Source organism: Corynebacterium intestinale (genome assembly GCF_023574125.1).
Classification (GTDB): Bacteria; Actinomycetota; Actinomycetes; order Mycobacteriales; family Mycobacteriaceae; genus Corynebacterium; species Corynebacterium hesseae.
The window spans coordinates 171,077-228,310 of record NZ_JAMKFF010000003.1 but is presented as its reverse complement, the minus strand read 5'-3'; the positions used below and the strand labels follow the sequence as shown (position 1 = coordinate 228,310).

At 61.8% G+C, this 57,234-nt stretch carries 52 protein-coding genes (1 of these 52 running past the window's edge); 33 read left to right on the top strand and 19 right to left on the bottom strand.

The features are described 5' to 3' along the window. The first annotated feature begins 53 nt into the window (after positions 1 to 53). On the top strand, positions 54 to 461 hold the full coding sequence (locus tag M5J06_RS05625; RefSeq protein WP_070533336.1) for a DUF3040 domain-containing protein: 408 nt from the start codon (positions 54 to 56) through the stop codon (positions 459 to 461). A gap of 78 nt (positions 462 to 539) precedes the next feature. Here the strand turns inward: M5J06_RS05625 and M5J06_RS05620 are convergent, their stop codons facing one another. The 3 genes from M5J06_RS05620 to M5J06_RS05610 are packed head-to-tail and all read right to left on the bottom strand — an operon-like array spanning position 540 to position 2,976. After that, entirely contained in the window at positions 540 to 1,106 is a 567-nt protein-coding gene (locus tag M5J06_RS05620; RefSeq protein ID WP_070533334.1) for a TetR/AcrR family transcriptional regulator, read from the bottom strand. A 35-nt stretch (positions 1,107 to 1,141) separates the two neighbouring features. After that, positions 1,142 to 1,831 carry an ABC transporter ATP-binding protein gene (locus M5J06_RS05615; RefSeq protein ID WP_070565448.1) on the bottom strand — a complete coding sequence of 230 codons (690 nt, stop codon included), beginning with the start codon at positions 1,829 to 1,831 and terminating at the stop codon, positions 1,142 to 1,144. After that, a complete protein-coding gene (locus M5J06_RS05610) occupies positions 1,828 to 2,976 on the bottom strand; it encodes an ABC transporter permease (RefSeq protein ID WP_250224168.1) in 1,149 nt (382 codons plus the stop codon). Before M5J06_RS05610 ends, M5J06_RS05615 begins: the two co-directional genes overlap by 4 nt. A 523-nt stretch (positions 2,977 to 3,499) precedes the next feature. On the opposite strand from M5J06_RS05610, the gene mraZ reads away from it, so the two are divergent. From mraZ to M5J06_RS05515, 19 genes are all read left to right on the top strand, one after another. Continuing rightward, on the top strand, positions 3,500 to 3,934 hold the full coding sequence (gene mraZ / locus M5J06_RS05605) for a division/cell wall cluster transcriptional repressor MraZ (RefSeq protein ID WP_010190539.1): 435 nt from the start codon (positions 3,500 to 3,502) through the stop codon (positions 3,932 to 3,934). Between the two features lie 174 nt (positions 3,935 to 4,108). Then, positions 4,109 to 5,152, top strand: coding sequence for a 16S rRNA (cytosine(1402)-N(4))-methyltransferase RsmH (gene rsmH, locus M5J06_RS05600; RefSeq protein ID WP_250224167.1), 1,044 nt, complete (start codon positions 4,109 to 4,111; stop codon positions 5,150 to 5,152). Then, entirely contained in the window at positions 5,149 to 5,985 is an 837-nt protein-coding gene (ftsL, locus tag M5J06_RS05595) for a cell division protein FtsL (RefSeq protein ID WP_070519849.1), read from the top strand. The genes rsmH and ftsL overlap by 4 nt, the downstream gene beginning before the upstream one ends. 325 nt (positions 5,986 to 6,310) lie before the next feature. Beyond that, positions 6,311 to 8,179: a peptidoglycan D,D-transpeptidase FtsI family protein gene (locus M5J06_RS05590; protein WP_250224178.1), complete on the top strand. Its 1,869-nt coding sequence runs from the start codon at positions 6,311 to 6,313 to the stop codon at positions 8,177 to 8,179. A gap of 58 nt (positions 8,180 to 8,237) precedes the next feature. Continuing rightward, the gene (locus M5J06_RS05585; RefSeq protein WP_250224166.1) at positions 8,238 to 9,791 is read left to right on the top strand and encodes a UDP-N-acetylmuramoyl-L-alanyl-D-glutamate--2,6-diaminopimelate ligase; all 1,554 of its coding nucleotides are present in this window, start codon (positions 8,238 to 8,240) and stop codon (positions 9,789 to 9,791) included. Continuing rightward, positions 9,788 to 11,323, top strand: coding sequence for a UDP-N-acetylmuramoyl-tripeptide--D-alanyl-D-alanine ligase (locus M5J06_RS05580; RefSeq protein WP_250224165.1), 1,536 nt, complete (start codon positions 9,788 to 9,790; stop codon positions 11,321 to 11,323). Before M5J06_RS05585 ends, M5J06_RS05580 begins: the two co-directional genes overlap by 4 nt. 23 nt (positions 11,324 to 11,346) lie before the next feature. Next, positions 11,347 to 12,459 carry a phospho-N-acetylmuramoyl-pentapeptide-transferase gene (gene mraY / locus M5J06_RS05575; RefSeq protein WP_070519857.1) on the top strand — a complete coding sequence of 371 codons (1,113 nt, stop codon included), beginning with the start codon at positions 11,347 to 11,349 and terminating at the stop codon, positions 12,457 to 12,459. Further along, positions 12,456 to 13,847: a UDP-N-acetylmuramoyl-L-alanine--D-glutamate ligase gene (gene murD, locus M5J06_RS05570; protein ID WP_250224164.1), complete on the top strand. Its 1,392-nt coding sequence runs from the start codon at positions 12,456 to 12,458 to the stop codon at positions 13,845 to 13,847. The genes mraY and murD overlap by 4 nt, the downstream gene beginning before the upstream one ends. A gap of 19 nt (positions 13,848 to 13,866) precedes the next feature. Beyond that, positions 13,867 to 15,348, top strand: a complete 1,482-nt coding sequence (locus tag M5J06_RS05565; protein ID WP_250224163.1) for an FtsW/RodA/SpoVE family cell cycle protein — start codon at positions 13,867 to 13,869, stop codon at positions 15,346 to 15,348. 29 nt (positions 15,349 to 15,377) lie between these two features. Beyond that, a complete protein-coding gene (murG, locus tag M5J06_RS05560; RefSeq protein ID WP_250224162.1) occupies positions 15,378 to 16,463 on the top strand; it encodes an undecaprenyldiphospho-muramoylpentapeptide beta-N-acetylglucosaminyltransferase in 1,086 nt (361 codons plus the stop codon). A 39-nt stretch (positions 16,464 to 16,502) separates the two neighbouring features. Continuing rightward, the gene (gene murC / locus M5J06_RS05555) at positions 16,503 to 17,993 is read left to right on the top strand and encodes a UDP-N-acetylmuramate--L-alanine ligase (RefSeq protein WP_250224161.1); all 1,491 of its coding nucleotides are present in this window, start codon (positions 16,503 to 16,505) and stop codon (positions 17,991 to 17,993) included. Further along, positions 17,986 to 18,645: a cell division protein FtsQ/DivIB gene (locus M5J06_RS05550; RefSeq protein ID WP_083306787.1), complete on the top strand. Its 660-nt coding sequence runs from the start codon at positions 17,986 to 17,988 to the stop codon at positions 18,643 to 18,645. The genes murC and M5J06_RS05550 overlap by 8 nt, the downstream gene beginning before the upstream one ends. 206 nt (positions 18,646 to 18,851) lie before the next feature. After that, complete coding sequence (ftsZ, locus tag M5J06_RS05545) at positions 18,852 to 20,216, top strand: cell division protein FtsZ (protein WP_070533309.1); 1,365 nt, start codon at positions 18,852 to 18,854, stop codon at positions 20,214 to 20,216. Between the two features lie 24 nt (positions 20,217 to 20,240). Then, positions 20,241 to 20,981 (top strand): peptidoglycan editing factor PgeF, encoded by a 741-nt coding sequence (gene pgeF / locus M5J06_RS05540; protein WP_070533307.1) that lies wholly within the window; start codon positions 20,241 to 20,243, stop codon positions 20,979 to 20,981. Continuing rightward, positions 20,982 to 21,695: a YggS family pyridoxal phosphate-dependent enzyme gene (locus tag M5J06_RS05535; RefSeq protein WP_070685306.1), complete on the top strand. Its 714-nt coding sequence runs from the start codon at positions 20,982 to 20,984 to the stop codon at positions 21,693 to 21,695. A 69-nt stretch (positions 21,696 to 21,764) separates the two neighbouring features. Next, on the top strand, positions 21,765 to 22,187 hold the full coding sequence (locus M5J06_RS05530; protein WP_070519876.1) for a cell division protein SepF: 423 nt from the start codon (positions 21,765 to 21,767) through the stop codon (positions 22,185 to 22,187). 211 nt (positions 22,188 to 22,398) lie between these two features. Then, the gene (locus M5J06_RS05525) at positions 22,399 to 22,710 is read left to right on the top strand and encodes a YggT family protein (protein WP_070520150.1); all 312 of its coding nucleotides are present in this window, start codon (positions 22,399 to 22,401) and stop codon (positions 22,708 to 22,710) included. Between the two features lie 168 nt (positions 22,711 to 22,878). Continuing rightward, positions 22,879 to 24,009 (top strand): DivIVA domain-containing protein, encoded by a 1,131-nt coding sequence (locus tag M5J06_RS05520; RefSeq protein ID WP_070533304.1) that lies wholly within the window; start codon positions 22,879 to 22,881, stop codon positions 24,007 to 24,009. Positions 24,010 to 24,116: 107 nt separating this feature from the next. Further along, a complete protein-coding gene (locus M5J06_RS05515; RefSeq protein WP_168162406.1) occupies positions 24,117 to 24,287 on the top strand; it encodes a hypothetical protein in 171 nt (56 codons plus the stop codon). Positions 24,288 to 24,349: 62 nt separating this feature from the next. On the opposite strand, the gene M5J06_RS05510 is transcribed toward M5J06_RS05515, so the two are convergent. Then, positions 24,350 to 25,423: an HNH endonuclease signature motif containing protein gene (locus tag M5J06_RS05510; RefSeq protein ID WP_250224160.1), complete on the bottom strand. Its 1,074-nt coding sequence runs from the start codon at positions 25,421 to 25,423 to the stop codon at positions 24,350 to 24,352. Between the two features lie 363 nt (positions 25,424 to 25,786). On the opposite strand from M5J06_RS05510, the gene ileS reads away from it, so the two are divergent. Continuing rightward, entirely contained in the window at positions 25,787 to 28,984 is a 3,198-nt protein-coding gene (gene ileS, locus M5J06_RS05505) for an isoleucine--tRNA ligase (protein ID WP_250224159.1), read from the top strand. Positions 28,985 to 29,093: 109 nt separating this feature from the next. Here ileS and M5J06_RS05500 read toward each other — a convergent pair whose 3' ends face one another. From M5J06_RS05500 to M5J06_RS05475, 6 genes are all read right to left on the bottom strand, one after another. Further along, complete coding sequence (locus tag M5J06_RS05500) at positions 29,094 to 30,341, bottom strand: MFS transporter (RefSeq protein WP_437177588.1); 1,248 nt, start codon at positions 30,339 to 30,341, stop codon at positions 29,094 to 29,096. Between the two features lie 107 nt (positions 30,342 to 30,448). Further along, complete coding sequence (locus M5J06_RS05495; protein ID WP_070512472.1) at positions 30,449 to 31,090, bottom strand: GntR family transcriptional regulator; 642 nt, start codon at positions 31,088 to 31,090, stop codon at positions 30,449 to 30,451. Between the two features lie 127 nt (positions 31,091 to 31,217). Beyond that, entirely contained in the window at positions 31,218 to 31,823 is a 606-nt protein-coding gene (locus M5J06_RS05490; RefSeq protein WP_083303797.1) for a metallophosphoesterase family protein, read from the bottom strand. Next, entirely contained in the window at positions 31,816 to 33,477 is a 1,662-nt protein-coding gene (locus M5J06_RS05485; protein ID WP_070512477.1) for an ABC transporter permease, read from the bottom strand. The genes M5J06_RS05490 and M5J06_RS05485 overlap by 8 nt, the downstream gene beginning before the upstream one ends. Positions 33,478 to 33,511: 34 nt before the next feature. Then, complete coding sequence (locus tag M5J06_RS05480) at positions 33,512 to 34,588, bottom strand: ABC transporter substrate-binding protein (protein WP_070519889.1); 1,077 nt, start codon at positions 34,586 to 34,588, stop codon at positions 33,512 to 33,514. A 31-nt stretch (positions 34,589 to 34,619) separates the two neighbouring features. Further along, positions 34,620 to 35,612: an ABC transporter ATP-binding protein gene (locus tag M5J06_RS05475; RefSeq protein WP_070563153.1), complete on the bottom strand. Its 993-nt coding sequence runs from the start codon at positions 35,610 to 35,612 to the stop codon at positions 34,620 to 34,622. Positions 35,613 to 35,723: 111 nt separating this feature from the next. Between M5J06_RS05475 and M5J06_RS05470 the strand changes: the two genes are divergently transcribed. Beyond that, positions 35,724 to 37,154, top strand: coding sequence for a DNA polymerase IV (locus M5J06_RS05470; RefSeq protein ID WP_250224158.1), 1,431 nt, complete (start codon positions 35,724 to 35,726; stop codon positions 37,152 to 37,154). A 37-nt stretch (positions 37,155 to 37,191) separates the two neighbouring features. Here the strand turns inward: M5J06_RS05470 and M5J06_RS05465 are convergent, their stop codons facing one another. Beyond that, positions 37,192 to 38,127 carry an asparaginase gene (locus M5J06_RS05465; RefSeq protein ID WP_193633977.1) on the bottom strand — a complete coding sequence of 312 codons (936 nt, stop codon included), beginning with the start codon at positions 38,125 to 38,127 and terminating at the stop codon, positions 37,192 to 37,194. Positions 38,128 to 38,233: 106 nt separating this feature from the next. Here M5J06_RS05465 and M5J06_RS05460 point away from each other — a divergent pair, with 106 nt between their 5' ends. Beyond that, a complete protein-coding gene (locus M5J06_RS05460) occupies positions 38,234 to 38,797 on the top strand; it encodes a WKL family lipoprotein (RefSeq protein WP_250224157.1) in 564 nt (187 codons plus the stop codon). A gap of 125 nt (positions 38,798 to 38,922) precedes the next feature. On the opposite strand, the gene M5J06_RS05455 is transcribed toward M5J06_RS05460, so the two are convergent. Then, positions 38,923 to 39,870 (bottom strand): DUF6263 family protein, encoded by a 948-nt coding sequence (locus tag M5J06_RS05455; protein WP_250224156.1) that lies wholly within the window; start codon positions 39,868 to 39,870, stop codon positions 38,923 to 38,925. 32 nt (positions 39,871 to 39,902) lie between these two features. Between M5J06_RS05455 and lspA the strand changes: the two genes are divergently transcribed. The 4 genes from lspA to M5J06_RS05435 are packed head-to-tail and all read left to right on the top strand — an operon-like array spanning position 39,903 to position 42,216. Next, entirely contained in the window at positions 39,903 to 40,418 is a 516-nt protein-coding gene (gene lspA / locus M5J06_RS05450) for a signal peptidase II (RefSeq protein WP_070533290.1), read from the top strand. After that, on the top strand, positions 40,418 to 41,341 hold the full coding sequence (locus tag M5J06_RS05445; RefSeq protein WP_046647986.1) for an RluA family pseudouridine synthase: 924 nt from the start codon (positions 40,418 to 40,420) through the stop codon (positions 41,339 to 41,341). The genes lspA and M5J06_RS05445 overlap by 1 nt, the downstream gene beginning before the upstream one ends. After that, entirely contained in the window at positions 41,338 to 41,937 is a 600-nt protein-coding gene (locus tag M5J06_RS05440; RefSeq protein WP_250224155.1) for a hypothetical protein, read from the top strand. Before M5J06_RS05445 ends, M5J06_RS05440 begins: the two co-directional genes overlap by 4 nt. Positions 41,938 to 41,946: 9 nt before the next feature. Further along, positions 41,947 to 42,216 carry a type II secretion system protein gene (locus M5J06_RS05435; RefSeq protein WP_250224154.1) on the top strand — a complete coding sequence of 90 codons (270 nt, stop codon included), beginning with the start codon at positions 41,947 to 41,949 and terminating at the stop codon, positions 42,214 to 42,216. Here M5J06_RS05435 and rarD read toward each other — a convergent pair. After that, positions 42,213 to 43,118 (bottom strand): EamA family transporter RarD, encoded by a 906-nt coding sequence (gene rarD / locus M5J06_RS05430; protein WP_250224153.1) that lies wholly within the window; start codon positions 43,116 to 43,118, stop codon positions 42,213 to 42,215. The two genes, M5J06_RS05435 and rarD, sit on opposite strands and share 4 nt — an antisense overlap. 65 nt (positions 43,119 to 43,183) lie before the next feature. On the opposite strand from rarD, the gene dnaE reads away from it, so the two are divergent. Together dnaE and M5J06_RS05420 are read left to right on the top strand one after the other, a co-directional pair. Continuing rightward, positions 43,184 to 46,759 carry a DNA polymerase III subunit alpha gene (dnaE, locus tag M5J06_RS05425; protein ID WP_154736418.1) on the top strand — a complete coding sequence of 1,192 codons (3,576 nt, stop codon included), beginning with the start codon at positions 43,184 to 43,186 and terminating at the stop codon, positions 46,757 to 46,759. 85 nt (positions 46,760 to 46,844) lie between these two features. Beyond that, positions 46,845 to 48,041, top strand: coding sequence for a cobalamin-independent methionine synthase II family protein (locus M5J06_RS05420; protein WP_250224152.1), 1,197 nt, complete (start codon positions 46,845 to 46,847; stop codon positions 48,039 to 48,041). 87 nt (positions 48,042 to 48,128) lie between these two features. Here the strand turns inward: M5J06_RS05420 and M5J06_RS05415 are convergent, their stop codons facing one another. Both M5J06_RS05415 and M5J06_RS05410 read right to left on the bottom strand, forming a co-directional pair. Beyond that, positions 48,129 to 48,755 (bottom strand): hypothetical protein, encoded by a 627-nt coding sequence (locus M5J06_RS05415; protein ID WP_101735594.1) that lies wholly within the window; start codon positions 48,753 to 48,755, stop codon positions 48,129 to 48,131. Between the two features lie 112 nt (positions 48,756 to 48,867). Continuing rightward, positions 48,868 to 50,781: a choice-of-anchor I family protein gene (locus M5J06_RS05410; RefSeq protein ID WP_250224151.1), complete on the bottom strand. Its 1,914-nt coding sequence runs from the start codon at positions 50,779 to 50,781 to the stop codon at positions 48,868 to 48,870. A 178-nt stretch (positions 50,782 to 50,959) separates the two neighbouring features. On the opposite strand from M5J06_RS05410, the gene ilvA reads away from it, so the two are divergent. The 4 genes from ilvA to M5J06_RS05390 are packed head-to-tail and all read left to right on the top strand — an operon-like array spanning position 50,960 to position 53,545. Then, positions 50,960 to 52,243, top strand: coding sequence for a threonine ammonia-lyase IlvA (gene ilvA / locus M5J06_RS05405; protein ID WP_239248928.1), 1,284 nt, complete (start codon positions 50,960 to 50,962; stop codon positions 52,241 to 52,243). Then, a complete protein-coding gene (locus M5J06_RS05400) occupies positions 52,243 to 52,881 on the top strand; it encodes a YigZ family protein (protein WP_070596853.1) in 639 nt (212 codons plus the stop codon). Before ilvA ends, M5J06_RS05400 begins: the two co-directional genes overlap by 1 nt. 34 nt (positions 52,882 to 52,915) lie before the next feature. Then, positions 52,916 to 53,152, top strand: a complete 237-nt coding sequence (locus M5J06_RS05395) for a hypothetical protein (RefSeq protein ID WP_070596854.1) — start codon at positions 52,916 to 52,918, stop codon at positions 53,150 to 53,152. A 6-nt stretch (positions 53,153 to 53,158) separates the two neighbouring features. Next, positions 53,159 to 53,545 carry an RNA-binding S4 domain-containing protein gene (locus tag M5J06_RS05390; RefSeq protein WP_256485542.1) on the top strand — a complete coding sequence of 129 codons (387 nt, stop codon included), beginning with the start codon at positions 53,159 to 53,161 and terminating at the stop codon, positions 53,543 to 53,545. On the opposite strand, the gene M5J06_RS05385 is transcribed toward M5J06_RS05390, so the two are convergent. From M5J06_RS05385 to glgX, 4 genes are all read right to left on the bottom strand, one after another. Next, positions 53,542 to 54,546: a GTP pyrophosphokinase gene (locus tag M5J06_RS05385; protein ID WP_070519920.1), complete on the bottom strand. Its 1,005-nt coding sequence runs from the start codon at positions 54,544 to 54,546 to the stop codon at positions 53,542 to 53,544. The two genes, M5J06_RS05390 and M5J06_RS05385, sit on opposite strands and share 4 nt — an antisense overlap. 49 nt (positions 54,547 to 54,595) lie before the next feature. After that, entirely contained in the window at positions 54,596 to 55,204 is a 609-nt protein-coding gene (locus M5J06_RS05380) for a hypothetical protein (protein ID WP_070519922.1), read from the bottom strand. A gap of 141 nt (positions 55,205 to 55,345) precedes the next feature. After that, positions 55,346 to 56,731, bottom strand: coding sequence for a 3'-5' exonuclease (locus M5J06_RS05375; protein WP_250224150.1), 1,386 nt, complete (start codon positions 56,729 to 56,731; stop codon positions 55,346 to 55,348). A gap of 89 nt (positions 56,732 to 56,820) precedes the next feature. After that, a protein-coding gene (gene glgX / locus M5J06_RS05370; RefSeq protein WP_250224149.1) for a glycogen debranching protein GlgX crosses the window boundary here: on the bottom strand, positions 56,821 to 57,234 show its final stretch. The gene runs 1,782 nt beyond the window's last position; 414 of the gene's 2,196 nt are visible here — the last part of the coding sequence; its start codon lies beyond the right edge, outside the window; the stop codon is at positions 56,821 to 56,823.

The following is a 57,234-nucleotide window of genomic DNA, read 5'->3' as shown; positions in this document are numbered from 1 at the left end:
TAATCCTATTTCCCAGTTCCACTACCTAAACCCAACCCACTACGGAGGACGCTGTGGCCCTTTCTGAGCACGAACAGCAAGCGCTGCGTGAAATTGAGCAGTCGTTGCTGGCCAATGATCCTGATTTTGGTGCGTCGGTGTCCGGTGAAACTTCTTTCGGCGCAAACTCGGGCGCTATCACCCTCCGCGGAGTTGCCCTGATTGTTGTCGGTCTCTGCATGATGGTGGGCGGTATTGCGTTGGCCCAGCAATCCCTGTGGTTTGTGAGCCTCTCGGTCCTCGGCTTTCTAGTCATGTTTGGATCCGGCGTCTGGATGCTGCGCGGGAACTCGGAGGATTCTCTGGTTGCAGTCGGTGCGCAGTCGTCCACTCGGGATCGCGGCAAGCAATCCAAGAAGGGTGGTAGCGACGTTGGGAACCGCCTCGAAGACAATTTCCGTCGTCGCTTTGAAGGCCGCTAAGCGTCTAGAACCGGTCCCAAAACTGGTCCTGAATAGCCCTCCGCTTTAATCCGCGGAGGGCTCTTTTGATGTGGTGGCCTAGGGTAGGATGGCTTCGGCCATTGCGTAGAGGGTTTGCGTTGCGCTGTTGAGCTTTTCCGGTGAGCCGTCCGCCAGCTCAGAGGCGCGGACGATGGCCGCATTGAGCAACGAGATATCTACTGGGGAAACGCCGGGGCAGAACTCGTCAACGATGGAGGCGAATCCGCCATGAGACTTCTGTACTGCCTCGTCAGCAAAGGCCTGGGGGAAGTGCTGTGCGGCGGTCATTAAATGGCCGTGTGCACTATGAATAAAGAGATCGAGCGTGGCGTCGACATAGGCGTGGATGCGCTTCTTAGGCTCCGGGGAGGCTACCTTTATGGCGGCCTCGAGTTGCTCATTCCACGATTGGGTCGCCTGAATAAGCAGCTGTACCAGTAGATCGTGCTGGGATGATACGTATCGATAGATGCTGGGGCGGGCAAGCCCGACTTCTGCGGCAACTTCGGCCAAGGTGGGGACTGCACCATGGCTAGTGATGATCAGCTTTTCGGCAGCCTCGAGCACCGCGCGGTGCTGGACGGCGCGGTGCTCGGCTACTGTCGTTTCAGTGATCTTTGGCATGCGTGTGAGTCTACGTTAAGCTGCGCATTCTTTGCTTATCGCTGGGCGGATGCGGTGGCCGGTGTTAAGCGGCCGTCGACCATCTCATAGACCTTGTCGCAGTGATCGAGAACCTCGTAGTCGTGAGTGACCATGATGCCCGCGACGTTAAAGTCGTGGCATTCTTTTGCCAAGAGCGCAACGATCTCCTGGGAGCGTGCACGATCCAGGGCTGCGGTGGGCTCGTCGACAAGCAGCACCTGGGGGTCGCCAACGAGTGCACGCGCGATGCCAACGCGCTGCCGTTCACCGCCAGACAGGCTTCCTGGGCGGTGCTTGGCGCGGTGCTTCATGCCAACCTTGTCGAGGAGTTCGGTGCTGGAGTAGCGCCCAGTCTTTCCAATGACTTTGCTGGCCAGCTCGAGCTGTTCCTCCGCAGTCAACGCGGAAGGAAGATTTCCGGTGGACTGGAAGACGAAGCCGATGTGGTTGCGGCGGATCTGCGCCAGTTGGGCGTCGCCAAGCTGCACGATGTCCTCGCCCGCGACGAGGACCTGGCCGGAATCGGGCGTCGTCAATGCGCCCGCAACAGCGAGCAGCGTGGACTTGCCGGAACCTGATGGGCCGACCACGGCAACGAATTCGCCGGGATCGATGCTGAGGTTGACGGAATCGAGTGCCTTAACCTGCGAGTCGCCATCGGTGTAGCTGACGGTGACGTCTTTTAGTTCTAAAGCTGGGCTCATCGGTTTTCTCCTAGGGCTGCGAGGGGGTTGGTTCGGGTGACACGGACAACGGCGATGAAAGCGCCGAGCAGACCAGCGACGAAGAGGATGAGTCCGCCACTGATGACGGAACTGAATTCGGTGGCATAAGGCATGGCAGTCTGCTCCAGGAGGCTGCCCAGGCCGACGGCGACAAGCGCACCCGCCAGGATGGACAAGACAAGGATGACGACTGCCTGGCCGAGGCTATCGCGCAACAAGAAACCCTTGGTCGCGCCCATCGCGCGGAGGGTGGCGATATTGCCGGCCCGCTGAATGGTCCACACGAGGAAGAAGGCGCCAGTCACGAGTGCGGCGATGACGTACAGGAACCACGTGATCATGGATAAGGTCATCATCTCGGCGGTGTAGCCGGGGGAGGAGTCGAAGCTTTCCTTGAGGGTTCGAACATCCAGGCCGGACTGTTCCGAGAGGGCCTCGGTGTCCGGCTTGTCTGACGTGCGGGCGACGATGACGGAGAGTTCGTCATAAGCGTCTGGGTTCACGGCTTCGCCGTGGCGACCGCCAGCGTGGATCTCTTGCCAGATGTCGAGCGGAAGGTAGGCCACGTCCACGTGTCCGAAGGTGCGTTGGTTATCGGTAAACCCAACGACATTCAGCGGGATATCCAAGCGATCGAGCGTGATGGTGTCGCCGACCTCGATGCCCTCATCGTGCAGGGTGGAGGAGACGATGATGTCGTGCTTGGTGTTGCTGGGCTGGCCGTCGACCCGGTTGGTGTCAAGTGCGGGCAAACCTGCCGGTGCCACGAAGGAGTCCGGTTCTACTCCCAGCAGGGTCAGGTCCACTGCCGTGCCGTTTTGGTTATGGGCATTGGCGATGGTCAGGCCAAGAGGAGCGGCTTCTTCCACGCCGTCGTGCTGAGCGAAGGACTCGCTATCAGAGGCATCGACAACCGAGCGGGTGAAAGCTGAGTCTTTCTGGGTGCCGTCGGCGAAAGCGACGACGTCGGCATCCATTGCTTTTAGTCCGGAGACGCCGTCGTTGACCAAACCTGCTGTGAGGCCGGAGATGATGACGACGAGCATGGACATGAGGGCAAGGACAACGCCCATGAGGATGAATCGGGTACGCGCGAAGAGCATCTCGCGCCAAGCTAGATACATAGGGGATCTTCCTAGTGGGTGAAGAAAACTAATGGAGCGCCATCCCGTGGTTCTCAAGATGGCAACACACTGTTTCTATCATAGGAACGCGGCGTTTCTAAAAAGGGAGGCGGTGGTGGCGGCGCTTTTGGTCGCTTTCCCTCAATTCCCCACTTTCACCCACTGCGTGTGGGCTGGGGGCTGGAGCCTGGGTGCCGCTGGCGGTTTTGTTGGGGTGGGGCGGGCAAAGTTGCAGGATTCTGGGGCTGGTGAGGAGATTTAGTTTCTAAGGGGTGGAAGTTGCGTGGGTGATTGCCCGGGGAGGGTCCCTACTTTAGCGGTATGTCAAGGGGGCGCCGGGAAAACTTCCCACCGGAAAAACATCCTTTTATCTGGGGATTTATTGTGACACGCGGGAGGGTGGGGTGCTAAAGGTGTTGGTGGTGGGGGAAAGTGGGGTAGAGTGGGGCGCAGCGGAGGAGAGTTGTTCTCTTGTCGCGAGAGGAATCCGGAGTTTTCGAGTGACAGGAAGGTGGACCCGGGGATGTTTCTCGGCACCTACACTCCCAAGCTCGATGACAAAGGGCGGCTTACGCTTCCAGCGAAGTTTCGCGAAGAACTGGCCGGTGGCCTCATGGTCACCAAGGGGCAGGATCACTCGCTTGCGGTGTACCCGCGCGAGGAGTTCGCGGCACGAGCCAGGAAGGCTGCGGCTGTGTCTCGTACCAACCCGGACGCACGTGCGTTCATCCGTAACTTGGCAGCGAGTGCGGACGAGCAGCGTCCCGATGGGCACGGGCGTATCACGCTGTCTGCAGGCCACCGTGAGTACGCAAACCTGACGAAGGAATGCGTGGTTGTGGGCTCGGTCGACTTCCTCGAAATCTGGGACGCAGCCGCATGGGCTGAATACCAGGCGCAAACTGAAGACGCTTACTCGGCGGCAGACGCCGATGACGTACTTGCCGGACTGCTTTAGGGCTAGCCCGGTGCACCGAGAGTGCGTGTACGGACTCTGCCCGAGGAGGATGAGCTGGTGTACTTCCCCGACATCAGAACCCTTCCTCGGACAGGGCCCTATACGCACTCGATTTTTTATCGACCACATCAGACAGCAGCCTCAGGCGCCTGAACGGAAAGGGGGACAGCAGCTGTGGACCGCAATGGCACTATTACCTACGACGTGAATGACAACCATGGCCATGTCCCCGTCATGCGTGCGCGCATGGCTCAGCTGCTCGCCCCAGCGGTTGAAGCGGCAGGGGAGAACGCAGTGATTGTCGACGGCACCCTCGGCGCCGGCGGCCACAGCGAGTACTTCCTCAACTGCTTTCCCGCCGCACGCATCATTGGCGTGGATCGTGACTCCGCCTCCTTGAGCAATGCTTCTCGCCGTCTCAGTCCCTTCGCTGACCGCTTCGTCGCCGTCAACGCGCGTTTCGACGAGGTAGGAAGCGCCGTTGCGCAGGGCGAGCACGAAATCTTTTCTATCGCGCGGGAGCACGGCATTGCCGGGGCGCTGTTTGATCTTGGCGTGTCATCCATGCAGCTCGATCAGGTCGACCGCGGATTTGCGTACAAGACCGACGCGCCGCTGGATATGCGCATGGACCCACGCCAGGAAATGACGGCCGCCGACATTCTGAATACGTATAGTCACGGCGAGCTTGCCCGCATCCTCAAAACTTATGGTGATGAGCGCTTCGCCGGCAAGATTGCGTCCGCTGTGCTCAAAGAAAGGGAAAAGGAACCTTTCAGCAATTCCGCGCGATTAGTTGAGCTGTTGTACGCCGCTATCCCGGCGGCAACTCGCCGCACCGGCGGCCACCCTGCGAAGCGAACCTTCCAGGCTTTGCGCGTCGAGGTCAACCGCGAGCTTGAAGCGATTGAGCAGGTTATCCCCGTAATCACGGATGCCCTGTCCGTTGGTGGGCGCGCGGTGTTCATGAGCTACCAGTCGCTCGAAGATCGCATCGTCAAGCATGCCTTCACCAAACTCAGCACCTCGACCACACCGGCGGGCCTGCCCATGGATCTCCCGGGCACCGCGGCGCACTACTCCATTGTGACGCGTGGGGCCGAGAAGGCGAGCAAGGAAGAGATTGCGGAGAACCCGCGGGCGGCATCCGTCCGGGTGCGCGCTCTCGAGCGTCTTGAAGGGACCCCGTCTTTTCATGAACCGGGAGGTAGGCCATGACGTTGAGAGACCGCACTGCACAGGCAACCGACCGCCGCGACCACGAGAGGACCCACACCATGGGCGCTAGCCGCGATTTCACTACTGGAGCCGACGTCTCGGGGCAGGGGACCGCACTGCTTGAGCGGGGTCGCCGTACCACGCCGCTGCCCAGCCGCACTCCGCATCGCGGCACAGTGCCCTCACGACGGGGTGCAACCAGCCTGCGGGGAAACCGCCTTGGGTCGAAGCAGGTAGTGAGTAATCGTGGGCGCCGTGTTGTGCAGCCCACTCGGGTCACTGGTCTTTTCGCCCGCCTGTCCTTCATTGCCATCGGCCTACTTATCGCTGGTGTGGCTGCGGCCATGTGGCTTTCGGGCTTGTCGACGTCCCAGACTTTCAAGATTCAGGAGCTTACCGCCCAGGAATCCACGCTGGATAACCAGCTAGAAACTCTCAACCGAGACTTGGAAAATGTTCGCTCCGCCTCCGATGTTGCCCGCCGTGCCCACGAAGCCAAGATGGGTATCCCGGTCCAGCCGGGCGTTGTGGAAGTCGGTCCGGACGGCAACGTGGAACAAAAGCGTGAGGCAACTCCGGATATGGAATCGGTCATCGATGTCAACGGCGAGCCGGTCCGCCCGGGACAGGCTTCCAGTGACCCGAACGCGACCGCCAACATGTCCGACAACCTGAACGCCCGCCCGAATCTCAACGGAAGGCAGGGCGAGCGTGAGAGCTCTTCCCCGAATGATTCACGTTCGGGAGACAACTCCGAGGGAGGTCAGTCGGGTGAAGGAAACGTAGAGCTGCCGGACATCCCAGCTCAGGCTCCTTACGCCGCTCGGGGGTAGAATCCCTTCCCGCTCCGCGCGTGCCTGCGTGGACGGGCGGCGATCATAGGGCACAATTCGGGATGAGTTCATCTCCACCCCCGCACCAGTGGGGCACGATGTTTAGCTGTTCAAATACCCATCCTCGCTGCAGATAGAAAGGTGACGTGTGACCCCACCACACTCAGGTGGCCGGCGCCCGAGGCGCGTTTCCGCCGCCCGTGCCGCCCAACCGCGCGGTACCTCTCACCAACCACGGCAGCGTTACGACGCCGACCGCGTCGTTCCCGCGACCCGTTCCCGAAACCCGCGTACCGGCAAGCCGTTTATGAGCCAGCAAAAGACGATGCACCGTCGCGTTCATGTCATTGCGGCGGTACTACTCGTCGTCATGCTGGCGTGGATGGGGCGCCTCGCATGGGTGCAGATCGTGTGGGGCCCAGACTTGGCAGCGAAGGCCGCAGAACAGCGAACTCGTGTTTATGTGGATACCGCTGGGCGTGGCGAGATTCTTGCTCGCGATGGCCAGCGTTTGGCCTACACCATGCGCGCTCGGTCCTTGACTGTGTCACCGACCCGCCTGCGCGATGAGCTTCGTGAACAGGAAGAGCAGAAGGCCTCCGACGAGGCCGAGTTTGCGTCCCTAGCGCCCGACGCAAAGAAGACCTACCTCGACGACAAGGTGACTGAGAGGCTCACCGACATGTCGAAGGGAATCCCGGACAAGCTGAAGGAAGCGGGCATCGACGCCGGGGACGTGGATTCGGAGCAGATCATGGATAAGCTCCGCGCCGATACCCAGTACGAGGTTCTCGTGCGCAACGTCGACCCGGATGTCGCGGTAGCCATCGCTGAGGAATACCACGGCCTGGCTGCCGATGAACAGCAAATCCGCCAGTACCCCAACGGATCGATCGCTGAGAACGTCATTGGCAAGGTATCCATGGATGGCCAGGGACAATTCGGTTTCGAAGCTTCCGGAGATACCACACTCACGGGAATCGATGGCAGCTCGACGGAAGACGTTTCCGCCAGCGGCCAGGTCATCCCAGGTACTCTCCGCGATCAGGTGCCCACCACCGACGGCAAGAACGTGACGCTGACGCTGGATCTCGACTTGCAGACTTACGTGCAACAAAAGCTGGAGAAGGCGAAGGCCAACTCGAAGGCGAAGAGCGCCGAGGCAGTCGTCTTGGACGCAGCTACCGGCCAGGTTTTGGCGATGGCAAATACTGGAACGGTTGATCCGAACAAGGACATCGAAAAGCAGCTGGACAAGGATAAGACCTTCGATAACCTTGCTGTCTCGCACCCCTTCGAGCCGGGCTCGGTGGCAAAGATCATCACCGCCGCAGCAGCCATTGAAGAGGGTCTTACTGACCCCAATGAGGTTCTGCAGGTGCCCGGTTCCATCGACATGGCCGGCGTGACTGTGAACGATGCCTGGCCGCACGGCGTCGAGCCCTACACCACGACTGGCGTCTTCGGTAAGTCATCGAACGTGGGAACGCTGATGTTGGCGGATCGACTCGGACAAGATAAGTATGCCGACTACCTGAAGAAGTTCGGCCTCGGCCAGACGACCGGCATCGAGCTGCCCAACGAGTCCCCGGGACTTGTTCCCGATCGCTCGCAGTGGTCGGGCGGAACGTTCGCTAACCTGCCCATCGGCCAGGGCCAATCATGGACCGCCTTGCAATTGGCATCTATTTACCAGGCCCTGGCCAATGATGGTGAGCGCATCGAGCCGCGCATCATTGACTCGATTACAGCGCCGGACGGAACGAAGGAAGAGCTGGAGGAGCCCGAGACCACCCGCGTGGTCAGCGCCGAAACCGCGCGCACAGTCGTGGATATGTTCCGAGCCGTTTTCCAGGATGACCCGCAGGGCATTAACAACGGTACCGCCGGAAATGCCAATATCGAGGGCTATCAGCTCTCCGGCAAGACCGGTACCGCGCAGAAAGTCGATGAGGAAACTGGGGCTTATTCCAATTCCAAGTACTGGATCACGTTTGCGGGCGTTGCGCCTGCCGACGACCCCCGCTTCGTCGTCGCCGTCATGCTTGATGAACCTGAATCCGGTGTCAACGACGACGGATCCGGCGGTCAATCCGCGGCCCCCGTATTCAGCGATATTGCATCCTGGTTGCTAGACCGCGACAATATCCCGCCCTCCCCGCCAGCACCGAAACTGACCTTGCGTGCTGAGTAAGAGCAACAGCGCCGATAGATACACCTAGAGCACAGAAGAACAGAGAAGAGGAAGCATCGTGACAAGCAGCACCAGCCTTGAGCGCCTAGCAGAGATTTCTGGGGGCACGGTGATCGGGGATGCCTCGATCACCGTGGGGGTCTGTGGATTGAATTCTGCGACGCTGCCGCCCGGTGGCCTGTTCGCGGCGCTTCCTGGAACACGCGTACATGGCGCGAAGTTCGCCGCAGATACCGCTGCGGCTGCCATTCTCACGGATGCCGAAGGCCAGCGTATTCTCGTCGAAGCAGGGGAGTCGCGGCCGATTCTCGTGGTGGAGGATATCCGCGCCATCCTCGGTACCGTCTCTGCCGAGATTTATGGCCATCCCACGCAAAAGCTCACCATCCTCGGCGTGACGGGCACCTCCGGTAAAACTACGACGAGTTACCTCCTTGAGGCGGGGCTGTTGCACGCAGGCTATTCGGTCGGTCTCATCGGCACGACGGGCACTCGCATCAACCGCGAGCCGGTCCCGACCTCCCTGACCACTCCGGAGGCGCCGACCTTGCAGGAGCTTTTTGCGCGAATGGTTTCCGAGGGTGTCACGCACGTCGTGATGGAGGTGTCCTCCCACGCGCTTTCCTTGGGGCGAGTTCAAGGCACACACTTCAACGTGGGCGGATTTACCAACCTGAGCCAGGACCACCTGGACTTCCACCCGACAATGGAGGACTATTTCGAGGCCAAGGCCATGCTTTTCGACGGCCCCCAAGCCGCCGACCGTTCAGTGATTTGCATCGATGACGAATGGGGGCGTCGCATGGCGCAGCGGGCAGCTGCACGCCCGGTGATTCAGGTGTCGACGGGTTCGGAGGCTCGCGAGGCTGATATCACTGGCCGCCAGCTCAGCACCGAGGTCACCGGTGCACAGCAGGTGGAACTCAAGGTCGCCTCTGGTGAGCAGGCCGGTACTTATGAATTCCGCCTGCCCATGCCGGGCACCTTCAACATTGCCAATGCGGCACTCGCGACGGGAATGGCCGCCGCTGTGGGAGTCGAGCCACGAGTTTTCCTCGAAGGAGTCGAAAAGGTGGCGGTCCCAGGCCGCATGGAGCGCATCGACCGCGGCCAAGACTTTGTCGCCGTGGTTGACTACGCACACAAGCCGGCTGCAATCGCGGCCGTGCTGGACACCCTGCGTACGCAGTTGGACGGCAGCGCGGGCCGCATCGGCATCGTCGTTGGCGCAGGTGGCGACCGTGACTCTTCCAAGCGCCCGCTTATGGGCGCGGCGGCCGCGAATGGCGCCGACCTTGTTGTCGTCACCGACGACAATCCCCGAACCGAAGACCCGGCCGCCATCCGCGCTGCCGTGCTGGCGGGAGCCCGCGAGGCGAACCCGTCGGCCGATATTCGAGAAGTTGGCTCCCGCGCCGAGGCCATCGATGAGGTCGTGACGTGGGCGCAGCCGGGTGATGCTGTCATCGTCGTCGGCAAGGGCCATGAGGTAGGACAGTTGATTGGCGATACCGTTCATCACTTCGATGACCGCGAGGAGATGGCTCGCGCCCTTGATGCCATGGCCACTGCGACTACCCTGAGTAACGAAGAATCCAAGGAGCAAGCATGATTGCGTTAAGCCTCGCTGAGATCGCTCAGATCACGGGCGGCCGCCTGGATAATGTCAACGATCCAGATACCCGAGTGACTGGGTTCGTCGAATTCGATTCTCGTAAGGTCACCCCGGGCGGTCTCTTTGTGGCGCTGCCCGGCGCTCGGGTAGATGGGCACGACTTTGCCAACACCGCGATTGACAAAGGGGCCGCGGCTGTTTTGGCGGCGCGGCCGGTGGGCGTTCCGGCGATCGTCGTCGAGCCGCACGGGCGCGTCGAAGGCGACGGTGCCAATGCGGACATTTATGCCAATGATGCCGATGGCTCCGCCGCGGCCGTCGTTGAAGCACTCTCCGCGCTCGCCCGAGCAGTAACCCAGCGGCTTGCAGCCGAACAGGAGCTCACCATTGTGGGCGTTACTGGTTCGGCAGGAAAGACGTCCACCAAAGACCTGATAGCCACTATCTTCCGTGAGGTGGGGGAGACCGTTGCCCCGCCAGGCTCCTTCAACAATGAAATTGGTCTGCCTTATACGGCCCTGCGCTGCGATGAGCACACGCGCTACCTCGTGGCGGAGATGTCGGCCCGCGGCATTGGACACATCCGGCACCTGACCAACATCACCGCGCCGCGCGTCGGCGTTGTTCTCAACGTCGGCACAGCACACCTTGGTGAGTTTGGGTCGCGTGAAAACATCGCGAAGGCCAAAGGAGAACTCGTAGAAGCACTGCCGAAGGCCGAAGACGGCGGCGTGGCCGTTCTCAACGCCGATGATCCTTTCGTCGCTGCGATGGCTCCCCGCACGGCGGCCAAGGTGGTGTACTACTCCACGGAAAACCGCCGCGGAGGCGCACCGGCAGCGCAGTATTACGCCACCGATATCGAACTCGATGACGTCGCCCGTCCCTCCTTTACCTTGCATAGCCCGGATGCGGAGCCCGTTGCCGTGAAGCTGCAGGTCTTTGGCTCCCACCAGGTATCCAACGCGCTTGCCGCTGCGGCCGCAGCGATCGAGCTCGGGGTATCGGCCGCCACCGTGGCTGCTGCGTTGTCTGGGCATCGCCTCGCCTCCGAGCACCGCATGGACGTGCGTACACGCCGCGATGGCGTCACTGTCATCGATGACTCCTATAACGCTAACCCGGACTCGATGCGCGCGGCGATCGCCGCCTTGGCCTATACCGCCGCCGCGCGCCCCGATGCTCGTGCCATCGCGGTGCTGGGGGAGATGGGAGAACTCGGCGGCGATGCGGAAAAATCTCACCGCCAGCTCGGTGAGATTTTGGCCAAATACCACGTGGAGCACTTAGTAGCAGTCGGGGAGAATCCCAACTGCCGGGCAATGGCCAAGGCTGCCATGCAGCAGGGTATAAATACAGTGGTGTGCGCCGATGCCGCGGCGGCTGCAAAGGCTGTCGACGGCATTCTGCGCGTGGCCCCGGCAGGGGTCGATGATTGGGCTAGCCGTAGCGTTAAGGACGTGGTCTTGATTAAGGCCTCCAATGCCCAACGTCTTTGGTTGGTCGCGGAACAGCTGAACAACAGCTAGCCGCTAGAAAGGACTTCAAGCTCGTGACTCAGATCATCATCGCTGGTGCGGTTAGCTTCCTCGTGGCGATCTTTACCACCCCGGTTCTTATCCGGTACTTTTCCGACACTGGCCGCGGACAGGAGATCCGTGAAGACGGTCCCAAGTCCCACCTGCGCAAGCGCGGTACGCCGACGATGGGTGGACTCGCCATCCTGGCCGGCATCCTTGTGGCCTATCTCGTTGCCAGCATCTACGGGCTCCTGACGGGGCATGAGGGCTTCACCGCGTCGGGTCTCCTCGTTCTTGGTTTGACGCTGGGACTTGGCGCAGTGGGGTTTGCGGATGACTTCATCAAGCTCTTCCGGCACCGCAATCTCGGCCTCAACAAGACCGCAAAGCTCGTCAGCCAGCTCGTGCTGGCGCTGCTCTTCGGCTTCTTTGTTCTGCGCTTCCCCAATGATGATGGCCTGACCCCCGGCTCCACGAAGCTGTCCTTTATCCGTGACCTGAAGACTTTTGACCTCGCCGTCGGCGGCACCGTGATCGGAACCATCGTGTTCTTGATCTTCATGTACATCCTCATCGCGGCGTGGTCGAACGCCGTCAACCTCACCGATGGCCTCGACGGGCTTGCGGCCGGTGTCACGGCCATCGTCATGGGCTCCTACTCGCTGATGACTTTCTGGCAATTCCGGTACTCCTGTGCCACCAACTTCGCCGCTGGTTGCTACCAAGTGCGCGATCCCCTCGATCTGGCCGTACTCGCGGCTGCGGGCTTGGGCGGTTGCCTTGGATTCCTGTGGTGGAACGCCGCCCCGGCAAAGATCTTCATGGGAGACACCGGCTCCCTGGCGCTGGGTGGTCTGGTCGCCGGCATCTCCGTCACCAGCCGCACCGAGCTGCTCATGATCATCATCGGCGCGCTCTTCGTCATCGAGACGGTGTCCGTTGTCATCCAAATCGTGGTCTTCCACTCCACCGGCAAGCGTTTCTTCCGTATGGCTCCGATCCACCACCACTTCGAGAATGGTGGCTGGGCAGAAACAGCCGTCGTCGTCCGTTTCTGGTTGCTGGCCGCCATGGCGGCTATGGCCGGCGTCGCCATCTTCTACGGTGATTGGCTGACCGCTGCGGGCATTGGAGTTGGAGCATGACGCGTCCAGGATTTCTTTCCGGCCGTGTCCTTATCGCCGGCGCAGGCGTATCTGGTCGCGGTTGCGCGGCGGTCTTGGCCAGCTTAGGCGTGGACCTCACGGTGGCTGACGGCAATGCGGAATCCCGCAACCGCATCGCCTCCGAGCTGGGCGTCGCTGCCGTAGACACGGCTGCGGCCGACCTTTCGGAGTACTCGCTCGTCGTGACTTCACCAGGATGGCGCCCCGACTCGCCGTTGCTCGTCGCGGCCGCTTCCCAAGGACTTGAGGTCATCGGCGATGTTGAGCTGGCTTACCGCCTCGACCGCGCAGAGGTCTTCGGCGCCCCTCGCCGCTGGCTCGCGATAACCGGTACGAACGGCAAGACCACGACGACCGGCATGCTCGCCGCCATCATGGCTGCCGACGAGCAGCGCTCCGACCAGCGCGCACTAGCGGTAGGCAATATCGGCGTCTCGTCCTTTGATGCCCTGGCCGCTGAGCCCCGCGTGGACATCCTCGTGGCGGAGCTGTCCTCTTTCCAACTGCACTGGTCCTCCCAGCTGCGCCCGGAGGTGGGAGCGCTGCTCAACCTCGCCGATGACCACCTGGATTGGCACGGTTCCTTCGACGCCTACGCCGCCGACAAAGCCAAGATCCTGCGCGGGCAGCACGCCGTCTACGGCAAAGATGACGAGCACGTTGTAGCTCTCGCTTCCTCGATTCCGGAAGCGACTGCCTTTAGCCACGCCGAGCCCGCTGCGGGTGAGGTGGGAGTTAGCGCTGGAAGCCTCGTGGTGAACGAGGTCGCTGGGATGAAAGCCGCCGTCGTCGAGGACGTCACCACCATCCAGCCCGCCGGCTTAGCCGGGGTGCTGGACGCTGCCGCTGCGTCTGCAGTTGCCGGTCTCGCCGGTGCGCGCCCCGAGTCCATCGCCGAAGGCCTCGCCTCCTATGTGGTGGCGGGGCACCGCGGAGAGGTCGTTCACCGCCACTCTGGCGTGACCTATATCGATAATTCAAAGGCCACGAACCCGCACGCCGCGGAGGTAGCCATGCGTGGTCTCGACTCCGTGGTGTGGGTCGCCGGCGGTCAGCTCAAAGGCGCCGACGTTTCGGACCTACTGTGCACCCACGCGGCGCGGTTGAAGGCGGCGGTTCTGGTGGGCGTCGACAAGCATGTGCTTGCCCAAGCCCTAGCAAAGGAAGCGCCGCACGTCCCCGTCATCATCGTGGATAGCCACGACCCAGAAGCAGCAATGGAGCAGGCAGTTGCCGCCGCCGTGCAACACGCCGAGGCCGGCGATACCGTACTTTTGGCGCCCGCTGCGGCATCGTTGGACATGTACACCGGAATGAGCCAGCGCGGCGACATCTTTGCCGCCGCTGCCCGCCGTCTCGCCCGCTAGCTAGGAGCACCCAGAAGCCGTGACTGCCACCAGCACCCAGAAGCCACCACGCACGCTGGGACACCACCTGCGTGATCTCCGTGAGCGCCTGCGCGCTTATCCCGGGCTCGATTACTTGGTGCTGCGTATTGCCATCTTTTCACTCATTGGCATTGGCGTGCTCATGGCCTTTTCCTCGTCGATGGCGACGTCCCTTTCAGAAAGCGATAGCCCGTGGTCAGCCGCCCTACGCCAGTGCGTGCTCGTCGTCGCCGGCCTCATTGTGTTCTGGATTGGCCTGCGCATGTCACCACGCACGCTGCGGGCGCTCGTGCCCTGGTTCTTGGGGCTGTCCATCCTGCTTCTCATCCTCGTCCTCGTTCCCGGGATCGGTACTGGCCGCGCGGAGGTCGGTTCGCAGTCATGGATCATGCTGCCGGGAGGCGTGGCCTTCCAGCCTTCAGAGTTCGCGCGTGTGGCTGTGGGCATGTACGGTGCCTCGGCCCTGGCGGATAAGACGCACCGTTCGATGCGTCTGACGGATCCATTCATGATGTACTCCATCATCGCCGGCATCATGTTCGTACTTATCGTTGCCCAGGGTGACTTGGGCATGGGCGTATCCTTTGCTCTCATCGTCGTCTTCACCCTGGTTTTCGCAGGCGTGGATTGGCGCGTTCCTACCGTCGTCGGTGTCTTCGGCGCTATCGGCATGATCACCGTTTTCCTAGCCGGTGGCTTCCGCTCGCACCGCTTTCACACCTACTTCGATGCCTTGCGCGGAAACATTGAGGACACGCAAGGTACAGGTTTCCAGGCTTACCAGGGCTTCCTTTCGCTTGCCGACGGCGGCTTCTGGGGCGTGGGACTCGGCCAATCGCGCGCTAAGTGGTTCTACCTCCCAGAAGCGAAGAATGACTTCGTCTTCGCCATCATTGGCGAGGAACTGGGTCTATGGGGCGGTGCCATGGTCATCGGGCTTTTTGCCGTGCTGGGCTATTTTGGGTTGCGTACCGCAACCCGCGCGCAGGATCAGTTCCAGTCCCTGCTGGCCGCCACGTTGGCGGTCGGTGTTGTCGTGCAAGCATTCATCAACATTGGCTACGTCATCGGCGTGCTGCCGGTGACAGGTATTCAGCTGCCGATGATTTCCGCGGGCGGTACGGCTGCGGTGATTACGATCGGTTCGATGGGTCTGCTGTGCAACGTGGCGCGCCATGAGCCGCTCCAAGTGTCCGCGATGCAGAACTTCGGCCGCCCGCTCTTCGACCGCATTTTCTTCATCCCCGAGCCGACGCCGCCCAACGAGCGCCGCGGCGGAGCCCACCGAGCCCCGCGCGAACGCGCGCAGGGCAAGCACCCTCAGCGCGTGCGCCGCGAGCACTCCCAACGACAGGTGGAGCGCAGCCGCGAGGAAAGGTTTGGCCGCGCTGTGACGGGGCGCTCGCCGCGTGCGCAGGTACCGCGTGAGGAGCAGCGGCGGGAGTACCGCCGAGAGCGTCGGCGCGGCGAGCGTCGGTAGGGCGGGGCCGCGCTGGTAGCGTGTAGAGCATGAATGACACGCCGATTTCCGTCGTTATCGCAGGTGGCGGCACTGCCGGTCACATTGAACCCGCGCTCGCGGTGGGGGAGGAGCTCCGCTTGCGCCACGGCGCGCGGGTGACCGCATTGGGAACCCCGCGTGGTTTAGAGCGCGACATCGTGCCGGAGCGCGGAGTCGATTTGCGCATGATTACTCCCGTCCCGGTCCCGCGCAAGGTCAACGCCGATGCCGCGAAGCTGCCGTGGCGGGTCCTCAAGTCTGTCCGGGAAACCCGCGCGGTGCTCAAAGACGTTGGGGCCAACGTTGTGTTTGGAACCGGCGGCTATGTCGCCGCCCCGGCCTATTTGGCGGCCAAGTCCTTAGGCATTCCGTTCTTCGTTCTCGAAACCAATGCCCTGGCCGGCATGGCGAACAAGTTAGGCGTGCGTTTGGGCGGCACGGGCATTAACGCGCAAGAAGGTTCTGGGATGCCCGGGGATGTCTTGGGCATCCCCGTGCGGCCGGGCATGGGGGAGGACCCCGACGGCGCAAAGGCGGCAGCTGCTCGCCAGAACTGGAACCTGGACGCACATCGCCCGACCATCGTGGTGACCGGCGGTTCGCAGGGCGCGGTGAGCATCAACACTGCCGTGGCCGGCGCACTCGAAGACCTGTGCCGGGATTTTCAAGTGCTGCATGCTTATGGCAAGAAGAACGAGGCGCAGGCTGGGCGCGAACACTACACGGCGGTGCCTTATATCGATGACATGGCTGGCGCGCTCGCGGTTGCTGACCTCATGGTGTGCCGCTCCGGTGCAATGACCGTGGCCGAGGTTTCCGCCGCCGGTCTACCCGCGCTCTACGTGCCGCTGCCGCACGGCAATGGCGAGCAAGCGCTGAACTCGCGGGCATTGGTGGAGGCGGGGGCCGCGGTCCAGATTCCGGACGCCGAGTTGACCTCGGAGCGCCTTATCAGAGAAGTTCGCGCTATTCTTGACCACCCCGAGGCCCTGGCAGCCATGCGTGCCGCTGCCGATGCCAGCGAGGCCGGCGACGTTGCGGCTGTCATCGCTGACCGCATCGCGCAACGCGTCGCCGCCGGCGTCCGCGATTAGGCGCACAGTACAGGTTTATTAAAGAAGGATTTTTTCACTATGACTGACACCCCCTCCACCACGGACCTGTCCCGCGTTCACTTTGTCGGTATCGGAGGCTCCGGCATGTCCGGTCTCGCGCGCATCCTGGTCAGCCGGGGTGCGGTCGTCACCGGCTCGGACGTTAAGAAATCGACGGCTGTTGACGTCCTCCGCACAATGGGCGCGCACATTGCCATTGGGCATGCGGCCGAGAACCTTGAAATGGCCGGCGATAAGCCGACGGTTGTCGTGACTTCCTTCGCCGCCATCCCGCAGGATAATCCTGAGCTCGCTGCCGCGCGCGCCGCCGGTATTCCGGTTATTCGCCGTTCCGATCTATTGGCCGAGTTGATGGAAGGCCACCGCCAGGTGCTGCTTGCCGGAACCCATGGAAAGACCTCGACCACGTCCATGGCGGTATCCGCGCTCCAACAGGCGGGGCTGGATCCTTCCTTCGCTATCGGTGGACAGCTGAACCGTGCTGGTACGAACGCACACGGCGGTACGGGCGATGCCTTCGTGGCGGAGGCCGATGAGTCCGATGCTTCGCTCTTGCGCTACAGCCCATCCGTGGCCGTGATTACGAACATCGAGCCCGATCACCTCGATTATTTCGGCACCGCGGAGAGCTACTACCAGGTCTTCGATGACTTCGCCGACCGCATTGTCGACGGCGGCTACCTTGTCGTCTGCCTCGAGGATGCGCAGGCGGCCGCCACCGGTGAGCGTGCCGCTGAGCGCGGTATTCAGGTGCTGGGATACGGCGCACACAGTGCGGTAGGTGAAGATTCGGCTGTGCCCCTCGCAGCGGAGATCCTAGAAGAAACCGTCTCCGCCGTCGGCGCGCACGTCCGCGTTCGCCTGACCCTGCCGGGCCAGGCACCGCAGGAGCTGAGCTATGACCTGCACGTTCCCGGCCACCACATGGTGCTCAATTCGGCTGCTGCTCTGTTGGCCGGTGCGCTCGCTGGCGGGGATCCGGCGGAGCTCGCCGCGGGCTTAACCGACTTTACGGGCGTGCGCCGTCGCTTTGAGTACCGCGGAAGTGAGCGCGGCATCCGCGTCTTCGACGATTATGCGCACCACCCCACGGAGGTTGCCGCAGTTCTCGGTGCGGCCCGCGCAAAGGCGGATGCGGAGGGCGAGGGCGCGCGCGTCATCGCCTGCTTCCAGCCGCACCTGTACTCCCGGACGATGAAATTCGACGCCGAATTTGCCCAAGCGCTGGCGCTTGCCGACGCCGCCGTCGTCCTCGACATCTACGGTGCTCGCGAGCAACCGGTTGAAGGCATTACCTCCCGCATCATCACCGACAAGATGCCGGAAGACATGCCGGTTATCTTCGAGCCCGATTTCTCTGAAGCCGCCAGCGACGTCATCTCCTTGGCGCAGTCCGGCGATATCGTCCTGACCATCGGCGCGGGCACGATTACCTACGTGGCTGGCGAGATTCTGTCCGAGCTGGGCAATAAGGACCAGGCGGAGGAGCCGAAGGAACCGAATGTCTAAAAAGGCTGGAGCGCTCGTGGTGGGCGCGGTCCTTCTCGTAGCGGTGATCGCTGCCGCAGCGGTGTGGCTTTTCCCGATCCTCACGGTGAAGTCCTTCGAGGTAGTGGGAAATGACCATGTCACGGCTGAGGATGTGGAACAGGCCAGTGGCGTGCCTAAGGGCGCGAACCTTGCGCGCCTGGACGCTCGCGAGGCCGCGCAGGGCGTGGCGGAGATCCCCTGGGTGGAAAGCGCAACGGTGTCGCGGGCTTTTCCCTCGACGGTGCACATTGAAATCGTCGAGCATGAGGCAGTGGCTTTCGTGCGCGACGGTGACAGCACCGTTCTAGTAGATAACCACGGCAAGGAATTCGTGGAAGCCGAGGCGCCGCCCGAAGCCGTGGAAGTCACCGGGCACACCGACTCCGGTTCCCCGGAGATGCAAGCGGCCGTCGATGCCGTAGCGGCCCTTCCCGCTCCAATCCGGGAAAAGGTATCGGCCCTCGAGGTCAAGGATAGGTACTCGCTGACGTTCCGAACCAAGGACGACAAGACCATCTTTTGGGGTGCCTCGGAGGACAATAAGAACAAGGCAATCGCTTTCGAGGATGTGCTCAAACTCGAGGGTGAATCCTGGAACATTTCCAACCCGTCGCTGGTGACTCGCCGCTAGGTCCGTCGCGAGTGGGACGGGTGTGGCGCTTGTTAAGAAAACCGCATGTCAGCAACCCTAAAGTAGAGGTTGAGGGTACCGACACGCGGCAAAATGTGCGCCGAAATTACCCCGTTGTCGTTAAAGATGGATGTAACCGCCTCTCGCGAAAAGAGGCGCCTCCTCGTTTACATTAAAAGCTTATTCGAAAGGCAAGAGACCCTCGTATGATCTCATCTAGCAACAACCTCGCGGACATCAAGGTCGTCGGCGTCGGCGGCGGCGGTGTCAACGCTGTCAACCGCATGATCGAAGAAGGGCTCAAGGGAGTCCAGTTCGTCGCCATCAATACCGATTCCCAGGCGCTGATTTTCTCCGATGCGGACACCAAGCTCGACATCGGCCGCGAGGCCACCCGCGGCCTCGGCGCCGGCGCCAACCCGGAGGTGGGCAAGACCTCCGCGGAGGATCACAAGACCGAAATCGAAGACGCCCTCCAAGGCTCCGATATGGTCTTCGTGACGGCCGGCGAGGGCGGCGGAACCGGCACCGGCGCGGCCCCCGTCGTGGCGTCCATCGCGAAGAAGATGGGTGCGCTGACCGTTGGCGTCGTTACCCGCCCATTCAAGTTTGAGGGCGCGCGCCGTACCCGTCAGGCCATGGCTGGCATCGAAGAGCTGCGCGAGGTCTGCGATACCCTCATCGTTATTCCGAATGACCGCCTCATGCAGCTGGGCGGCGAGGAGCTGTCCATCGTCGAGGCCTTCCGCGCCGCCGATGAAGTTCTGCACAATGGTGTTCAGGGTATTACCAACCTCATCACCATTCCTGGCATGATCAACGTCGACTTTGCGGACGTTCGCTCCGTTATGTCCGATGCCGGCTCCGCCCTCATGGGTATCGGCTTCGCTCGTGGGGACAACCGCGCGCTCAACGCCGCCGAGCAGGCCATCAACTCTCCGCTGTTGGAGTCGACCATGGAAGGCGCCAAGGGCGTTCTACTGTCCATCGCCGGTGGCTCCGACCTGGGTCTCCACGAGGTCAATGCAGCCGCTTCCATGGTGGAGGAGCGTGCCGACGAAGACGCCAACATCATCTTCGGCACCATCATCGATGACAACCTCGGTGATGAAGTTCGCGTCACCATCATCGCCACCGGCTTCGATGCCCAGGCCAACATGACTACGCAGCCGGCACAGCCCGGTCAGGCTGCACAGCCGGGCCAGCAGGCCACCCCAGCTGCCCGCCCGGGTTCCCTCTTTGAGAACCGCGCCGAGGCACAGGCGGAAAGCCCCGCCGCATCCCGCGCTGAGGCCCCGCGTGGGGACTACACCCGCGCTGAGCCGCAGCGTGTCGACGCCCAGCGTATCGAGCGCGAGGAGTACACCCCGCGCCACTCCTACGAGCGCGAGCAGCCGGCCGAGCCGGCCCCGTCCAGCGGGCTGTTTACCACCTCGGACCGCTTCCGCGGTGAGGAGTACCGCCGCGGCGCCGATGACGAGTACCGCCTCTCGCGCCCCGCTGAGCGCCGTGGCCGCGACTTCGATGATGACGGCGACGACGATCTCGACGTGCCGTCCTTCATGCGTTAGTCCCAGCCCGCTACTCTGGAGTGCATGCCAGTAAACGAGGAAGCACACGTAGCACAACGCCCCGTCCGCATGGTTTTCACCAGCCGTGCCGGCGGGGCGTCGTCGTCCCCTTATAACTCTTTCAACTTGGGTGATCACGTTGGTGATGACCCCGAGGCCGTGACCGCCAATCGCCAGCGGCTTCTGCGGGTGACTGGTCTAGAAGACATCGTGTGGATGGAACAGCTCCACACCAACACGGTCACGGTGGTGGGGGCCGAACGCCGCGGTGTCCGCGAACCCGTCCCCGCCACCGATGCCGTAGTAACCACCGAAAAGCGCTTGGGGTTAGGCGTGCTCGTTGCTGATTGCACACCGGTGCTGCTTGTCGACGTCTCCGCGGGCGTCATCGCCGCCGCCCACGCCGGGCGCCTTGGCGCACGCAACGGAATCGTCCGGAACACCGTGAACGCAATGGTTGAGCTGGGGGCGACTCCCGCGTCGATCCAGGTACTTATGGGGCCTGCTGCTTCTGGGCGCAACTATGAGGTGCCGGAGGAGATGGCGGACGACGTCGAGAAGCACCTGCCCGGCTCCAAGACTCGCACCTCGTCTGGTACGTGGGGAGTTGACGTGCGCGCCGGCCTGATTCGCCAGCTGATGGGGATGGGGGTTACGGCCATTGAGTCGGATCCACGCTGCACGATCGAAGACACTGATTTCTTTTCTTATCGCCGCGAGGGCGTCACCGGGCGTCAAGCCGGTGTGATTTGGTTGGAGGATTAAATGACTAGCAAGGACCCCGCTGAGCGTCGCGAAGAACTACGGGCCGGGTTGGAGCGCACCCGCGCTGAGATTCGACGTTTTGCCGCCACGTATGACCGTCCCGTGCCACAGCTGCTGCCGGTGACGAAATTTCACCCGGCAGAGGACATCGCGCTGCTGGGGGAGCTGGGAATTGCGGATGTAGCAGAAAACCGTGAGCAGGAGGCGCGCGCCAAAGCAGAGGCGCTGCCCGAGATTCGCTTCCACATGATCGGCCAGATTCAAACCAAAAAGGCGAACCACGTCGCCCGCTGGGCGCACAGCGTGCACTCCCTTGACTCAGAAAAGCTTGCCCGGGCGCTGGACCGAGGAGTGGCGCTTGCCCAAGAACGCGGGCAACGCGAGGACGCCCTTCCGGCATTCATTCAGGTTTCCGCCGATGGCGACACCGCACGCGGCGGATGCCCGCTGGAGGACGTCCCCGCTCTGGTGGATGTCGTTGAAGAGCTGGAGAATGTGCAGCTGCAGGGATTCATGGTGGTTCCTCCACTGGAGAGCGAGCCTGCGGAGGTATTCGCTCGGGTAAGGGCGCTGACCGACGAGGTCGCGGCGAAGCTCGGACGGGCTTTAAAAATGTCAGCCGGAATGAGCGCAGATTTGGAGGCGGCGATTGCATCTGGAACGGATATCGTGCGTGTCGGAACCGGAATCATGGGAGCTCGCCCGCTAGGTTAATTGACATTGCAAAAGTGCATTACAAGACAGCAAATGAACAGCACACACTAGGTCAGAGGGAGACCCAGAATGTCACTGATTGATAGGACTAAAGAGTTCTTCGGGCTGGGCCCGATGGACATGGACACCGACGATGCTTACTACGCTGACGAGCGCAGCTACAGCGCACCGGCGTATGCACCTTCCTACGAGAAGCCGGAAGAGGAATTTGTCCCGACCATCGTGGCGCTGTCGCTCGTCTCTTTCGACGATGCAGCGAAGGTCGGTGGCCCTTTCCGCGACGGTGACGCAGTGGTCTTCGAGCTCACTGACGCTGACCGTGGCTCCGCAAAGCGCTTCGTCGACTTTGCCGCTGGCCTCTGCTTTGCACTGGAGGGCCGCATGAAGAACCTGACCAAGGGCGTGGACACCAGCCGTAAGGTGTTTGCCATCGTGCCGAAGGGCGCCGATATCTCCACTGTTGAGCTGGAGCGCGCAGCGCATCTGCGCTAAGTACGTCGCGTTCTACCGCCTCATCGATTTCTTTTCTCCCGTGTTGGCTTAGGGGAGGGGAAGCGATGGGGCGGTTTCGTATTTATGAGGCCGGCGGCGAACTGAGTTCGGGGATAGTTCAGCCGACGATTAGCCGTTCATGTTCGCCGAGCGCGAACCGGAGGGCAGGGGAATACCGTTAGCGGGGGTGGTTCGGATAGGCTCGGGCACTGTGAATGCTTTAGGTTCAATTCTCCTCGTCGCCGTGAGTCTTTACTCGTGGATTTTGTTAGCGCGAATCGTCATCGAAATGATTCAATCTTTTTCGCGCCAATTCAATCCACCCCGCTGGTTCATGATGGTTGCAGAGGTGCTTTTCGTAGTCACTGACCCGCCGGTTAAGGCGCTGCGAAAGGTGATTCCTCCGCTGCAGTTGGGAGGCGTTGCGCTCGACGTTTCCATCATTGTTTTGTTCCTGCTTTTGTCCATTCTTTCGCAACTGATTTCGTGGCTATTTTTCGGCCCCAGCGGACTTGCTGTGTAACTAACGGGTGTATTAAACCCTCCTGTTAACGTTGAGACTCGTGCCAGCGTTAGATAATGTGTTGATTCGGATACAATGAGTTAGCAAAATCCGTATTATTAACCGCACATGTACCCGGCCTCTGGAACCTCTAGAGGTTTGACCGATTCGTAAGGGGAAGAGAAGTCAATGCCACTGTCACCCGCTGATGTACACAACGTCGCTTTCAGCAAGCCGCCAATTGGCAAGCGTGGCTACAACGAGGATGAGGTAGATCAGTTCCTCGACCTCGTTGAGGATGCTCTTGCTCAGCTGCAGGACGAGAACGATGATCTCCACGCCCAGGTTGAGGAACTGAAGTCTCAGACTTCGGCCGGCGCCGCTGGCGGCGCTACTGCCGCTAAGGTCGACGAGGCCGCTGTGCGCAAGGAAGTTGAATCCAAGCTTCGCGCTGAGTACGAGGCAAAGCTGGCTGACTCCAAGAATGAGATTGCCAAGGCCAAGGAAGAGACGAAGCGTGCGCAGGAGCAGGCAAAGGCTGCTCAGGCACAGTCTTCCCAGGCGCCGGCTGCTCAGGCAAAGGACAACTCCGCCGAGCTCAAGGCAGCTCGCGAGGAAGCTGCCGCCGCCAAGCGCGAGCTCGAGGCTTCCAAGAAGGAACTGGCGAACACGAAGAAGGAGCTGGAGTCCGCAAAGAAGAACTCCGCAGCCTCCACCACGGCCTCTTCCGCCGCTGCCGTGGCTGGTGCGGGCTCTGCCCAGTCCAACGCAGAGGGCCTGGCTACCCCGGATACTCACATGCAGGCAGCCCGCGTGCTGGGCTTGGCTCAGGAGATGGCGGACCGCCTCACCAGCGAGGCCAAGGCTGATTCCGAGTCCATGCTGGCTGAGGCCCGCACGGCGGCAGAGAAGCAGCTTGCCGACGCTGACTCCCATTCCAAGGCCCAGCTCGCGGACGCCCAGAAGCGCTACGAAGCTCAGCTGCAGGAGGCCGATACCCGCTCCAAGAAGCTGGTGGCGGACGCTGAGAACAAGGCAAAGCAGACTGAGTCCGACGCTACGTCCCGCGCCGAGGCGCAGATTCGCCAGGCAGAGGAGAAGGCAGCTGCGCTGCAGGCCGATGCCGAGAAGAAGCACACCGAGGTCATGAACACGGTCAAGCAGCAGCAGACCGCTCTGGAGGCTCGCATCTCCGAGCTGCGCACCTTCGAGCGCGAGTACCGTACTCGCCTCAAGACGCTGCTGCAGTCTCAGCTTGAGGAGCTGGAGTCCCGCGGCACCGCTGCTCCCAACGGTGAAGCCGGCAAGTCCAACAATTAATCACTGAATCAGCGGCGTCCCTGCGGGGGCGCCGTTATTCTTTTCTGTGGGTATGTATTCTCAGTAGGTATTGATTTTTCAGGCAGTGACGGGGAAGGAGAGCGCGCATGCTTATTGGTGCATTGCTTTTGGCCTTTGTGGCTTTCTTGGCGTTCGTGAATTACATCCTCTCCGCCGCTGAGTGGTCTCTGTACCTGCTCTTTGCTTCTGCCGGGGTAGGCATTGTTCTGTTTATCGCAGATACCGTGATTAAACTGCGCCGCAAGCACGACGAGTAGCCCTCGCCCCAGCAGTAATTCTGGGTGGAGGGCTTTTGCGAAGACTCCTAGTTGTGTCGCTCCTAGTCGTCTCTTTCCAGGGCGTCGAATAGCCCGGGAGGCGCTTGCAGAGGCGTGGGCGGCGGGAGGGGACCGTACGTCCTCATGGCCGTTCCGTTGACCCGGGCCATGCGGCCGCGTCCCGGTGGCGCGTTCGGATCGTCCTGGTTCACGCCATTGTGATACGGGCACAGCATCACCAGGTTTTCCTGGTTGGTATACCCGCCGTTCTTCCACGCGATGAGATGGTGAACTTGGCATTCATCGGCGGGCTTCATGCAGGAGCCCCAAGCACAGACCGGGAACTCGGCCATGGCCATGATGCGTTGCTTGATGCTGGCGGAGCGCTCCTCGTAGTAGAGGTTGACTGGCCCGTGATAGGGGTGGAATAGAGTCGCCAGCGCGCCATCGAGGTCGATCTCTTCGGCTAGGACCTTGTTGAGGTATTCCGCGCCGGTCATCGTTGCGCCGTTGGTCATCTGCAGCGTGATTTCCTCGCCGTCGCCGTTGAGAATCTTCGTCATTGCATCCAGCGGGACCAAGATATTGGTTTGCAAACCGCGGCGCGGGGCGGCGCCTTTGAAGAAAGCTTCGCGGATGGATTCGAGGGGGCGTTCGCGGTCGACGGCGTCGCTAAGCTCTGCAATCATTTGCGCGGGGCCTGTGATTGCCATCGTCCACGGTGCATTGCGGCGGCGGTAGATGGTCACGCCCTCCTTCGGTGCGGGCGGGGCCGAGTGCTCCTTGAGCTTCTTCTTCGCCAGTGTTTCCATCGCGAGGGTATCGGCGCTGGTCCGGCACAGCTCCAGGCGCAGCTTCCAGCCCAATGCCTGCGTCTTGGCTTTGCGGGCATAGCGGTCAATGACTTCCAGGGTGGGCAATGAGTGGCCGCGGTGGCGCGCAGCCTTCACCGCATCACGTTGCATCTTGGTCATGGCGGTCTTGCCAAAGAAGCTCGTGTGCAGCCGCACCAACTGCGCGGCAGTTTTGTCTGGGGAGCCGGCGGCGATGAGGTCTGCTTCAGACATGCCTTCGCACTCGGCGATGACATCGATGCCGGCCCCGAGTGCGTTGAGGAAAGTCTGTAGCGCGTTCATATTTGTGGAGCATAAAACACCTTCTGAGCTGCGCGCATTAGAAAAAATGTTCCTGTGGAAAACCGTTTCTCAGGCACCTCTTTTGTGCACTGTCGTTTCTATCTTGGGGTTCACGGGAACCTGCGCCTGTGAAAACTTGACCCCTCGGTTATACTTTGGAGCTATATGCAGTGAGCCGGCTATCACCGGGGAGCATTCCGGAAGAACGTGAGGCGCGTGAGCGTCGCATTATTAGAACCGGGCGGGTAGGGACCGTCATCTCCTTCACATCAACGAAGCGGGGCGCCTCGGCGCCCAAGCGGGGTGGTACCGCGAGCCGTACGGCGCGTCCCCGTCACAGCGAACGAGTGAAGGAATTTTTAGATGAGTAATAACCCCGCGAACGTCGGCAGTGTTTATCCCAAAGTCGATATGACTGCTGGGTCTTCCCGTTTCCCCGATATGGAGCAGGAAGTCCAGAAGTACTGGAAGGCCGACGACACCTTTAAAGCCAGCCTCAAGCAGACAGAGGGCTGCCCCGAGTATGTCTTTTATGATGGCCCTCCCTTTGCCAACGGTCTGCCGCACTACGGCCACCTGCTGACCGGTTATGTCAAGGACATCGTCCCGCGCTACCGCACCATGGCCGGCAACCACGTCCCGCGCGTCTTCGGTTGGGATACCCACGGACTGCCGGCGGAGCTGGAGGCAGAGAAGCAGCTCGGTATCACCGACAAGGGCCAGATCGAGGAGATGGGCCTGGAGAAGTTCAACGAGTACTGCGCCAAGTCCGTCCTCGAGTACACCGATGAGTGGGAAGAGTATGTCAACCGCCAGGCTCGCTGGGTGGATTTCGAGAACGGCTACAAGACCATGGACTTGGAGTACATGGAGTCCGTCATGTGGGCGTTCAAGGAGCTCTATGACAAGGGCCTGATCTACCAGGGCTTTAGGGTTTTGCCGTATTCCTGGGCGGAGCACACCTCCCTGTCGAACCAGGAGACCCGCCTGGATGACTCCTACAAGATGCGCCAGGACCCGACCCTGACGGTGACGTTCCCGGTGGCTGGTGCCGTGGAGGGAAGTGCGGCGGAGAAGACGTTGGCGGAGAACGCCGAGCTTGCCGACGCCTCCTTCCTCGCCTGGACCACCACCCCGTGGACCCTGCCGTCCAACCTGGCTCTGGCGGTCCACCCGGAAGTTGATTACGTCCTGTTCAAGGCCACCGAGGGCGACTTTGCTGGCCGTACCTTCGTGATGGCTGAAGCACTGACCGGCACCCTGGCGAAGGAGCTGGGTGAGGTGGAAGTCCTCAAGACGTTCAAGGGCGCGGAGCTGGAGGGCTTCAAGTACGAGCCCATCTTCGGCTTCTTCCCGGATGTCGAGAATGCGTACCAGGTGTTGCTGGCTGATTACGTCACCACTGAGGACGGCACGGGCGTGGTCCACCAGGCCCCGGCCTTCGGTGAGGACGATATGCTCACCTGCCAGAAGTACGGCGTGGGCCTGGTCATCCCGGTGGATGAGGACGGTAAGTTTACCTCCCAGGTACCGCCGTATGAGGGCCAGCTCGTCTTCGATGCCAACAAGGCCATCATCAAGGACCTCAAGGCCGCTGGCCGCGTGGTACGCCACGTGACCATCGAGCACTCCTACCCGCACTCCTGGCGCTCCGGCGAGCCGCTCATCTACATGGCGCTGCCTGCATGGTTCGTCAAGGTGACGGAGTTCCGTGACCGCATGGTCGAGCTCAACCACAATGAGATCGAGTGGCTGCCGGAGCACATCCGCGACGGTCAGTTCGGCAAGTGGCTGGAGGGCGCTCGCGACTGGAACATCTCCCGCACCCGCTACTGGGGCGCTCCGATCCCGGCGTGGATATCCGATAACCCGGAGTACCCGCGCGTCGATGTCTATGGCTCGCTGGATGAGCTGGAGCGTGACTTTGGCGTGCGTCCGACGAGCCTGCACCGCCCGTACATTGATGAGCTGACTCGTCCGAACCCGGATGATCCGACGGGCAAGTCCACGATGCGCCGCGTGCCGGACGTGCTGGACTGCTGGTTCGAGTCGGGCTCGATGCCGTTCGCTCAGAAGCACTACCCGTTTGAGAACAAGGAATGGTTTGAGACGCATTCCCCGGCGGACTTCATCGTGGAGTATTCCGGCCAAACGCGCGGCTGGTTCTACCTCCTGCACGTTTTGTCCACCGCCCTGTTCGACCGCCCGGCGTTCAAGAAGGTTGTCGCCCACGGCATCGTGTTGGGCAATGATGGCCTGAAGATGTCGAAGTCCAAGGGCAACTATCCGAATGTGAATGAGGTCTTCGACCGCGATGGCTCGGATGCGATGCGCTGGTTCCTCATGTCTTCGCCGATCTTGCGCGGCGGCAACCTCATCGTCACCGAGCAGGGCATCCGCGAGGGCGTGCGCCAGGCCATCCTGCCGATCTGGAACTCGTACACCTTCCTGCAGCTCTACGCCTCCCAGGACGCAAAGTTCGATGTCAGCTCCACCAACGTGCTGGACCGCTACATCTTGGCCAAGACTCATGACTTGGTGAAGAACACCAACGACGCGCTGGCGAATACTGACATCGCCTCGGCGACGGAGGAGGTCCGCCTCTTCGCGGATGCGCTGACCAACTGGTACGTGCGCCGCTCCCGTGACCGCTTCTGGGAGGGCGAGGAAGCCCATCCGGAAGCCTTCAACACGCTCTACACGGTCCTGGAGACGGTTTCCCGCGTGGTCGCGCCGCTGCTGCCGCATGTGGCCGAGGTCATCTACCGTGGACTGACGGGCGAGCGTTCCGTGCATTTGGCTTCCTACCCGAAGGCCGAGGACTACCCGGCTGATGATGCCCTCGTGGCCGCCATGGATGCCACCCGCGCGGTGGCCTCCGCGGCGTCCTCGGTGCGCAAGTCCAACAAGCTGCGCAACCGCCTGCCGCTGCCGAAGCTGACGGTGGCGATGAAGGATTCGGCGCGCCTGGCGGATTTCAAGGACATCATCCGGGATGAGGTCAACGTTAAGGACGTTGAGCTTACCGACGATGTCGACGCGGTGGGCACCTTCGAGGTCGTGTGCAACGCCAAGGTAGCCGGTCCGCGCTTGGGCAAGGATGTTCAGCGAGCCATCAAGAACCTCAAGGCGGGCAACTACGTGCGCGAGGGCGAGGACGTCGTGGTCGACGGCGATATCCGCCTGTCCCCGGACGAGTACACCGAGCGCCTCAAGGCGGCGAATGCGAAGTCGACGGCTCGTGTGGAAGGGCTCGATGGCCTCGTCGCCGTGGATACCGAGGTGACGGAGGAGCTCGAGGCAGAGGGCTGGGCTGCGGACGTCATCCGTGGTTTGCAGGATGCGCGTAAGGCCGAGGATTTCGTGGTGACTGACCGCATCACCGTGGTTCTCTCCGTCCCGGCGGAGAAGGAAGAGTGGGCTCATCGCCACAGCGAGCACATCGCGGCGGAGGTGCTTGCTGTCGACTTCACTGTGACGACCCAGGCTCTCGAGCCAAGCGATGGACAGAACATCCATGATGTCCTCAAGGGCGTGACGGCTACCGTGGCCAAGGCCTAAATCCGCAGCGAAAAGCTCCGCTTCCCTCGAGTGGGAGGCGGAGCTTTGAGCATTTGCGCACTGGTGGCGCAGGGCGGCCCGGAGGGGCCGCGATGACGGGGCGTGTGCGCTAGCGGCGGGTGCCGGGCAGGTGTGCGCGCCACGCAAGGATGACGTTGATGAGGCACACCAGCGCCAAGAAGCTGCCGACGCTGAACAACGCCGTGAAGCCGATGTAGGGCGCAAGCGCGCTAAAGGCCATCGGGATGAAGAAGCCAGTGTAAGAAATGGAGTAGTACACGGCGGTCAAGCCGGCGAGCTCTCGCTCGCCCGCGATGCGCTGGACCTCGGACAATCCAGCCACCAGCGCCAAACCGTATCCCGCGCCCATCGTGGCGGCGGCCGCGATGCCGAGCGGCAGGGACAGTGAGTGAGCGGCAAACGCTCCGAGGATTGCGCCGACGGTGATGACGAACATCGACAGGGCCGAGGCTCGCGCGGACTTGTGGGTATCAACCAGGCGGCCCAGCATCTGGACGGCCACGCCGCAGCCCAGGGTGATGACGGTCATCAGACCGGAGAAAGCGATGGGGGCGTTTCCAGCGGATTCGGATAGCAGCTGTGGAAGGAGCGCATAGGCCGCTCCCGCGCAGCCAAAGACCCAGGGGGCCACGGGCACGACGACACGCAGGAAACGCTTGTGCGCAGCGGCGGGGATGTGGAGCATCTCCAGCATGTCACGCACCCTGAGCTCCAGGATGGTGGTCTTGACATCGCCTCGGCTGGGCTGGCGGGTCTCAGGCGTATGCAGGATCCACACGGCAGTCAACAGCGTGAGCAGCATGTGGAGGATATAGGCCGTGTGAGTCGGCCATGGCCCCCACTGGGCCAGCACCGAAGCGATACCCGCGCCGACGAGGAAGCCGGCGGTCAAACACAACGAAGCCTTACGAGCGCCGGACGCTGGGTCGCCGCCGGCGCGCGTGATGAGCTCCGTAATCCACGTTGACCCCACCGCCATGACTAGGCCTAATGCCATACCGCACAAGACGCGTCCCAGCGCGATGATGAGTGGTTCGTTGGGAGCGATGGAGAGCAAGAAAGATCCCGCCAAGGACAGCGGTGCCGCGGGGAGCAACAGTGGGCGGCGGCCGAGGAGGTCAGATAGCGGGCCGCCGATGAGCAGTGCGGGGATGATGCCAACCACGTAGGCGGCGAGGAGACCGTTGACCGTAACCTGCGAAAAATCCGAGGTCTCGCGATACATCACGAGCAGCGGGGTGAACTCGTTTCCTCCCCACGCCACGGCGATCATCGAACCGGCGACGGGGAACCACGCGCGCTTAGGCAGCGGCGCTTCGGCGGAGCGGCTGGGCAAGCCTGGGGTGGCAGCGCTTTCAGTGCATTCGGTGGTGTCGGCGTCTGTGGGGGCGTCGGGTTGGGGAGTAGGCGCCTCGACAAGCGGGTTCGAATGCGCAGAGACAGTCACAGTTGCTTCCTTGAGGAGTTGAGGTGGGAATGGAGTTCGGTCAGGTAGGTGTCGATGTCGCCGGTGCGGAGGGCGTCGGCGAGCAAGGCGTGCTGGGCCACGAAGCCGCGTGCCTTCTCGACGCTGCGGCCGATGGCAGTTGCGGTAAATCGCTGTTGGCGCTCGCGCAAGGTGTGGCCGAGGTGGGCGAGGAGGCGGTTGCCGCCGTTGTCCATGATGGTTTGGTGGAACTTCGCATCCAGTTGGGTATAGGAGCCCAGATCGCCAGCGTCGAGGGCGGCCTTTTGCTCATCGATGGTGGCGACGAGGACATCGGCGATGAGACCGCGCTCCTCTGCGGACAGTCCGCAAATATGGCGGGCAGAGTTCTCATCCACGAGGAGGCGCGCCTCGTAGACCTCACGGATTTCGCGGGGGCTAATCGGTACGACCAGCGCACCGCGCTTGGGATAGAGCTTCAAGAAGCCCTCCACCTCCAAACGGAGGAAAGCCTCGCGCACCGGGGTTCTACTCATTCCCAGCTCGGCGGCAAGGGCGGCTTCGGAGAGCATCTCCGAGTCATCGATGTCGTCATCGATGATGCGGCGCTTGAGGTGATCGTAGGCCCGTTCCGCGGCGGGTACCTTGTCTTTTTGCATGTATACATGATGCATGCATGCGGTGCTCTCGGTCTAGCGCAAACGCCAATTCGTGAGACATTGATCACGCGGTGGGCAAGTGAGAGCTAGTTCTCTGAGCGGCGCGTGTGGTCAGGTAGGAGATGTGTTAGAGGCGAGTGAGGGAGGAAGTGGGGACGTCGTAAAGCACTGCCTCTCCCATACCGACCCAACCGATAAAGGGATTGTCCTGAAGCACTTGTGGAGTGTGGACGTGGCCAAGAATCCATGCGTCGAAGCCACAGGCCTGTAGCTGTTCGGGTGTCGTGGGCAAGCATATGCCTTTAGAGAATTCACCGGTCACTGATGAGTGCAGTAATCCCAGATGCGGCTCGTTGCTCTGGCGCGTTGGAAAGGTGAGTGTGCGGGGATCGGGATCGGCAGCTACCGCGGCGGTGACAACGGTAGCGCCGGCGCAGTGAAAGGAGTGAACGTCGGCGGAATGAACCGTTACAGGCGAAGAGAGACTGAGTTCGTGGTGGACGTCGTGATTCCCGGAGATGAAATGGACGTCGCTGAAAAGCTCGCATGCGCGAGCCATGACTTTCTGTGCTTGGGGTACGTAGGTGGCTGCGTCGGCTTTGCGGTCAATGATGTCACCGAGGCAGATACATGCATCCGCAGTCGTGACCTCCAGTACGTTTAGCACCCACTCCATGCCTGGCGCGTCGGGGCGGCCAAGGTGAAGGTCCGCGAAAATGAGGATACTAGCCACGCGCCCTCCTTCCTTGCCACCAAGTGATTAGGACTAGCACGACAGTGGAGGTTCCTACACCGATGAGCGTCATAGCCATGGCTTCAGCGCGGTGGCCCTGGTCAAATTGGTTCATGATCCACGGCGCAAGGAGATTGAGCTGGCTCGGGCGGATCAGGGAGGACATGACGAGCTCGCGGAAGCCCACAAAGAACGCCAGCAGCCAACCGGCAAAGATACCCGGGGCAAGCAGCGGCAAGGTGATGCTGCGCAACGTGTGGGAGGCGGAGGCACCGGACACGGCGGCTGCCTCGTAGACCGAAGGGGAAACCGCGCCAGCGGAGGTCTTGATGTTCTGCACCGCCATCGGCAGGAAGAGAACAGTAAAAGCCATGACGAGGATGATCATGGAGCCATAAGGTGTCCATGGCAGCCAGGGAGCGTTCCATAGGAGAATGAAGCCAATGGCGAGAACGATTCCGGGGACGGTATCCGGTGCTACAGCAAGGAAGTCGACAACACGGGCGCTGATCTGCCTGGTTCGCTGGGTGAGCAAGGTGACCGCGATGCCGAGGATGACCGCCGTTGTGGCGCCAATTGCACCGAGGGCGATGGAACGCAGCAAAGCTTCTTGAGCGGAAGGCATCTGCAGGACGATGGCGAAATAGTCGAAGGTGAGGTTTTGAGGCGTTGGGGGCGCGGATCGCAGAATGGTCATGGCTGCCAGGGTGATGGAAATATACGGGATGAGCACCGAGCAGGCGATGATGAGGAAAGCAACTAAGCTGCCAAGGACCTTGCCTGCGGTGCCGATGCGGAGCGAGACTTGGCGGGATACTCGTCCACCACCGGTAAGGTCGCGCCGCGAGACCCATTGCTGGAATGCCCATGCGCCCACACCAAGTGCAAACAACACCGATGAGGAGGCTGCTGCATCGGAGAAACTCAACGGGTCGATGGTGACGTCTTGGTAGATGGAGGAGACGAGGACCGTGAAACCGATGGCGTTTCCCAAGGTAACTGGGGTGCCGAACTCGCCGGCAGCCTTGATGAAAATGATCAGTGCGCCCAGTGAATAGGGGCCCACGACGGTGGGGAGGATGATGCGACTAATCTGTTGCCACCGGCTGGCGCCTGCGACTTGAGCCATTTCCAGAGAGGATGCAGGAATTGAGGTCAGACAGTTGCGCAGGATGAGATAGAGGAAGGGGAAGAGCTCGCACGCCATGATGAAAGCCATGCCAGGAACCGAGTAAATGGCGTCATGCGCGAGCTTGCCGACGGTATGCCCGAAGAGCAATTCGGAGACTCCACCGCGGCGGGTGAAATCCATCCACGCCATTGCTGCGGCAAAAGGCGGGGTCATGAAAGGAATCATGATGGCGATTTCTATCCAGTTCGCCTTAGAAAAAGACGTCCACGCGCGCAGGAAAGCTAGCGGGGCGGCGAACAGAGTAGAAAAGACCACCACGAGGAGGGAGAGGACGACCGTATTGAGTAGCACCTCTCCCATGCCCGGCTCCACAATCTTGTGGAGAGAAGAAGGCTCATCGCGGTACCCCACCACAGCGCTGATGAGCACCGATGCCAACGGCGCAGCGACAAGCACGAGCAGCACGAAGAGTACTGCATAAATGCCGAGAGTGCGCTGAGGGCTGCGGGTGGTGGTGCTCATAAGGTGGGGTTGCTCCGTGGTGAGATAGTAGAGGCTACTTCAGGTAGCGCTCAGCGAACTTTTCCTTGATGTCCTTGGAGGAGGAGGCGATGCCATCGAGATCCTCGTTGAGGGTTTCAATCTCCTCCAGCTTCGGGCCGTTCTTCGGGGTGATCTCGGTGTTGGCCGGGATCATGTTCTTGGAAGCAGAAATCTCCTGTGCTTCATCGGAGAACATGAAGTCGACAAAAGCTTCGGCAGCGTCCTTGTTGTCGGTGGTCTTGAGGATCATGACCGGTCGCGGGGTGACGGTAGTGCCGGAGGAGGGGATAACAACCTCAAGCGGCTCTCCCTTGGCCTGAGCGGAGTATGCGGAGTAGTCCACACCACCCATGACGATGCCTCGAGAACCGGAGGTGACCTGGTCCAGGGCCGGACCGTTAGCGCCCTGGACAATCATGCCGTTGTCGAAGAGTTTGTCAAAGAGCTCCCAGGTCTTGTCCTCGCCCCACTGATCCACCATGGCGGCAATGAGGTCAGCGGCGGTGCCGGACTCGCGCGGATCCGGCATAATGACCTGATCCTTGTATTTTTCGTCAGCGAGGTCCTCCCAGTCCTGAGGAGCGGAGTCCACCACGTTGGTGTTGGTCACCAGTGCCAAGGCGGAGCCATCGCGGCCGGTGAATGTGCCGTTCTTGGATACCCAGCTGGAAGTGATCTTGTCAGCACCTTCCGGGGTGTACTCCGCCAGAGCGCCGGCCTTGTCCTGCTTGGAAGCAGCGGACCAAGAAGCCAAGTAGACCACGTCTGCCTGCGGGTTAGCCTCTTCCGCCTTGAGCTTGGCGGTGATCTTGCCGGTGGTGTCGGCGAAGACGTTGACCTTGACATCGGTCTTTTCCTCGAAGGCTTCGACGAGGGCGTCGGTAAGGCCCTGCGGGTTCGCGGAGTAGTAGTCCAGCTCGCCGGACAGTCCCTCCGGGGCTTCCCAGGCCTCGGCGCTGGTTTCAGCACCGGTGTTGTCGGCGGAGGATGCGTCGGTGGAGTCAGCGGAATCAACAGAACCGCAGCCAGTCAGAGCCAGGGCAGAAGCAGCGGCGGCAGCGAGGGCGAGAGAAAGTTTCTTATACAGCATGGAGAATCCTTAAAGTAGAAAACGGATGTGACTAGTACGCAAGACGTACCGTCGAACCACGATCGACTCGAGAGCGGCTGTAAGCCACCCAAGGCTCGTCAGCGCCTTCGACATCGCAGTGCAGCTCGTAGCGTCCGCCGATGTACTGAGCGGTGCGGACGATTCCGTCCACGTGGTGCGGGAAAGACCCGATGTCTTCCTCCGCGTCAAGGACGGTGAGGTTTTCCGGGCGGACGTCGGGAAGCCCAGCGCGGCGGTTCATAGTACCCACGAAGCCACCGACGAAGGGGGTGGCAGGGGAGTCGTAGAGGGTGACAGGATCGGCGAACTGTTCGATGACGCCGTCCTTCATGACGACGACGCGGTCCGACATGGACAGAGCCTCGGATTGATCGTGGGTGACGTAGATGACCGTGAGTCCTAAGTCGTGGACCAAGGCAGTGAGCTCGGCACGTATCTGAACACGCAGGGCAGCATCGAGCGCAGAGAGTGGCTCATCCATTAGGAGTAACTGCGGGTTGGACACAAGCGCGCGGGCGATGGCTACGCGCTGCTGCTGGCCACCGGAGAGTTGATTAGGGCGAGCTTGTGCCTTCGGGGTAATTCCGACCATGTCCATGCACGCGCGCACACGTTCTGTGCGTTCCACAGAAGACAACTTGTTACCCGCGGTGGTGAGGGGAAACTCGATGTTCTTCTCCACAGTCATGTGCGGCCACAGCGCCAGATCTTGAAACACCATGGACAGGTTGCGCTTATTAACGGGAACGTTCGTGTGTGGGCCGAACACTTCTTTATCGGAGAAGGTGATGGTGCCAGCATCGGGGGTTTCGAGGCCTGCGATGCAGCGCAGAAGCGTGGACTTACCGCAACCGGAGGGGCCGAGAATGGAGATGAACTCGCCGGTGTTAATGGCGAGGTCAGTGGCATGGAGACCAGTGTTGTCCGCGAACTCGCGCTTAATGCCGGTAACGACCACGTGGGCCTGGGAGGCAGGTGGTTGGGGCGAGAGTTGAGAAGTCACGGCGGAAAAGGTTAGGGCGATAAAGTAAGCGGATGGGGGCGTTGAAGTTACGAAGGTGGTAAAGAAACATGAATAATGGGTGACGGACATGCGGTGTTTAAACTGGAGCACATGCAGCGCTGGGTTCTTCACATCGACATGGACGCGTTCTTTGCGTCGGTGGAGCAGCTCACCCGCCCTACCTTGCGCGGCCGGCCTGTGTTGGTGGGTGGAACGAGCGGACGCGGCGTCGTCGCCGGTGCCTCTTATGAAGCCCGCGCATATGGAGCTCATTCCGCAATGCCCATGTTCCGCGCGCAGCAGCTCGTGGGCTATAAAGCCGTGGTGGTGCAGCCGCGCCGGGCGGTGTATGTGGCGGCCTCGCGCCGGGTATTTGGAATTATTGCGCAGCATGCGGGGGTCATCGAACAGCTCTCCATCGACGAGGCCTTCATGGAACCGGCCGCACTCGCCGGAGCCACGCCCGCCGAAGTCCGTGAGTGGTCGGAGAATCTGCGCCGAGTGATTCGAGCTGAGACGGGCCTTCCCAGCTCCATCGGCGCCGGTGCAGGCAAGCAAAGCGCGAAGATTGCGTCAGGGGAGGCCAAACCGGACGGGACTTTCATCGTGCCCCAGGAGCGCTTCGATGAGCTCATCCACCCGCTGCCGGTGGGCAAGCTCTGGGGAGCGGGCCCAGTCACCCAGCAGAAGCTAGCAGCCATTGGCGTGGAGACTATCGGCCAGCTGGCGGCGATGAGTCGCAAGGAAGTCGAGATCTCATTGGGCAACGTGGTGGGCGTGCAGCTGTGGAAGCTCGCCCAAGGGATTGATGAGCGCCCGGTCGCCCCGCGCGCGATTGCCAAACAAATCTCCACCGAGTTCACCTACCCCACGGACCTGCGCACGGCGGCGGAGGTGGATGCGGCACTAATCCGCGCGGCGCAGGGCGCGCATTCCCGCCTGCTCAAGGACGGCCGCGGCGCGCGCACGGTGACGGTGAAGCTGCGGATGGCGGATTTTCACATCGAATCCCGCTCGGCCACGCTGCCCTATGCCACGGATGACCTGAAGGTCCTCGAGGCTAAGGCCTTGAGTTTGGCGCGCTACCCGGAGGAGCTCGGGCCCATCAGGCTGGTCGGGGTGAGCTACTCGGGGTTGGAGGAGGCCCGCCAAGACGTGCTATTTCCTGAGCTCGACCGCGAGGTCGTGCGTCCAGCTCCGGATACGGATTACGAGACTGGCGTCAGCGACCACCTGCCCGGCGCGCCGGAACCCGAGGCAGAGCCCGGAGCAGAGTCGGAAACGCTGGGAGAAGCGGGATCGGATTCGATGCGCCGCTGGCACGCTACGCAGGACGTCTACCACCCCGAGTTTGGACACGGCTGGATTCAAGGCGCCGGCCATGGGGTGGTCAGCGTGCGCTTTGAAACTCGCGCTACGGGCCCGGGGTTTGTGCGCTCTTTCGCGGCTGAGGATGAAGATCTCCACCCGGCCGATCCATTGGACTCACTGGCCTGGGAGGGGCGCTGCCAGGCGACGCCACCGAGGCCGATGCCCCTGTGACTGACCCCGCTGGGGAGGAACCGCCACGCGAGGATAGCTAGCCCGCGGTATAAGCAGTGGCGGAGGGGGCAGTGCTAAACATCTCTGCCACCGGTGTGTCGGTAGCGAGTGCCGCGGCGAGCATAATGCGGGCTTGGCCGGCTCGGAATCCGCCGGAGGCCACCGCGCCCATCTCGCCCAAGGTGGCACCGCCACCTGCGCCGCCATAGGCCAGCTTGGTAGCTCCGTAGGGCGTGCGGGTGCTAATCACCACGGGCACGCCAGCTTGCAGCGCGCGGGCCACCCCTTCTCCCATCTCTTCACCCATGTTCCCCGAGCCCATGGCTTCGATGATGAGGCCATGGGTGTGGTTGAGGGAGGCGTCGACAAGCGCGGCGCCGGCACCCGGGTAGGCGGCGATGATCTCAACGGGGTGTTGCGCCATGGGGGAGAGCGGCAACGGCGCCAGAGCGGAGTCACCCACCGGTAGCTCCTCAAAGCCGTTGAGCTGCGAAGTATGCCACTTGCGCGCGCCGCGTCCGGGAATGGTCTTGCCGCCGAATTGCACCCACACGCCGGCCTTTCCGGAACACAGGAGCTCATAGGAATCGCGCAGATTGCGCGGGCCATCACCAGCCGGGTGGTCGAAGGCGCGCTGCGCGCCAGTGAGCACGATGGGCCCCTCGCCGAGGTCGAAGAGGGATAACGCCAGCGCGGTTTCCTCCATGGAATCGGTGCCGTGCGTGATGAGGACGCCATCAATCTCTGGGCGCGCAAGGTGCTGGCGCACACACAGCAGTAGCTCATCGAGGTCTGCCAAAGTAATCGAGCTGGAATCCAGCGCGCGGAATTCCACCACCTCAATGTCGTGTGTTCCGACTTCAGCGTCGAGGAATTGGGCTAGCTGTTGCCCACTGACGGTGGGGACCAGGGATCCGTCACGGACCGTCGTGCAGGCGATGGTGCCACCGGTGGCGATGAGGGCGAAAGTCATGACAGCAGGCTACTACAGGCACGCACCTGCGCGGGAACCCCAGGGCGGCGGTCGTGGACGCTAAAGTAAAAGGGATAAACCACGATCCCCTACGTGAGGAGTATTTGTGAAATCCTTCAAGCTGAGCGCCGCCGTTGTGGCCCTGGGCGCCGCGACTGCCCTGGCTGCCTGCTCGTCTTCCGAGGATGCAGACACCGAGAACAGCACCGCCGCTAAGCCTTCGGGCGAAACCTCCGCATCGCAGGTGGCCTCCACCGAGATGCCTACCGTGGAGCAGCTCAATGAGATCCTGACCAAGGCCGCCGACCCGAACCTTCCGCAGGAAGAGAAGGTCCAGCTGGTCCAGGGCAGCGAGACGGCGCCGGAGCTTTTCGACGTCATGTCGCAGTCCCAGGCCGAGTCCGGCGCCACCTTCGAGGTCGTTGCCCCGGTCATCCCGGGCCTCGTGCCGGATTCCGCGCTGGCCACCGTCCACATCAATACCCCGGACGGCCAACAGCAGACCGCCGACCAGGTGGAGTTCATCAACGAGGGCGGCACGTGGAAGCTGTCCAAGACGTGGGCCTGTGTCCTGGTCACCAACATCGTCCCGCCGGAAGAGGTGCCGGAGATGTGTGCTGATTCCGTACCGGAAGGCGCAGAGGCGCCCGCCGACGCCCCGGCTCAGTAAGACTGGGATTCAAGTTTCAGCGCCCGCCACCACACTGGATTGAGAGCCAGTGGGTGGCGGGCGCTGCGCTGTCTGAAGGACGGCGCGCGGTTGCCTGATGCGGGGCAGGCGCGGCGCGCAGCGGACTAGTCGGTGGTGAACGTCATATCAGTGGCGCTGGTTTGCACCACGCGGAGATCGGAGCTGTCCGCACCATAAGAAATGGCGGTAGTCACGGAGACATCGCCGGCGGTGGGAAGCGGTTTGGTCAGATCAACGGTGACCGTGCCCTTCGACGTCGACGTGGTGTCCATGACCTTGAGTTCTTTGCCCCGCAGCTCCTCGGGGGCGTCAGCGCCGTCGAAGGAGAGCGCGCCGAGGGACGGCCGCTGCTCAACCTCGACGTTGAGCGTGGCGATATCCCCGTCGAGCTTGTCCAAGGTATAGGTCGTGGTTTGCAGCAGCGTGGACTCGCCGGTAACGCGCGATTCCACGACCCACTGAGCACCGGAGCCAATTTCCTCATCCGGGAAGACGATGGGCAGCGAGGTCAGGCTGGTGATGGCGCGCTCCACAGCGCTGCGGGCCTCGTCGGTTGCGGCCTGCGGGGCGGCAAGGCGCAGCGAGTTCATTTGCCCGCTATCCGTGCCGCGCCACCCAAACTGGAAACCCTCGGCGGAGGAGACGTCCGCGCCGTCAGCCTCAGGCTTGCCCACGGTAACGAAGGCGTTGCGGCTGGCCGGCAACTGGCCCTCAACATCCTCGGTGGCAGCCTCCACCGAGGCCTGTAGCGGAAGGGTGACCTTGTCCTTGGACGCTGGTGCAGGAGCCGAGCTGCCGTCCTTGCGTAATTGCTGGTCAAAACCCGTGGCGACCTCATAGGTCAGCTCCTGAGTGGCATCGAGATCCTTATAAGCCACAACGCGGCTTGCGTCGTCACCGGGTTCTAGGAGGGTGACGCGCGGGGCATCGAGGGCTAAGCCCACTGGCTCCTCTACTGGCTTGGCCGGCTGGGAATAGGAACAGCCGGCGAGCGCGCCGCTGACTCCCAAGACGGTGGCGGACAGGACTGCTAGAGCTCTCACACGAAACACGCATTCCAAATTACCGGATGAGCCTGTTTAGAATGGAACGGGTGAAAGCAAGGAGTTATATCGGAGTGATGGTTGCGGTGGTGCTCGGTGTGGCCGCCGTCGACCAAGCCGTGAAGGCACTGATGCTGTCCATCCTCACGGAAGGCGAAGCCCTACCGGTAATCGGTGACTGGTTCCGCTTCTACCTTCTCTTTAACCCCGGCGCCGCCTTCTCCATGGGAGGGGAAGGCTCGACGTGGCTGTTTACCACTATCCAACTCGCCTTCGTTGTTGGTGTAGCAATCGCCGCCCCGCGCATTCATGACAAGTGGCAGGCCATCGGGCTGGCGATGATCGCCGGCGGTGCTCTGGGCAACCTCATCGACCGCCTCGTGCGCGAGCCAGGGTTTTGGTTCGGCCACGTGGTGGATTACATCTCCGTGGGCAGCTTCGCTGTTTTCAATATCGCGGATGCGGCCATTACCTGTGGCGTCGTGGTATTCATCATTGCGATGTTTTGGGCGGAGATGCACGAGAAAGCTGAAGAAAAGGAAACGGGGGGAGAGTAATGCGCGAAAGCCGTAGGTTGCCGGTGCCCGAAGGGCTCGATGGCATGCGTGTGGATGCCGCCTTGGCCAAGCTCCTGGGCATTTCCCGCGCCCGCGTGGCCCAGCTGTGCACTGCGGGTGATGTGGAAATCGACGGTGCGGCCGTGGGCAAGTCCGAGCGCTTAAGCGCCGGTGGCTGGATCGACGTCATGATGCCAGCGCCCGAGGAGCCGCTCATTCCTAAGGAAGAGCTGGTGGAGGGCATGGATGTCCTCTACGCGGACGAGGATGTCATCTGCGTGTTCAAGCCCGTGGGCGTGGCCGCCCACCCGACTTTGGGCTGGGATGGGCCCACCGTCATCGGCGGGCTGCGGGCGGCGGGCTATGCGCTTGCCGACGCCGGCCCTACCGAACGCAAGGGCATCGTCCACCGCCTCGACGTGGGAACCTCAGGCGTCATGGTGGTCGCCGCTAGTGAGCGGGCCTACTCGCAGCTCAAGAACGCCTTCCGCGAGCGCACCGTGAAAAAGACCTATCACGCCGTGGTCCAGGGCCTGCCCGATCCCATCGTCGGCACCATTGATGCGCCTATCGGGCGTCATCCTTCCGCGGGCTGGAAGTTTGGGGTCATTGATGACGGCAAGCCGGCGGTGACGCACTACACGCTGCTCGAGGCCTTCCGCGAGGCCAGCCTCCTCGAAGTCCACCTGGAGACCGGCCGCACCCACCAGATCCGCGTGCACATGTCTGCTACTGGACATCCCTGCGTGGGCGACCCGATGTATGGTTGCGACCCGAACCTGGCCAAGCGCGTGGGGCTTAACCGCCAGTGGTTGCACGCGGTCGAGCTCGGTTTTACCCACCCGGGCACCGGCAAGTGGTTCGAATGCACCGCACCCTACCCGGACGATCTCAAGCACGCCGTGGAGGTATTGCGCGGATGAGCCCGCAGCGGAGCACACGCCAGCGCATCTATCGGCGCCGCCGCACCGCGGCACTGGTGCTGCTGGCCGTGCTGGCGCTGGTGGTGATTGTCCTTTTCGGTCTGCTTGGCACGCAGCCTCGCTCGGCGTTGCAGGGAGACCAGCTGGGCCCGGATGGAACCGAGACTGCCGCCGAATACCGCGAGCGCGCGGAGGCCTCGCTAGCGCAGGCGGATAAGCCAGCCTATGCGTTGGTGGGTTTTACTAAGCCGCTGAGTCCGCACGACGTCTCTGAGGCCCTGCAACCAATCCAGCGCATGGATGCCATCGTGATCGGCTTGGCTGCCCCCATCGCTGTTCCCGAACCCGTCACAGGGGCCGAGCGCGCCGACGTCATCGAGGCGGTGTTCGCCCGCGTGGATGAGCAAGCCGGTGACATGGGGGAGGAGGCGCCGACGGAGGTCGACGCCGTCGTGGTCTATTCCGAAGGGAGTCAGTTGCGCGCACTCGCCTCCGACCCGCGGGTCGAGACGGTCGAGGTTGCCCCCGACGATGCCGCCTGGGGATCCTTCGGCGTGCGCCCGCCCGCTAACGTCGGACAGAATGAGAACAGTTAAGGAGAAGACATGCGTTTGTTTCCGAACACCTCTACGTGGCCGCCGAACTACCGCTTTGCTTACCTCTTGATGTGGGCGGGCGCATTCATCGCCTCCGGGGCTGCCATCGCGCAAGGTATCTGGGGTGCCGACAAGCTCACCTTCGGCATTCTCGTCGTGGTGGCCATCTATTGCATCGCCATGGCCATCCTCATGCCGCGGTGGGCGCTCAACGCGCGCGAGGAATCCGCCCGGCGCGCCCATGCTAAGCAAGCGCGCGAGGAGCTGAAGCGCCGCTAGTCCTCTGCAGTGGCGCGTGATGTGTCGGCGGGGTGGAGGCGGGCGCGGCGTCGAGAAGCGCGGCCCATGCGCACCAAGTCCGCAAGGTAGATGATCACCGCAACCCAGATGATGGCAAAGCCAATCCAGCGTTCGGTGGACATGTGCTCCTGGGTCACGAACAGCGCCCACAGCATCTGCATGATGGGGGTCATGTACTGCAGCATGCCTAGCGTCGACAAGCGCAGGTGCTTGGCACCCTGCGCGAAACACAGCAGGGGCAGGGCAGTGACGAGGCCGGAGGTAATCATCAGCGCGACGTGCCCGGGGCCTTCGGTAGTGAAGGTGGATTCGCCCTGTGCCTGCAGGTAGCCCAGGTAGATGAGCGCGAAGGGGAGCATGACAATTGTTTCCGCGGCGACCGACCCCATGGAGGAGACCGTGATGCGCTTTTTAAGCAGGCCGTAGATACCGAAGCTGAAGGCTAGGGCCAGTGAGTAGTAGGGGGCCTGACCGGTCATGAAGGTCAGCCACAACACTGCAATGAAGGCGATGCTGACCGACGCCACCTGCGCCTTCGTCAGCTTCTCCTTGAGGAAGATGATTCCTAGGGCCACGGAGACAAGCGGGTTGATGAAGTAGCCCAGTGCGGCATCCGCCACGTGATCGCTGTTGATGGCGATGACGTAGGTGCCCCAGTTGATGGTGATGGCCACGCCGCAGGCGAGCATCCACCCCCAGGTGCGCAAGCTGAACGCTCGTAACTCGCGCCAGCCGCCGGTCACCAGCAACATTGCGGTGACAAGAACCGCGGTCCACACGATGCGGTGGGCCAAGATCTCGAAAGGGCTGGCGGGGCGCAGCAGCGGGAAATACGCTGGGAAGAAGCCCCACATGAGATAGGCAGCAATGGTGTAGAACATTTAAGAAAATGTACCTCAGCGAGGACCTACGGGCGAAGTTTGACGTCCCCGCTAAGATGAGCCGCATGGCCAAAAACTCCTCCTTCGTCCACCTGCACAACCACACCGAGTTCTCCATGCTGGATGGCATGGCCAAGGTGGATATGTTGGCGGATGAGGTGGTTCGCCAAGGAATGCCTGCCGTCGGCATGACAGACCACGGCAACATGTATGGCTCCAATGCCTTCTACCAAAGGATGACGAGTGCTGGTGTGAAGCCCATCATCGGCATCGAGGCCTATCTTGCGCCCGAGTCACGCTTCAACAAGAAGCGCGTGCTGTGGGGAACCCCGGACCAGAAGCGTGATGACGTCTCCGCTTCCGGTGCCTACTTGCACCAGACCATGCTGGCGGAAAATGAGACCGGCCTGCGCAACCTGTTCACGCTGTCCTCCCTGGCCTCCTATGAAGGCCAATTGGGCAAGTGGCCGCGCATGGACGCGGAGCTGATTGCCGAGCACGCCGAGGGCATCATCGCCACCACCGGTTGCCCGTCGGGTGACGTGCAGACCCGCCTGCGCCTGGGCCAGTTCAATGAGGCGCTAGAGGCCGCCGCTATGTGGCAAGACATCTACGGCAAGGACAACTTCTTCTTGGAGCTCATGGACCATGGGCTGGACATCGAGAAGCGCACGCGCGATGGCCTGTTGGAGATCGGCCGCAAGCTGGACCTGCCGCCGCTGGTGACCAATGACTGCCACTACGTGCTGGAAACCCAAGCCCCCGCGCACGAGGCGATGCTCTGTGTGCAAACCGGCAAGACCTTCATGGATCCGGACCGCTTCAAGTTCGACGGCACCGGCTACTACATCAAATCTGCCGCCCAGATGCGTGAGCTGTGGGACCATATGGTCCCGGAAGCCTGCGATAACACTCTGTGGATTGCGGAGCGCGTGCAAGACTACGGCAAGATCTGGGAGGAACATACCCACGACCGCATGCCGATTGCCGACGTCCCCGAAGGCCACACCCCAACCTCCTGGCTGACCCATGAGGTTATGGAAGGACTCAAGGATCGCTTCCCCGGTGGGGATGTTCCACAGGAGTACATCGACCGTGCTGAGTACGAAATCAGCGTCATCGATATGAAGGGCTACCCGTCCTACTTCCTTATCGTGGCCGAGCTTATTAAGCACGCGCGTTCCATCGGCATTCGCGTTGGTCCGGGCCGTGGTTCGGCGGCCGGTGCGCTCGTGGCCTACGCGCTGACGATTACCAATATTGACCCGATCGAGCACGATCTCCTCTTCGAGCGATTCCTGAACCCGGAGCGCCCCTCCGCGCCGGATATCGATATCGACTTCGATGATCGCCGCCGCGGCGAGATGATTACCTACGCCGCCGAGAGGTGGGGCGAGGACAAGGTGGCGCAGGTGATCACCTTCGGCACCGTGAAGACGAAGCAGGCTATTAAGGACTCCGCGAAGGTGCACTTTGGCCAGCCCGGCTTCCAGATGGCCGACCGCATCAACGGCGCTCTGCCACCGGCCATCATGGCCAAGGACATCCCGCTCGCCGGCATCATGGACCCGGAGCACGAGCGCTATTCGGAGGCAGCCGAGGTCCGGCAGATGATTGAGACCGACCCGGACGTCAAGAAGATCTACGAGACCGCCCGTGGCCTTGAGGGCGTGGTTCGCCAAGCCGGCGTGCACGCATGTGCCGTGATTATGGCCTCGGTGCGCCTCATGGACCACATTCCGATGTGGAAGCGCCCAGCCGACGGCGCCTACATCACCGGCTGGGACTACCCGGCCTGCGAGGCCATCGGCCTGCTGAAGATGGACTTCCTGGGCCTGCGCAACCTCACCGTGATTGGTGACTGCCTGGAGAACATCAAGAAAAACCGTGGCGAGGAAGTGCACCTCGAAGACCTCCACGCCGACGATCCGAAAGCCTCGAAGGTCTATGACCTGCTCTCGCGCGGCGATACCCTGGGCGTGTTCCAGCTGGACTCGGGCGGCATGCAGGAGCTGCTCAAGCGCATGAAGCCGACGGGTTTTAAGGATATTGTGGCCTCGCTGGCGCTCTACCGCCCGGGCCCAATGGGCGTGAACGCGCACTGGGATTACGCGGACCGCAAGAATGGGCGCAAGGAAATCACCCCGATCCACCCCGAACTGGAGGAGCCGCTCAAGGAAATCCTCGATGAGACGTACGGTCTCATCGTGTACCAGGAGCAGATCATGCGTATCTCGCAGAAGGTGGCAAACTACACCGCCGGCGAGGCAGACGGCTTCCGTAAGGCCATGGGTAAGAAGAAGCCCGAAGTCTTGGCGCAACAGTATGACAAGTTCTGGGGCGGCATGAAGGACAACGGTTACTCCAAGGAAGCGATGGATGCTCTGTGGGGAACCATCGAGCCCTTCGCCTCCTACGCGTTTAACAAGTCCCACGCCGCAGGCTACGGTCTGGTGTCCTTCTGGACGGCCTACCTCAAGGCCTACTATGCGCCGGAATACATGGCTGCGCTGTTGACCTCGGTGGGTGACAAAAAGGATAAGTCCGCCATCTACCTGGCCGACTGCCGCCACCTGGGCATCCGCGTGCTCTCCCCGGATGTCAATGAATCGGTGGAGACCTTCCAGGCCGTGGGCGATGATATCCGCTTCGGTATGGGTGCTATCCGCAACGTTGGTGGGGACGTGGTGGATTCCATCGTGAAGACTAGGCGGGAGAAAGGCGCCTATACGTCCTTCTCCGACTACCTGGACAAAATCGAGCTGGCGGCCTGTTCGAAGCGCGTCACCGAATCCCTCATCAAGGCCGGTGCCTTCGATTCTTTGGGTCATCCGCGCAAGGGACTCATGCTCATCCACGAAGATGCCGTGGATTCGGTGCAGACGACGAAGAAGGCGGCCGACAAGGGCCAATTCGATCTCTTCGCCGGCTTTGGCGGGGAGGAAGGACAAAGCGAGTCCGTTTCCGCCTTCGCCATCGATATTCCGGACGAGAACTGGGACCGCAAGCACGAGTTGGCACTGGAGAGGGAAATGCTGGGCCTGTATGTCTCCGGCCACCCGCTCGACGGATTCGAAGAAGCCCTCAACGCGCAGACCGATACCCCGATTACGAAGATTCTCAACGGTGAGGTGGGCAATGGCCAAGAGCTGGTGATTGGCGGCATCATCTCGGGTGTTGACAGGCGCTTTTCCAAGCGTGATGGCTCGCCCTGGGCCATCGTCAGCATGGAGGACCACAACGGTGCACAGGTGGACATCCTCGTGTTTAACCAGGTGTATTCGCTGGTGGCCGCGCAAATCGCGGAAGATAACATCATCCTGGCCAAGGTGCAGGTGAAGATCCGCGATGAGCGCATGTCCCTGTTCTGCTCTGATATCCGCATCCCCGATCTTGGCCCCGGCAACGGTGCCGGCCTACCGCTGCGCCTGACCATGCGCACGGATCAGTGCACGATGGACAACATTGCGCGCCTCAAGCAGGTCCTGGTCAACAACAAGGGCGAGTCGGATGTGTACCTCACGCTTGTCGACGGCGAAGAGTCCACCATGATGGTCCTTGGTGAGCATTTGCGTGTGGAGCGCTCCAGCAACCTCATGGGTGATCTCAAAGCGACAATGGGCGCCGGCATCCTCGGGTGAATTTATCTTCGCTTTCGCTATGGGTAGACGGGCCTTGACAGCTAGGCTAGACAGCACAGTCTAGAAGAAAGGAACCCCGTTTCCCATGGTCAATAAGATCCGCACCACCCACGTTGGCTCGCTGCCGCGCACGAAGGAGCTGTTGGAAGCTAACCTCGAGCGCTCCGCAGGCACCATCTCCGATGAGAAGTTCCACGAGATTCTTCAGCGATCCGTCGCGGACGTCGTCAAGCGGCAGGTCGACCTTGGCGTCGACATCATCAACGAGGGCGAGTACGGCCACATCACCTCCGGCGCCGTCGACTACGGCGCGTGGTGGAACTATTCCTTTACCCGCCTGGGCGGCCTGACCATGACGGATAAGGACCGTTGGGAAATCGGTGACAAGATCCGTTCCGAGCCAGGCAAGATTCGTCTCTCTTCGATGAAGGATCGCCGCGACCGCGCTCTGTTCGCCGAGGCCTACAACGACCCGGATTCGGGTATCTTTACCGGCCGAAAGAAGGTTGCCAACCCGGAGTTCACCGGCCCGGTTACCTACATCGGCCAAGATCAGGTGGAAGCAGACGTCAAGCTGCTTGCCGACGCCCTGCCTGATGGCACCGAAGGCTTCGTCGCCGCCCTATCCCCGGGCGCAGCGGCACGCCTTCCTAACAAGTTTTACGAGGACGAGTCTGCCCTCCTGCGTGCCTGCGGTGAGGCGCTCAAGGTGGAGTACAAGGCGATTACGGATGCCGGCCTGACCGTGCAGTTTGACGCCCCGGACCTGGCTGAAGCCTGGGACTCGGTGGTTCCGGAGCCGACGGTTGAGGACTTCCAGGCCTTCCTGCATGAGCGCATTGAGATCCTCAACGAGTCCATCAAGGACATCCCGCGCGAGCAGACCCGCCTGCACATCTGCTGGGGTTCCTGGCATGGCCCGCACGTAACGGATATTCCGTTCGAGGACATCATTGAGGAGATCCTGCAGGCCAAGGTCGGCGGCTTCTCCTTTGAGGGGGCCTCGCCGCGCCACGCGCACGAGTGGCGCGTGTGGAAGGACCACAAGCTGCCGGAGGGCACCGTCATCTACCCGGGCGTGGTCTCGCACTCCACCAATGCTGTGGAGCACCCACGCTTGGTAGCAGACCGCATCATCCAGTTCGCTGAACTGGTGGGCCCAGAAAACGTGATTGCATCGACGGACTGTGGTCTCGGCGGCCGTCTGCACCATCAGATCGCGTGGGCCAAGCTGGAGTCCCTCGTGGAGGGTGCGCAGATTGCCACCGAGGAGCTGTTCTAAGCAGCGAGCGGCCTTGAACCAGCGAGCAAACTAAATAAACGCGCGAACCTGCTCGGTTCGCGCGTTTAATTTTTGGTGGGGAGGCGGTTACTTCGCAGCCGCTTTCTCGCCTTCCTTCTTCTGGGAGTTATCCCAGTAGAAGCCGTGGCTCTTGAGGAAGGCACGCAGACCGTCGAGAACGGATGGGTCGAATTGTGCGACCACGGTCAGCGCATTAATAGCGACGGCGACCAGAGCGATAATGCCGCCGACCCACGCAAAGACCTCTTCGGCTGTGTCATTGGGGCGGGCGGACTGTACCCATTCGGGCATCTCGTCCCATTCCTTCTCCAACTCGGCGTCCTTTTCCGCTTGGACGCAGTCTGGCTCTGCTGGCATGCCAGAGGAACCATAACCGTTAAGGATGCCGAGCCCCAGCTCCTGCGGCCCCATGAAGGAAGAACCTGCGGTGCCATCAGCCACCGCCTGCTCGTGCTCCTCACGCGCCTTGTGCACAGCGTCCGCACATTCCTTGGAGAGATCGGAGGTGTCGATGTGACCGACGTTCATCGAGCTTCCACCGTTGGGGCCCTGAGAGCTTCCGCCACTAGAGCTTTGGCTCTGGGAGGAAGCGGGGGACTGGCTGCTCTCAGCGGATTCTGCGGCTGTGGCCAACGGGGTGACCAGGGCCATCGTCGTCGCGCACACTGCGATAAGGGAGGTGGAAAGGCGCATAATCAGGAGTTCTCCTTGAAAGAAGGTGCGAAGGGGGTGCGAGAAAAAGGGGTGGGCTAGCTTGTCCTAAGCCCACTTCAATGTAGCAGCCCGCCCCGAGGGAAGGTAGGGATTACAGGAACTTCTCCAGCTGCTCGCGCAGCGGTGCTGGGGCAAGGCTGAGGACTGTTTCGCGGACACCCGGAGCGTTCAGCAGGCCGACTGCGGCAGCCACCGCAGCGATGACACCGATGACAGAACCGGCGATGATGCCCGCAGTGGATGAGTGGGAGCTGTGGGTATTCTTGTCCTCGTCGTCCTTGTCACCGGTAGAGTCTTCGTCGTCAAGCAAATCTTCAACAGAGTAGACAGTGGTGGTTCCGGAGACTTCGTTGCCCACGATGAGCAGGTGCTCGCCGTTGGGGGAGTCGGCTTTATCGACGAAGGCGAAGCCCTCCGGGCCCAGGTCACCGGCAGCGGCGAACTCATCGGTGGAGAAGTCGCGGTTGTTGACGTAGGTGACGAAGGAGGCATTGGCCGGGTCGGTGACGTCATAGACGAAAACGCCGCCGACGCGCTCGGCGCCAACGAAAGCATAGGTGCGATCCCCAACCTTGCCGATTGTCAGGGCCTCCGGTTCAGGGCCCTTGTTGTCAGAGCGGTCATCAAACTCGGCCGCTTCGTTGTCGGCGTTGTGGTGGAACACTCCCGGTTCATTCAGCTCAGCGGTGATCTTTTCAAAATCGCTACCGGAGTCGAAGACGACCGTGCCGTTGGCGTCGTAGATGCTGAAGGAGCGAGAGCCGAAGGAATAGAGCTCGTCGAAGCAGCCCTTCTCTTCATTCCACCCGGAGGCGTTGCTGAGCTTCAGGTTGCCGGCCTGCTTCTTGTCGGCGAGCTCGTCCGGATTGACGTCGCCCAGCGCGCCCTCGCACACCTTGCCGTCCTCGATGAGGTCCTTGAGCTCGACTTCATCGGTGTAGACGCCGGAACCACCGTCCTTTTCCTTGACACCCCACTCGCGGGCGTCGCCCTCATTCGCGGTGGCGAAGTAGGTCTGGCCGCCGGCGGTGAAAGCACCGATGGAGTCCGGCATGGACAGACCCTTGACCGGGATGGTGCGCAGCTCAGCCGAATCATCCTTGTTGGAGGAGTCGAGCGGCACCTGCGAGTGATCCGCAATGTGGGCCGGCAGAATCTTTTCCACGGTGGCGGACTCAATATCGATGACACCGATTGCATTGGCCTCCTGCAGCGTCACGTATGCCTTGCCCGCCTGGGAGGAGATGTACTCCGGTTCGAAGTCAATGGAGGGCTTCGCCTCGTGCCCGGAGGGACCAAAGACGCGCACGCCTTCAGGCAGTGGCTTGCCGTCGAAAGCCGTGAAATCAGCGATGCGGGCATCCGCCTGAGTCGGCGCCGCAACTCCCGCCGGCAGTTTGATAACGGAGACGGAACCTTCTGGGTCGGCGACGTAATCGGTGCCCTCGGCGTTGAGCTCGTTCGACGGCTCGCCCTCGTTGGCCACGAGGGCGTAGCTTCCGTCCGCAGTGAGGTGGACGTTATCCGGCAAAGCGCCCACCACCACGCGCCCCAGCTCGGCGGTGGACAAGTCCTCGGACGCGGCGTTGAAGAAGAGCGCCTCGCCGTTCTCGGTCTTGTCCGCCTGCTGGACGGCGGCCACAGCCAGGCCATCAGGGCGTACGGCTACGGAGTTGATCTCTTTGCCTTCACCGGCAGAAATGGAGCCGATCAAGGTGGGCTTGGCTGGGTCAGCGGCGTCGAGGACGTCGATCTGGCCCGCGTGCGCGTTAACCGTAAGGATGCGCTTGGAGGCTGGGTGGAAGGCCACGATTTCCGCGGCTGATTCTGCGTACACGCCGGACTCATAGGTGCCGATCGGGGTCACCTTGAGGCTGGCGTCAGCGGCGGAATGCTCGATGACGTTGTCCACAATCGCGGCCGAGGATGCCGGCACGGTCAGGCTAAGGCTAGTCGCGGTCGCAGCACACAGCGCGAGAGCGCGGCGGGAGAAAGAGCGAGACATTGAGAAAGACTCCTTGAAGCGGAACGAAAAAGTTTCCGAACCACCGTACGTACCGTCCATGGTGCTTTTGGGGAACGCAGCGTTGCAAACAAACGATATCTAGGTAAACGTTGGGTGAATCGGTCGAATGCTAGGTAATGTGCGACGCGAGAGAGCTGGGGCGCTAAAATGAGCCACCATGACAAGCACCCCGCAAGACTTCGAGCCAATCCACGCCTCTGATATCCAACTGGCACAATCGCGAATTAGCTCGGAGATTGCCCCGACTCCGCTGCAGTATTGCCCGCGCCTGTCCCAAGAAACCGGCTATGAGGTGTACTTAAAACGCGAAGATCTGCAGGACGTGCGCTCCTACAAGATTCGCGGCGCTCTGTACGGCATGTCGAATTTAAGCGAAGAGCAGCGGAAGCAGGGGATTGTTACAGCCTCTGCCGGCAATCACGCCCAAGGCGTGGCTTATGCCTGCCGCACCATGGGGATCCACGGCAAGATCTTCGTGCCGGAGCCGACCCCGAAGCAAAAGCGCGACCGCATCCTGGTCCATGGCGGTGACGTCGTGGAACTCGTTGTCACCGGCGCCAACTTCGATGAAGCAGCTGCCGCCGCGCACGCGGATGCTGCGGAGCGCGGTGCCTTCTTTATTGAGCCTTTCGACGCACGCGATACCGTTACCGGCCAGGGAACCGTCGCCGCGGAAATCGTGTCCCAACTGTCGTCCATCGGTAAATCCCTCGACACCGTGGTGGTCCCCGTGGGCGGCGGTGGCCTGATCTCCGGCATCACCTCCTACCTCGCTGACATGGCCCCGCGCACCGCGGTGGTGGGCATTGAGCCGGCTGGGGCGGCGTCGCTCAGCGCTGCATTCGCTGCCGGCGAGCCGGTAACGCTCGACACCGTGGATCCTTTCGTCGATGGGGCTGCGGTCAAGCGCATCGGTGAGCTGCCCTTCAAGATTTTGGAGGCCAATCAAGGACGCTTGCACTGGGATGTCGTCTCCGAAGGTGCTGTGTGCACTGAGCAGTTGGCGCTGTACCAGAACGAAGGCATCATCGCCGAGCCCGCCGGCGCGCTGAGCGTGACCGGCCTGCGCACGCTGAACCTGCAGCCGGGCTCGACAGTCGTCTGCGTTATTTCCGGCGGCAACAATGACGTGCTGCGCTACGCCGAAATCATGGAGCGCTCCCTAGTGCACCGCGGCCTCAAGCACTACTTCCTGGTGAACTTCCCACAGGAGCCAGGCCAGCTGCGCCACTTCCTGCAGGATGTCTTAGGTCCAGAGGATGACATCACGTTGTTCGAGTACCTCAAGCGCAATAACCGCGAGACCGGCGCGGCGCTGGTGGGCATCGAACTGGGCAGCGCAGCGGGTATCGATGGCCTGCTGGAGCGCATGGAGAAGTCGAAGCTGAATTGCCAGCAGCTTCAGCCGGGCACCCCTGAGTACGATTTCCTCGTCGCATAATGCTGGAGAGCTATCAGCGCCCGGTCGCAGGAGACGTCGTCGAGCACGAGATTGAGATCAAACGCTCGCGGTTTATCACCCTCATCGGCCGCGCCACGAATGAGGCGGAAGCACGCGCGCTTATCGACGCCGCCCGCGACCGCTTTCCCGACGCCCGCCACCACTGCTCGGCGTATATCTATCACGTCGATGGCTCGAATCCGGTGGAGCGCTCCTCCGATGATGGCGAGCCTTCCGGCACCGCCGGTAAACCGATGCTTGATGTTTTGAAAGGCTCGGGGCTGCTTGATATCTGTGCAGTGGTCGTGCGCTACTTCGGCGGCATCAAGCTGGGCGCGGGCGGGCTCGTTCACGCTTATGGCGGCGCCGTGAGCGAGACGATGGAGCAGGTTGAGCATGTCACGCGCGCCTTGCGCGAGCTCTATACCGTCGAGGTTTCCCACGCGGAGGCCGGCCGGCTGGAAGCGGAGTTGCGCAACCGCGGCGTCGACATGGTGGATACCGCTTATGGCCAGGCGGTGACTTTCACCGTGTCCGTTGAGCCCGGCGGTGAGGAGAAACTCGCTGCAACGCTCGCGGCACTGACTCAGGGTGGGGTAGAGCCGAAGGAAGCCGGAACAGCCTGGGTGGAGCTTTAAGGTTGCGGGCTTCTGGCCATGTAAAATAAGCCCCATGACTATGCAGCGACGCCCCAACAATCCCATTGAGCAACGCAAACAAGCCGTACGCACCCACGCACGCAACGGCGCTGTGTGTGTCGTGGGAGGCGTCGCCGGCGGCATCCTCCTGGGTTGGGCATTGACTGGTTTCTGGACCTGTATGGCCATTGGTCTCATCGTCGCCGTGGTCGGCGGCGCTTACAACTGGATAAAGATCCAGAAGATCGTCAACGAAAACCACAACCTTTAAGCGCCTATGGTGAATCAGCCCGACGGGCGGCCCGTCCGCATTGACGCCTGGGTCTGGTCCGTGCGCATGTTCAAGACCCGGTCAGAAGCTGCCGCAGCGGTGCGCGCCGGGCACGTCAAGCTCAACGGCAACGCCACCAAGCCCGCACAGCAGGTTGTCCCCGGCGACCGCGTGCGCGTGTGGCGCAACCACCACGAGCATGATCTCGAGGTGCTCGCCACCGTGTCCAAGCGCGTGGGCGCTCCCATCGCGCGGACCTGCTACATCGACCACGCACCGCCGCCACCGCCGAAGGAGTTTTTACCCTCGGTTCCGGTTCGCCCGCGCGGTGCCGGCCGCCCCACGAAGAAGGAGCGCCGGCAGATGGACAAGTTCCGCGGCGGATTCCGCTAATTATTCCGGAAGTTTTTTAAGGCCTTCAGGCGCGCGTTCAGGCGACGCTTGCGATCCTTGCGGTCGCCGGCTTGGGCGGTGGCCTCGATGTGCTGGGCGCCGAACTTGTTGAGCAGCAAATCGTCGATAAGCCTGACTTGGCCTGGCCGAAAGCGGTAGCGCATGGCGTCGTGCACGTGGGCGATGGCGTCTTCATCGAGGAGCTGCTTGAGCTGGCTTAGACGATTGATGCCGTTGTTTTCTAAAAGCTCCGCCAGGAAGCGGTAGTGCTCCGAGCGCGAACGCGGAAAGCGGTTACCCAGAATGATGGCGAGGACGCCGGGGAGGGTCTCTGCCGTGATTTCCACGTCATCGTCCGCCTCGGAGCTGGGGGCCTTGAGGGCTGCGATCTCATCGAACTGCTGGTCCGCCAACTCAATGAGGCCCGCAGCGAGCGTGAAGAGGCGATCCACCTGTGGGGATGGCGGGTTGGGGCCCTGCTTGTACCGGATATCGTGCTCAAATTCCGCCCAGGCGTGCTGCAGCACAGTGCGGATTTGAATTTCAAAGGTCCAGCCAACATAGGCTTCAAGTTCCTCAAGGGCAGCGGCACTATCTTCAGAGACCTTGAGCACTAGGTGGTGTGAACCATAGCCAAAGCCGCCGGAAATCCGCGTTTCTGCTGCCTTGTCCACCGAGCGAAGCACGGTGAAGGTTTCTCCCAGAACTTCGAGGGCCTCCGGAATAACCGTGGAGTGGAAGACGGTAATCCGCACGCCCAAGACATCGTGGATATCCTCCCACGGAGTGGGGTACATGAGCTCGCCGTTGCTGCGACGCTTCTTTGCTTTGGCCTTCAGGGACGGCCAAAGCTTGACGCGGGTAGCTACGCGGTCGAAGATAATTCCGGCGTCGTTAAGCAAGTCCTCGATGGCATCGCGGAAGTCCTGCGCCGCAGTGGGATGCGCGTGCACCCAGGAATGGTACTGGTTGCTCAAGCGGGACATGGATGATTCAGCCATCGTGAAACGTGACTCCTTTCGGCCACGGCGGAAAAGCGCGGGGGTGCGTCTACACCTCCAATGGGAAGCCGTTAGCTAATACTAGCGGTTGCATGCTGAGCGGGGCTCGATGGCGCGGGCGCAATTCAGCAGCGCGCCACGCTAACTCTGTGGCGCGATGCGGGGATACGTTGAACAACGCATAAAGAGTGTGCGCATCAGGCACGAGGTACGTGATACTTCGAGCCTGGCTGAGCCTCTGAAGATGATTGTCTAGGATAACGAAAGCCTGCGGATGGGCCAACCAGGACGATATCGTGCAGCGATGAGCTCGCACCTCGAGACCTGCCTCGGCCCCCATGAAGCCCAGTTCGGCAGGGCGGGTGAAGAATCGCAGTCCCTGCTCCGTCAACGCTCGCCGCTGCAGATTCAACGCTGCGGAATCCCATGCCTGGCGTACGGTCAAGCCCATATCATCCAGAGCGCGCTGGCTCACACGCTTGGCCTCCGTACCCGTGCCGCGCACTATGGACATCGATAGCGTGCGCGATAGCTGGAGGCTAGCAGGTGAGTCCCCAAAACCATCATCACACAGCTTATTTCCGGTCAGCTCTTCGCTCGGGCAGAGCGAGGGGAGAAGGCGATCGACGTGGAGGGAAGTGGATAGCGCGATGGTCATAAGGATTTATCTCCGTAACGGTTGGGCAGGTGCAGATTCCTTATGCTTATTGGACTGCGCTCCACGCCCACCGGTTCCCAGCGAAGAGGAGAATTCCTTTGTATTGGGGCTTATCGCGGATGCCTTGAGGCCAATCGCGGGTTAAAACGGAGGTGCTTCATCGAGTTGAAGCTCCTCGAGGAGCTTGTCTGTCTGCCAGATCTCAATATCCTGGCCCTTGCCTTGTAGCTCTTCGGCGCGCTTTTCCTTCGATGTCTTGGTGGCCCACTGGCCTACGACGAGGATGGTGGTCTTCTTCGTGACGTTCTTGCCCACCTTTCCACCGCGCTCAGCAATCTTGGACCACAACAGACCTTTATCAAAAGGTTCGAAGTCACCAGTGAGGGTGACATTCTGGCCAAACAATGCGCCTTCTGGATCGGCGTCGGGGTTCGGATCCGGGATGGTGTCTGGCGTGGATACGGACTGCCATGGGGCCGGCCCGCGGCGCTGTGCGGACCCGGAGCTCTTCTTTTTCGCACCCGAGGTCGTTCCGGCCATGCGCGTCTTGTCGCGGAAATCCGTGCCTGCGCCTAAGTCCGCTGCAGACAGCGGAGCAGTGTTAGCGCGCAGAACTGGGATGACGGACTCCTCGCTCAAGGTGCCCAGGGCAAAGTCACGGATGGTGAACAAGTCCTCGATGGAACCAGAGTGACCAAAGCGCTGGGCCAGGGCACTAATAATTTCGCCGGCTGCCCGGGCATCCGCTGTGGCTTCGTGGTGGTGGAAGTCCTCGGCCCCGATGTAAGAGGTGACGGTCGGAAGCTTATGATTGGCCACGTCGATGACGCCGGCGCGGGAGGCATCGCGAGCCAGGGCCAGCGAGCACGCCAAGCGAATCTCCGGAACCGGCGCCGCAGATTTCATAAGGCCGCTGCGCAAGGCCGTGGAATCGAACTGTGCGTTGTGGGCCACCATCGTGTCAGAGCCGAGGAAGTCGAAGAGCTCGGCAGCAGCATCCGCAAAGGGCGAAGCATCAGCGACGTCATCTGGCGTGATGCCGTGGATACTGATGTTGACGTCGTCGAAGTGCTCTAGGCCCGGCGGGGGAGTGCACAACCACGTACGGGACTCGGTCTCTTCGCCATCGCGGAAGCGGACCGCGCCGATCTGGCACACCGAACCCCAGTTGTCATTGGCCGTTTCCACATCGACGGCGGTGAAGTTCAATCCCTGAACACGAGTGCTGGCGGCCGGTGCTTCGCCGCGCAAGGCAGCCTCCACCGCCTGCGCGAAAGCCGTGGCATCCTGGCCGGGTGCAAAACGGATGACCGTGTCACCAGCACCACCTTCGGCACCGCTAGTGCCGTGAACGATGACCTGCCCAAAACCCGTTGCCGTCGGCTCCGTGCATTCCACGCCCGTGGCTCCAGCGAGGGAGAGACTCTCGTGGGCTGGTGCGCCGAGGGAAGAAGCAAGCAAAGAGCGGCGGAAAACAAGGGCTTCGGCGGTGACATCAATGACGGCACCGTGGGCAGTGTAGGACACGGATTCCTTTCAAAGCATGGTGTTGGTGGTGGAGAGCAAGCGGTGAAGAAGCAGCCAAAGCTTCAGCTGCTTCTTGCCGAAGCAACCGATTATGCAGATTCGTCGTTGTCGTCGAAGACCGGGGGCTCGGTCTGGCGCAAGATCAGCGTGGAGCGCGGCTGCACCATGATGGTTCCTGCGGCAGCGATCAGCTTTTCCTCGTCCGGGTATCCGCCGGAATCAGAAGTATCGACGATGAGCCGCCAGCTAGCACCCAAGTCCTTCTTCGGCAGGGTGAACTCAATGTCCTCGTGGTGAGCGTTGAAAATCATGATGAAGGAATCATCCGTGATGCGCTCACCGCGGGCGGTGGTCTCCGTAATGGCGTTGCCGTTGAGGTAGACCATGAGGGCCTTGCCGAACTCAAAATCCCAGTCCTCCGGAGTCATCAGCTTGCCGGAAGGCACGAGCCATGCAATATCGCGGTCTTTCACCTCAGAACCAAAGGGTCCACCGGCCAAGAA

Excerpts from the sequence above, each read along its gene's own strand:
- M5J06_RS05620 (WP_070533334.1), bottom strand. The coding sequence starts at position 1,106 with ATGCCAAAGATCACTGAAACGACAGTAGCCGAGCACCGCGCCGTCCAG.
- M5J06_RS05615 (WP_070565448.1), bottom strand. The coding sequence starts at position 1,831 with ATGAGCCCAGCTTTAGAACTAAAAGACGTCACCGTCAGCTACACCGAT.
- M5J06_RS05610 (WP_250224168.1), bottom strand. The coding sequence starts at position 2,976 with ATGTATCTAGCTTGGCGCGAGATGCTCTTCGCGCGTACCCGATTCATC.
- mraZ (WP_010190539.1), top strand. The coding sequence starts at position 3,500 with ATGTTTCTCGGCACCTACACTCCCAAGCTCGATGACAAAGGGCGGCTT.
- ftsL (WP_070519849.1), top strand. The coding sequence starts at position 5,149 with ATGACGTTGAGAGACCGCACTGCACAGGCAACCGACCGCCGCGACCAC.
- M5J06_RS05590 (WP_250224178.1), top strand. The coding sequence starts at position 6,311 with ATGCACCGTCGCGTTCATGTCATTGCGGCGGTACTACTCGTCGTCATG.
- M5J06_RS05580 (WP_250224165.1), top strand. The coding sequence starts at position 9,788 with ATGATTGCGTTAAGCCTCGCTGAGATCGCTCAGATCACGGGCGGCCGC.
- murD (WP_250224164.1), top strand. The coding sequence starts at position 12,456 with ATGACGCGTCCAGGATTTCTTTCCGGCCGTGTCCTTATCGCCGGCGCA.
- murG (WP_250224162.1), top strand. The coding sequence starts at position 15,378 with ATGAATGACACGCCGATTTCCGTCGTTATCGCAGGTGGCGGCACTGCC.
- murC (WP_250224161.1), top strand. The coding sequence starts at position 16,503 with ATGACTGACACCCCCTCCACCACGGACCTGTCCCGCGTTCACTTTGTC.
- M5J06_RS05550 (WP_083306787.1), top strand. The coding sequence starts at position 17,986 with ATGTCTAAAAAGGCTGGAGCGCTCGTGGTGGGCGCGGTCCTTCTCGTA.
- ftsZ (WP_070533309.1), top strand. The coding sequence starts at position 18,852 with ATGATCTCATCTAGCAACAACCTCGCGGACATCAAGGTCGTCGGCGTC.
- pgeF (WP_070533307.1), top strand. The coding sequence starts at position 20,241 with ATGCCAGTAAACGAGGAAGCACACGTAGCACAACGCCCCGTCCGCATG.
- M5J06_RS05535 (WP_070685306.1), top strand. The coding sequence starts at position 20,982 with ATGACTAGCAAGGACCCCGCTGAGCGTCGCGAAGAACTACGGGCCGGG.
- M5J06_RS05530 (WP_070519876.1), top strand. The coding sequence starts at position 21,765 with ATGTCACTGATTGATAGGACTAAAGAGTTCTTCGGGCTGGGCCCGATG.
- M5J06_RS05520 (WP_070533304.1), top strand. The coding sequence starts at position 22,879 with ATGCCACTGTCACCCGCTGATGTACACAACGTCGCTTTCAGCAAGCCG.
- M5J06_RS05515 (WP_168162406.1), top strand. The coding sequence starts at position 24,117 with ATGCTTATTGGTGCATTGCTTTTGGCCTTTGTGGCTTTCTTGGCGTTC.
- M5J06_RS05510 (WP_250224160.1), bottom strand. The coding sequence starts at position 25,423 with ATGAACGCGCTACAGACTTTCCTCAACGCACTCGGGGCCGGCATCGAT.
- ileS (WP_250224159.1), top strand. The coding sequence starts at position 25,787 with ATGAGTAATAACCCCGCGAACGTCGGCAGTGTTTATCCCAAAGTCGAT.
- M5J06_RS05495 (WP_070512472.1), bottom strand. The coding sequence starts at position 31,090 with ATGCAAAAAGACAAGGTACCCGCCGCGGAACGGGCCTACGATCACCTC.
- M5J06_RS05485 (WP_070512477.1), bottom strand. The coding sequence starts at position 33,477 with ATGAGCACCACCACCCGCAGCCCTCAGCGCACTCTCGGCATTTATGCA.
- M5J06_RS05480 (WP_070519889.1), bottom strand. The coding sequence starts at position 34,588 with ATGCTGTATAAGAAACTTTCTCTCGCCCTCGCTGCCGCCGCTGCTTCT.
- M5J06_RS05470 (WP_250224158.1), top strand. The coding sequence starts at position 35,724 with ATGCAGCGCTGGGTTCTTCACATCGACATGGACGCGTTCTTTGCGTCG.
- M5J06_RS05465 (WP_193633977.1), bottom strand. The coding sequence starts at position 38,127 with ATGACTTTCGCCCTCATCGCCACCGGTGGCACCATCGCCTGCACGACG.
- lspA (WP_070533290.1), top strand. The coding sequence starts at position 39,903 with ATGGAACGGGTGAAAGCAAGGAGTTATATCGGAGTGATGGTTGCGGTG.
- M5J06_RS05445 (WP_046647986.1), top strand. The coding sequence starts at position 40,418 with ATGCGCGAAAGCCGTAGGTTGCCGGTGCCCGAAGGGCTCGATGGCATG.
- M5J06_RS05440 (WP_250224155.1), top strand. The coding sequence starts at position 41,338 with ATGAGCCCGCAGCGGAGCACACGCCAGCGCATCTATCGGCGCCGCCGC.
- M5J06_RS05435 (WP_250224154.1), top strand. The coding sequence starts at position 41,947 with ATGCGTTTGTTTCCGAACACCTCTACGTGGCCGCCGAACTACCGCTTT.
- rarD (WP_250224153.1), bottom strand. The coding sequence starts at position 43,118 with ATGTTCTACACCATTGCTGCCTATCTCATGTGGGGCTTCTTCCCAGCG.
- dnaE (WP_154736418.1), top strand. The coding sequence starts at position 43,184 with ATGGCCAAAAACTCCTCCTTCGTCCACCTGCACAACCACACCGAGTTC.
- M5J06_RS05420 (WP_250224152.1), top strand. The coding sequence starts at position 46,845 with ATGGTCAATAAGATCCGCACCACCCACGTTGGCTCGCTGCCGCGCACG.
- M5J06_RS05415 (WP_101735594.1), bottom strand. The coding sequence starts at position 48,755 with ATGCGCCTTTCCACCTCCCTTATCGCAGTGTGCGCGACGACGATGGCC.
- M5J06_RS05410 (WP_250224151.1), bottom strand. The coding sequence starts at position 50,781 with ATGTCTCGCTCTTTCTCCCGCCGCGCTCTCGCGCTGTGTGCTGCGACC.
- ilvA (WP_239248928.1), top strand. The coding sequence starts at position 50,960 with ATGACAAGCACCCCGCAAGACTTCGAGCCAATCCACGCCTCTGATATC.
- M5J06_RS05400 (WP_070596853.1), top strand. The coding sequence starts at position 52,243 with ATGCTGGAGAGCTATCAGCGCCCGGTCGCAGGAGACGTCGTCGAGCAC.
- M5J06_RS05395 (WP_070596854.1), top strand. The coding sequence starts at position 52,916 with ATGACTATGCAGCGACGCCCCAACAATCCCATTGAGCAACGCAAACAA.
- M5J06_RS05390 (WP_256485542.1), top strand. The coding sequence starts at position 53,159 with ATGGTGAATCAGCCCGACGGGCGGCCCGTCCGCATTGACGCCTGGGTC.
- M5J06_RS05385 (WP_070519920.1), bottom strand. The coding sequence starts at position 54,546 with ATGGCTGAATCATCCATGTCCCGCTTGAGCAACCAGTACCATTCCTGG.
- M5J06_RS05380 (WP_070519922.1), bottom strand. The coding sequence starts at position 55,204 with ATGACCATCGCGCTATCCACTTCCCTCCACGTCGATCGCCTTCTCCCC.